Genomic DNA, 57,671 nt, shown 5'->3' with positions numbered 1-57,671 from the left:
GGAATGGCCTCCATCTGCTTTTGGCCAGGGGTGACGACCTCTGCCGATAGTAGATCCAATCCACCCGCGCGCCGTCTGGCGTCTCATCAAACCAGACCTCGGCACGACTCAGAAACCGTGATTTATAGACGAACATCCAGTTAGGCAGCCACGCAGCTGCAGTACCTTCCCTCTCGGGTCACGGAATCGGCTGACCCACGACAGCGCGGAAGCCGATGCCGGAGCTCGCGAAGTCCGGCGGGTTTAAGTTACGGTCGGCGGGCCGGACATCGCCGCCCGAAGCCTCGGGTCCGGCGGCGCCCCACCCCTGCTTTTCCAGGGTATCAATCAATTCGATGTTGAGATTGTTTCCCGCCAGCAGGAAGGCGATCGGGTGGTTCCGGAAGGCCTCGCCCGGCTGCGGCGGCACGATCAATCGCGCCCCCTGACTCTGGAGCCGCGCAAGCTCCGCTGGCAGGCCAGAGCATCGAAAACACAAATGATGTAGCCCGCCTCCTTTGCGGGCGGCTTGGAAGACCGGCGAATCCGGCGATGAAGGCTCAATCAACTTCACGGTCAGGGAATCCTGCCTGGACAGAAACACCACCCGGACCTTCTGGCGGGTGTTCAGCACTATGTCGGAATTCCGGCGATATCCGAAAAGGGCCTCCCACTGGGGCAAAGCCTTCTCCAGGGAAGGCACCACTATCCCGATATGATCAATGACCATGCTGACCTTATCGCGCCATTTCCGGCGCCGACAGGGCAGGCGCCTCCGCCCCGGGCGAAGCCGTCGGCGACTGCGCGTCGGCCCCGGCCGTCTCCGTCTCCGCGCCGCGCGCCTTCCGGCCGAATCGCAGCGCCGCGGGAAGTCCCTTCCCCCAGCTCAGCAAGGCAGCGGCGGCAAGCACCGCCCGGCCTTTAAGGGAGAGGATTTGCTCACAATTGTACTCGCGCACCACCTGCCCGCCGAATCCTTCCTTGAATCGGTTGATGTCGAGCAGCTCCCGATCCGTCTTGCCGGGGTACCACCCTCCGAAGTCGAACCGCTTCAGACCCTGTTCCTGATGGCGAAGGATGTCGCACCAGAAGAGGTAACGGTTAGCCCGGCCAATGGCGTTCCGCGCCGCGCTGTCGGCCAGCTCTTGATGCAGGGAGAACGTGTGCAGCAGGCAGCTTCGGTCGGAGTCAATGTAGTATGCATGGTAAGCCAGCGGCTTTCCTTCCGGGTCCCGGGCAAGCGATAGCTCCAGGAACCCGTCGCTGGCCAATTGGTCCAGCCACTGCCGGTCGAGGGGGGGCAGGCCCTTGATCCCCGCAAAGCGATGGTAAGCGGCCTCGAACGCGTCGAGCATCTCCCGGCTGACCGGGTTCGCGCGCTCACAGACGATTCGGTCCCTGTCCCGCGCCCGTCTGATATGGTAGGCGGTGGAGTTGTTCAAGCCTCGTCGCAAGACCTCCGGGCTCAAACCGAGATCCAGCACAATCGTGTAAAAGTATTTCCACCTGGCGCCCGGTACCGGGCGGCTGCGCTGGTGGTAAAAAATCCAATCCACCGGGGTCGAATCCGGCTCGTGCTCGAACCAAACCTCCCCGCGCACCAGAAAACGTGACTTGTAGATATGCATATGGCGTAAATTGAGCGCCCCTCATCCCCTTGCGCCAGCCGCGTGCCCGCGCTCAGGCGGCGACTTCCGAAATAGTGTACCGGTACTTGCCGGATGGATGCGGCGGCAGGCTGGACGGGAATTCGAAACCAACCCGGCAGGCGGGGCCCATCACCAGCCGCACCTTGCCAGCGATGTCCGCGAGTTCGCTTTCGGGCGGCTCGCCGTTGGCCCGGACCACCTTGAACAGAACGTCCTCATGGCTCCGTTGAACCACCTGGAATTTCGACACCCAGGGCCGGAAATAGAGGAGGTGGGTGAAATACTCGCCGTCCACCAGCGTCTGATCGCGCGTTCTGAAGGCGTCCACGTTGCGGCCAGCCACGTGCCGGAGGAATTGCTGGCGCGAGCCCCCCAGGGTCCGATCCGGCCCCAACGACCCGCGATCCCCGATCCAGTAGCGGACCAGGGGCATGGCGTAGTTCGTCAGGCAGGTCACCACAATGTTCCCCTCCTCGCCCGGTGGCACGGGCATTCCTTGATCATCCAGGATTTCAACGAAGTTGCCCCACGGCGCAACCCAAAGGCCTTCCGCGCCCGGAATCTCGCAGGCAATGTCACTCACCTCCCGCGAGCCGTATAGGTTGTAGACCCTGCAGCCGAAAACCCGGGCGATCTTCTCGCGCATAAACGGGTAGAGTGTGCCGGCTGAAGTGACGACGGCTCGCTGCGGTTCCAGCACCAGCTTCTCCCGCTCGACGAACCGAGCCAGCTCGTATGCCGCCTGCGCGTAGGCGAGGATCAGGCGCGGACGCAGCCGATTCAACGTCGCGACGTATTGCCGCATGCGCTCCGGCGACAGGTGAAATGCGTTCATCCAGGTGGTGTCGGTCAGCCAGTTAAAGAAACGCGCCTTGGGTGACCGCGTGCCGCACTCGATATCCCGTTCCGCCCCCCAAAGCCTGACCATGGGCTGGCCGACCTCATACCCCAGAGCGCGATAATAGAGCAGGCTGATCGCCGCGCTGCGGTCCTCATAATCCGAGTCCTGAATGAGGCGAACGGGCTCTCCAGTCGAACCCCCGGATGTGTTGTACGACCACTTTCTGCCGGCCAGGTCAGTGGATTGGAGCTTATCGAAGTTGGCGCGAATGGTCTGCTTCTTGAGAACCGGGAGGCGGAGCAGCTCCTCCCGCGGATCACAGGACGGGGTTGGGCCGCATCCTGTTTCCTGCAGCAGATCGGCATAGTAGGGAACCTTCTCCCGGCAATGCTGGAGGAGCCGGCCCAGGGCCGCCGATGTGGTGTCGTCCGCCCCGCCGCGCTCCCGCGCCCGCGCGTAACCGGCCAGGTATGCCGGAAAGCAATAGCCACGCAGCGAAGCGTAGGAGAAGTAAACTGGCTTCCTCCAATTCATGCCAAGGCAGCGGGTGATGCAGCTCAACTGGCCGGCTGATTTCCACCCCGGCGCTGCTGAATAAATCCTTTCAATGCGACTCGTTCTTCCGGCGACAACAGGAAGTAAACCAGGGCGGCATACAACAGGGACACGCCCAGGCTCGCCGCCGCCAGGCCGGCCCAACTGACGATGGACCAATTTGTCAGGATCAGCCGGCAAACCCCGACGACGGCTCCCGTGGCGAGCACAACCGGAAGGATTTCCCGGTAGAACGTCTTGTAAGGTTGTTTGAGGATGCGCGCTCCATACATCGGGGTGAACAGCAGATGCCGGACGGTCAGGGTAATGCCGCCTGCCGCAGCCAGGCCATACAGGCCCCAGTCGAGGTAGCCGGCAAGGAAAAGCGCCAGCAGCAAATTGGCGAACCCGATTCCCAGCGTGACCAGCCCGGGGATTTTCACCCGATTTGCGGCCAAAGGCACCGCGTAAAGGGGATACACTGCCAGGTTAATGCAGAGATGAATCGCCATCAAAAAGAGCAGGGGAGCCAGGCTGCCGAAGCTGGGACCGAGCCACAATCTGAGCAGTGGCTCGCCGAACCCGCAAACCAGCCCAATGGGCAGGGCAATAACGAGGCCAACGAATTTGATCGCGCGGTTCAGGTACGCCACCAATTCCTTCATGTCACCGCCGGCGAAGATGTGGAACATCGTCGGGGCGAAAATCCCGCCCACGGCGATACACACCGAACGCAGCAATGCCGGGAGTTGCAGGACCGCCGCGTAACGCCCGGTCGGCTCAGCCCCGAACAGGCGATTGGCAACCAGCAGGTCTATGTTCAGGTACAAGATCACGCCTATTTGACTGATGATGACCCAGCCGCCCGTGCCGCACAGGCTCTTGAGCATGCCCCAGTCGAAATCGCGGAGCCGGACACGAAGCGTGGGGGTGAGCAACCGCCAGAGCCAAACCATCCCCACGGTGGAAACCACGGTCCCCGCCAGTATGCCCGCGCCCACGAACTCGATCCTCGGCGTGAACAGGGCAAAGAGGCAAACCACGAGCCCCACCCGGGTGAGCGTTTCACAAATAACGACAAGGTTCTCCAAATCCAGCCGGTTGCGGGAGAAACACGGCACCCCGAATGGGGTCTTAAGCTGATTCAGCAGGAATGCGGCGATCGTCCCCACGAAAAGCCAGCGGGTGGCGGTTTCGTAACCAGGCGGAATCCGCAGCAGATGCTGCACGTGAACCACCGTCGCAATGGCGGGCAGCAGGAGCAGGGCGCACAGAACAAGGCTGCCCCAGAGCGAGACGTTGAATACCAGGTTGGCTTTCGCATGATCCTCGCGCTCCAGCGCAATGGTGAGAGAGCGTCCCACAGCCGAGTTGAGGCCGAAGGTAATCAGACTCATGTAAGCGGTGATGGAACTGGCCAGCGGGATCAGGCCATAGGCGGCCGGACCCAGGTTGCTGACCAGGTAAGGGACGTACCAGGCGCCGATAACCATGGTCAGCCCCAACTGCGCGATGTTGCTCGCCAGGTTGATGCCGAACCGCCGGCACCGGGGTCTGGCCGCGGCGGTACGTGGCGCGACGGCTGCTGTTGCAGTCGGGGACATCGGCAGGCTCAACCTCACCGGGGGCCATGGTTGGACGCAGCCACGTCACAAGTTAACGCGGGAGCTGGTTCGGCCGGCTGGGGATGCCACTCATACGTATTCCGGTAATGTTGGTGGTAATGATATTCGGAAGTCGAAGAGCGGGCGCGGTTGAGCACCAGCCCAAGCACGTGCGCCTGACGCTGCCGCAACAGGTCCAATGCGCGTCGCGCCATCCGGGCCGACGTGTAGGAGCCGCGGACTATCATCACTACGCCATCCACTCGGGGAGCGAGAACCGCGGCGTCGTCCGTCGCCAGGAGGGGGGGCGAATCAATGAGGATGTAATCATACCGGGGATAGACCTCCCCCACGAACCGCGTCCATTCCGGGCTTAAGACCAGCTCGCCGGGGTTTCGTCTGGCCGACCCGGCGGGAAGAAGCGAGAGGTTCTCCATGCTGGAAGGGACAATCGCCCGGGCCGGGGAGATTTCCCGGCTCAGTATTTCCGCCAGGCCGGGGCCGGACTTGGCCCCGAAAAACTTATGCAGCGACGAGCGGCGCATGTCCGCATCAATCAGCAGCACCCGCGAGTTGCCCAAAGCCAGAGTCGCGGCAAGGTAAAGCGAGACGGTGGATTTGCCCTCCCGGGGCGCGGAGCTGGTCAGGAGAATGGTCTTGGGCCTGGTTTGGCCATTGCTCATGAACATCAGGGAGGAACGAATCGTCCGAAAAGACTCCAGAAACTCGAACCGCTGCCGCTGCAGGAACTGCGCGCTTAGCTGGCCTTTGGGATTCTTGAGGGAGATCGCGGGCACCTGCCCCAGCACCTCCGCCGACAGGCAGCCGGACAGCTCGGTCAGGGAGGCGAACCGGTCATCCATCAACCCCAGGCAATACAGGCAGGCGAAGCTCAGCGCCACAGCGGCAAATATCGCGAGCAGCATGTTCAGAACCATGCGATTGACCGGATCGGCCGCGGAGGCTGCTTCGAGGACGGCGAGGTTCTCCTGGTCCACTGTCTTGCCGACATCCACGGTTTGCATGACCCCGAAGAGGCGGTCATACGCCGTCTGAAGCCGCTGCAGATCGAGCCGCATGCTCTCGTAATCAGCAATCTTGCGGCTGGATTCGAGCGCCTTGAGATCCCATTCCTCAATGGCCGCCTCCAGGTTCTTGACCTCCACCTGGAGCGCCTGCCGGCGGTTCGTGAATTGTCTGAGGGCCTCGGCCTTGGAGATTCCCACCAGTTTCTCCTGGGTCGCAATCTCTTCATTCAGCCTGGCGATCTTGGGATGGAGCGGCCGCAGGAAGCGCGCGAGCTCGTCGCGCCGGGCTTTGAGTAATTGCGCCTGCTGGTTGGCCCGGAACAAGTCCGCCTGTGGGCCGGCCACCCCGGCCATTGCTTCCCGGGCTGCGGCTTCCGCGGGCGCGCCGGTGCCCCCGGCGGCGCGCCGGGATTGCTCATCAATCCACTGCTCGGGGTCCAAGCGCTCGAGCAGTTGGAGCTGGGTGCGGAGCGCGGCGAGCTGCCCGTTGAGTTGGGCCAGGTAGTTGCCCGCGCTATTGCCTTGTTCCTGGAGCAGCACCACATTGTTCGAACTCTGGAACGCGTGCAATTTCGCCTGTTGCGCCTTCAGTTCCGCCGCCAGTTGATGGGCCTCGCCAGTGACTAAAGAGAGGGTCCGGTCGGAGGCGTTCTCGCGATTCTCCTTCTTGAAAGCGAAATACTCGGCCATGAGGCAGTTCAGAAAGGCGCGGGTGGAGGCCGGCTGCGGGCCCGTGGCGCGCAGCTCTAAAATGCTGCTCTTGGAGGATTCGGTTACCTTCAACTTGAAGGGAAACACCTCTTCCGAAGCCTTGGTTCCAGCCCTGTCCAGGCCCGCCAGGCGCTTCACAAAAGCCTTGGTCTTCTGCACGGGCGCGAAGCCGGACTTGCGGTCCGCGGAAACCGCGGCCTGGAAGTTGTTCGTGTGCTGGGCGCGCAAGCGTGCCAGCGCGCGGTTTTGGACCGTCGAACTGCTGAGCAGTTCGGACTGCGTGGCCAGGTAATCCATCAGCTCCTCGGTGTAAAGCCGGCCCTCGCTGAGGTTGACCCGGCCCGCCAGCCACATCCTGGCCTTGGACTGATAAGTCACGGGCAATTCCGCGCTGTAGAAATAGGCCGGCACCACCACCAGGACCAGGATCAGTCCCACAACCCACCAGCACCTGCGGAGGAGAAGCTGCCACCGGTGCAACCGGCCGTAGAGGCGCGAGCTCGACGCAAACCGGTCGGAAGGCGCGAACAGGTCAACGGTCGGCGTGAAAAGCTGATGCTTGTTATCCATAGCGCGCTCCGTGTCAGTAGTTCAACAGACGCGCGGGCACGACGATCAAATCATCCGGCTGGACGACAAGGTCCTCCTCCAGTCTTCCCTTGTCCCAGACGTTCACCACATTGACCACGGAAGTCTGCTGCCCCTGGGGGGTCTTCCGCACCAGGCGGACATTTTTCTTGTCGGAGAAGTCGCTAAATCCCCCGGCGTTGAGAATCGCTTTGCTCACGGTCAGGGCCTCGCCCGCCGGAATATCGTAGCCACCCTTGTTGCGCACCTGGCCAGTCACATATACCTTGCCGGTGACTCGCGTCCGGTTGACCAGTTCGACCGCAATGATGACGCTGGCCTGGTGATAGAGCTTTTCCTCCAGCCGGGCCTTGATCTCGCTCGCCAACTGGAGACTGGTCTTCCCGGCCGCGTGAATCAGCCCGAAGTAAGGCACTTCCAAATCGCCAGAGTCCGTGATGGTCAGCGAGCGCGGCTCATCCTGGTCCTCGATGACACGATAGCTGATGCGGTCGCCCGGCCCCAGCTTCTGTTGCTCGGCCGCGGGAGGTGTGGGCTTGGCCGCCTCCGGCAGCACAGCTTCATTTGTCCTGGCTGTTTCGACGGGGGCGGGCTTGCTGCTGGCAGCCACAACCAGCGGCAACGCGCCGGCTCGCGTTGGCAAGACTTCAAAGCGAGGATCCCTCGGATCCCGCTCCGCCCCGGGCGTGTCGAACGCCTGCCCGCACAGGCAAAGGGTGATGAACGATACGAAGAGCCTCATAAATCAAAAGGTGAACGTCACGCCCACAGTGACGCGATTTCTGTAGTAATCCCTGTCCGGCAAATCCGAGAACTTCTGGATAAACTCATAGCCCAGGTCCGCCCGCCAGTACTTATGAAATTGGAATCCGGCCCTGAGCCCGATCACGTAGTAGGTGAATTCCTCGGTGAAAGCGCCGCCGAACTCCTTGTTGAAATGGACCGCCGCGCTCGCCCCCAACTCGACATGCTCAACCACGGGCGAAGAGATGGAGTAGCGGACGTAGGTGGTCCGCATGTTATTGGCATTGTCGCCCAGCAGGGTTTCATGCCCGGCGGCAAGGGCATGCGTGCCGAAGCGCATTTCCTGGCTGAGCCGGCCATAGGCATAGTAGGACTGGAAATCACTGTCGTCACCCGCGGCGTCATATTGCGCGGTGTCGTATCCGCCCCCCGCCCGAAAGGAGAACTGCTCCGGGAGCGTGAATTCTGCGAAAGGGCCGGCCCGGACCTGCCAATGGTCATTCAACGTAGTCTCAGTGTCGTAGTTGTGCAGACCCGCCCGGGATTCGACGCCGGCCCTGGCGTGGTCGCCAACGAATAGGGCAGCACTCGCGGTGAACCACTCCGACGCCCGATTCAAGTACTCGAAACCAGAGGTCGAACTCTCAAAGTTCTCATGGTCGTATCCAGCCGACAGGATGACCTTGTTCAGGTCCCAATCCACATCGAGGCCGGCGCGATTGTCCCAGCGGGAGAATATGCCGGCGTTATTGAAGTTATAGAGCAGATTCTGCCCGCTGGGACTGGTGTTGTAGAAGAGGGTTTCCTGGTAGGTAAACCTCTCGTGCAGGCGGATGCGAAAATCGCCGGCAAAGATGTTGAAGACCAGCTCCGAATCCGGGTTGATCATCGGGGAATCGGCGTTCAACGCGGAGTTATCGAAATAGTACTCATACCCGACCCCCACCGAAAGCCTCAGCGTATTGAGCTCCGAGACTTGCATGAACCCAGTCAGATTCACCTCTGGATTGATGATGAAATCGTCCACACGATTCGTTTGTGAGTAGAAGACGTTGTCCGTGTAGCCAGCCCGCACCCCGGCTCCGAGTTGCAACGCAAGCGGGCCATAACGGATGTTGAACCGGTCCGCCTCGGCTTGCGCGGATCGCTTCAGCGCCTGGGCCGCCCCTTCTCCGGCCAGCGACTCTCGGTCCTGGGCGACGCCTGGCACTCCCAGCATCGGCCCGCCACAGCCGAGCAACGCGAACAAGACCTTCAGCGAGTCGCCCGCTCCTGCACGACCGGCCTGGCGCCGATGGGCTTCCATGATAATTCGTGAATCTCCGCTAAGCGCTACTGACCTGGTTGCAGACGGTAAAACCTTGGCCCTGACCCCGCCGGCTCCGTAATCATGCACTGATTCCCTGCGACTACCGGGACGTTGGTGACGCTCGACCAACCCGGCCCACCGATCAAATTGTCGCTAGCTTGGAGTGAATTACCGCCAAGGCCGGCGGGCCAGGAGACCTGAATGCCCCCCCCCACGGGTCGGACCTCAAGCTTGCCTGGGCGTGGCAGAAGCACGAACACATTGAATGTCGGTCCGGTGGGTGGCGGGGTAACCATCTGCCCATTCGGGACAGCCACGGTGAGGTTTGTCATAGGCAACTGGAGTGGTTGGCCGGAATAAACCCCGACCAGCGCGGGAGCGGCGTGCCAGTTCTGCGCGTTGCGCACCTCGAAGCCCCAGCCCACCGGCAGCACTGAACTGACATCCACCGCCACTTGGTCGAGGTTGTCCCAATTATAGATAATGATGTTGGCCCGACCTGCCTCATATTGGTTAGAGCTCACGAAGATCCTGGTGCCTTCCAGGTCGCCAATCACAAACGTGGTATCCAAATCAAAACCGGTCGCCGTCTGCCACTCGGAGAAACTGTAAGGCGTGAGGTTCAGCAAGGTCTGATTTCCCGCAGGGGGAGACACGTAGGTGTTGTTATCCCACGAAACACTGAGGGGAGACACCGCCTGTAACAGGCTTACGACATAGCTCGCCATTAACCGGGGCGCTAACAGATTGCCCGTAACGGTGGCGTTGCTCCAGTTGTTTACCAGCAATCCCAGCGGCAGGTAATTGTCCGCCAGCACCAAAGTTCCATTCGTTGCATCGCGGCCGATCTGCGCTTCACTCTGGGTCGAAAGGTCTGGCAACCGATAACTCATGTTATTCGTCAGGATGATCTCGTCGGCGTATTCCGCCGGGAAATCCACCCCCACGATCCAGTCCCGGTAATCCCGCACATCCTGAATAGCGCCGGCGTTGAAGGCGACGTTGCCGTCCAAAGTAACCCCCACCAGCCTGTGGTTTGGGGAGTTCTCGTAAACATGCAGATTGCAGCCGGAGTTGTTGAAGACGATATTTTCAGTCATCGTCCTGGTCCCAACCGAGCCTTGCGCGTAGATGCCATGCCCCTCGGCATTGTCCGGAGATCTCCAGCCGTTGTTGAACAGGATGCACCCATACACGAGGATGTTCGTTGCCAGGTGGTCAGTGTAGATGGCGTGCCTCGTTTGGTCCCGCACCACGAGGTTGATGAAACTGAGGTTGGGCGCATAGCAGGCGATCCCCGGGATAATGCTGATATCGGTGACGTTGAATCCCACGCCCGTTTGGGCGCTAACCCGGTTGGTGTCCGAGCGGTACAACTCAAAATCACGAAAAACCACATGCCCGATGCTGTTAAAGATGCTCAGCGAGCCGTCAATTCGCGCAGCCTCTCCCGGCGCGGAGCGGAATGTGATCGGGTTTCCAGGGTCGCCGTGCACCGTGGTATTCAGGTGTCCTAACATGTAATCCCCGCCCCGCAGCCAAAAAGTGTCGCCCGGTCCACCCGCCAACCCGGAGAGCGCAGTGACCAGGTCGTAAGGCTGCGAGACGGTGCCAGGACCGAACGGGCTCCCGCCAGGCGCGACAAAGAAGTCGCCCGCTTCCAACCGGATGCAGGTACAGACTACCCCGAGGGCCAGCAGCCTGGGACCGAAGGATGCGCGAAGCATGACAGTTCTTGAATCTGGAGCCAGCCTACACCGAGGCCGACGCTAGGCCGCACAGGCTTGGGGGCTCGAGTTCTGTTCGCTTGGCCTCAGAAGCTCTGGTGAGCAAATCTGAAACGAAAGATGGGCTCCCAATCGCGAGATCGTCTCGCTCTCCTGCAGCACCAGGTTCGCGGCGTTCCTGCGCCGAAACAACAGCGCGCCCAGGCTCACTTCAGCCGCAACGGAACGGCCCATGAAATCAAGCAGAACTTGCACCCGCCGCTTTGCTGGCAGCACGTGTGTGACTCGCCCGTTCAGACCCTTGAAAGCGCCCTCCCCGACCTCAACCTCCTCGCCTTCCTCCGGGGCCTCCACCAGAACTTTGGATCTCATTTCACCCAGGTCACACTGCAATTGCTGGATGACCGCGTCCGGAATGGAGGGCACCTCAGCCCCGAATTGCACCACCGTCTTGACGGAAGGCGTGTAGCGGACCTTTTCCAGCTTCGAGTCCAATGCGAAGCGGGCGAACAAATAGTTCGGAAACAAGGACTCTGAACTCCAAACACTGCCGCGCCGGGTCGAACGCAGCAACCGCAGGCGTGGATTGAACACATCCACTTCCGGAAGCAGACGCAAGTGGGCCGCGGCAATGTGCTCGCGCTTCAACTGAGAACGGATACAGAACCAGGCCGGCTCCGGGAAACGCGGGCAAAGCTCCGCAATTGGTGAGGAAATCATCTCGACTCGAATTTTCGATCTAACCATTCTGCGCATCCCCTCGCCGGTCCAACATTCGGTCCCCTAACGATCCCGTTACACCGGCATCATTCAGCGCGCTACAACCTGCAATAAGCTAGTTGCATGTGGCATGAGCGTCTATGGGGTGTACACCCTATATCGGCACGTTTGACATTCTGAATTAGCCGGTTCCGCCACCGCAATTTGAAAGCGCTCAAGTGATGGCCGCAATGCGACTGCGGGGCTGCGTTCCGGAAGGTACTACTACGTGAAAGCAACGGGGCACCTGCCTGCGCCTGCTTGGGCGCTGGCGGCGAGAGAATCTACGGAATGCTGCCGGGGGTAGTCCGGACTAAGGTTTCACCGACACGATGTGGAGGCCAGGGGGAGCTGTGGGCAGAAGTTGAACGCTCATCCGAAAGACGCTCTGCCCGATGGCCGTTCCGTCACTGACAGTAACGGTGATATTGGCAGAGCCGGTCTGCCCGGGCTTGGGCGTGACCGTTACGGTACGGTTGCTATTGCTGCCGCCAAGCACGATGTCTGCTGCGGTCACCAACGCCGCGTTGTCCGAACTCGCGGACAGGGCAAGATTGGACGCGGGCGTTTCGGCGTCGCCGATGGTAAAAGGGATCGCCGGGGTGCAAGTGCCCGCCCCAACCACGCAGCTGCTAATGGCGGAAATAGTCGGCGCGGTATTGGCGGCGGTGCTGACATAAGCGCCCAGGTCCCAGGCCCCACTGCCAGGCCGGGCCGCGCCGTTGATGTCGGTGGTAAAGGTCGAGGAGAGATTCACCCCGGCCCCGATCGCAGGTGATCCGCTCCCGAGGCGCGGATTGAAATTAGCCGAGGTCCCGTTGACAAACAGCGGGTCCGCCGAGATGGACGCCCCCAGCGTGTAGCCGTAGTCCGACCCTCCCGCCGTGAAATTGTAGTTCCCCCCGCCGTTGTTGAAGCACAGATTGTGGTCCACCACCACCCCGCTGCCATGGGCATCGTAGGAGCCGACCCCGTAATTGCCGTTCCGGTAGATGATGTTGTTCTTGATATCCACCCCGTTCAACGACAGCCAGAGAATGATCCCGGTGGTCCCGTTCCAGGCCACGACGTTGTTGTAGACCTTCATGCCGCTCACCGTGGCGTAGCCCGCGACCTGCAAGCCGGTGGCCGCGTTGCGGTAGAGCAGATTGTTGATCACCGTCTCGTTGCGCCCGCACAGATACAGCCCGTGATCCAGATTGCTCCCCGTCCGGCCGTTGTCGTGGATGGAGTTGGCGCCGTAGAAATTGCCGCTGGTGCCCTCATTGGAATAGACGCCATCCTGGCCGTTGCCGCTGGAACTGGCGGGGTTGCCGTTGTGGTGAATCTCGTTGTTGATAATGCGGTTGTTGTTGCCGTAGATCGCAATGCCGCCGTGGGGGCCGTTCCGGATTTCAAAGCCCTCCACGGTGTTGTAGCTGCCGCTGATATACAAACCCTGGTTGCGGTCCGCGGCGTTGCCGCCATCAATAATCGCCCCCCCCCGGACGGTCGACCGGAGCACGATCGGGCTGGAGGCCGTGCCGCTCTTGCCCAGGTGAATTCCCCAGCCGCTTCGATAGTCGGTGTAAACCCCGGGCAGCACATGGATAACCGTGCCAGCCGCGGCCCGGCTGTAGGCATGGGTAATCGTGCGAAACGGCTGGGCCGCTGTTCCAGGACTGGAATCGCTGCCTTGGGTGGAGACATATAAATCGGCCGCCTGCGCGCGCGCCAACACTAAAATCAGGCTCAGCCCCCATGCCAAGCGTTCCCCGGCAAAAACTGTGCTGCTCACGGCTTTAATATGAAGCAGCCTGCCTGCCGCCCATACTGGGAACTCCGCAGCCGCGATCAGGAATTTCCTTGGCCTGATTCGGGGCACCCGGCGAAATGAACCGGGCCGAACGCCGAAGGGGCGGGGCAAGTGCTGTCTTGATTTTTCGCAGGCATGCCCATATCTTGGATTCCCCAGGACCGCCAGCGATCCCCTCCCCGCGAGCCGTCGGTGGCGCGGGTATCCCGTTCAGGTGCGCTGCCTTTTGGGCTCATTGGCAACGTCGGGGGGCAACTTGCCCTCCCGACGCCGCCAATAACGTTCGCCCTTCAGTTCGCCGACAAGGTGGTCGGCGCGACTGTGATCGTTCCCAGTTGGCAATTGCCTTCCCTGCCCCGGATGATCAGTTGGTGTGTGCCGGCCGTAAGACTAAAGACCTTTGGCGCGTACTGGGCCGTCAGCCCACTCGGCGCACTCGAACTCACTGTTCCATTGCCCCGCCAGGAGACCATCTGGCTTTCAAAACCCGACGTGACCGGGATATCCCAAACCATCAGCGGGTCGGTGGGCTGGGTGTCAATGTTGACGAACAACGAGTTGTTGTCCGTGCTGGGCGCGTTGATCAGGGCCGACACGACGTAGTAGCCCGCGGCGTTGACATTGAACGTATAGACCGCCTGGCCGCCGGCCGCCAGGCTGGTGTAGGCGGGTTGAGCGATGGCGCCGTCGACCGCCTCGAATGGCCTGCTAATTGCCCCGGACGTTGCTTCAAAGGTCAGGCCCGAAGCCACTGGCGGATTTACTACCGTCAGAGTGAAACCGGTGCTGCTGCTCAAGCTGCCATCGCTGACCGTCAGCGCGATCGTCGCGGTGCCCGTCTGTCCGCTGGCCGGCGTCACGGTCACAGTCCGACTGGCTCCGCTGCCACCGAGGACAATATTTGCAGTGGGCACGAGGCTCGGATTGGAGGATGAGGCTGAGACCTCCAGACTGGTCGCGGCAACTTCAGCATCGTCCACCGTAAAGGCCAGTGGCCCGCTCGAGTTGCCCGCCGTGAGGTCCTGATTTGCGATGCTGGAAATGGTCGGCGGCGTGTTCTGCCCATAAGGCTCGATAGTAATCGTTCCCACTTGGCAATTGCCTTCCCTGCCCCGGATGACCAGTTGGTGAGTCCCCGCCGACAGGCGGAAGACTTTGGGCGCCTCCTGGGCGGCCACTCCGCTCGGAGCGGTTGAGCTAACAGCACCGTTGCCTCGCCAGGAAACCGTTTGGCTGACCAGTCCTGACGTCACCGGAACGTCCCAGATCATCTGCGGGTCAGTGGGCTGCGCGTCAATATTGACGAACAGCGAGTTGTAATCCGTGCTCGGCGCATTGACCAGGGCCGACACCACGTAATCGCCCGCTGCAGGCACATTGAAGGCGTAGACCGCCTGCCCGCCGGCGCTGAGACTCGTATAGGCCGGTTGGACGATTGTGTTATTAACAATGGAGAACGGCGCAGTAATCGCGCCTGAAGTCGAGTCAAAGGTCAGACCAGAGGCAATCGGCGGGTTCTTGACTGTGACGGTGACGGAAGCCGACGAGACAGTGCTGCCAGAACCATACACAGCCGTCGCCCTCAGAGCGCAGGAGCGGGCGCTTCCAATATTGTGACTAAAGGCATAAGGACTGGCGGTATCTTCAGTGAGAAGGGTGGTACCCTCGTAGAACTGAACCTTGGTGATCGTATGGCCATTCGCGGTTACGTTGGCCGCCAGGTTGATGGTCGCGGGCGCATCGTAGGTGGCCCCGTTCACCGGCGAGGTCAAGGCCACGACTGGCGCGGCCAGCGGGTTCACCGTCACGACGAAACTGGTGGTGCTGCTCAGAAAGCCATCACTCACTCTTAGCGTGATCGTGGCGGTGCCCGTCTGCCCACTGGCCGGGGTGATCGTAACGGTCCGGCTTGAACCGCTGCCCCCGAACACGATGTTGGCGTTAGGCACCAGGGCGGTCTGGGATGAACTGCCCGAAACCGTTAAACTGCCAGCCGACGTCTGGGCATCGCCCACCGTAAACGCCAGCGGCCCGGTCGAACCGCCCGCGCTGATCGTTCGATTGACCATGCTGGAGATGCTTGGCGCGGTATTGGCGGCGGTGCTGACATAAGCGCCCAGGTCCCAGGCCCCACTGCCAGGCCGGGCCGCGCCGTTGATGTCGGTGGTAAAGGTCGAGGAGAGATTCACCCCGGCCCCGATCGCAGGTGATCCGCTCCCGAGGCGCGGATTGAAATTAGCCGAGGTCCCGTTGACAAACAGCGGGTCCGCCGAGATGGACGCCCCCAGCGTGTAGCCGTAGTCCGACCCTCCCGCCGTGAAATTGTAGTTCCCCCCGCCGTTGTTGAAGCACAGATTGTGGTCCACCACCACCCCGCTGCCATGGGCATCGTAGGAGCCGACCCCGTAATTGCCGTTCCGGTAGATGATGTTGTTCTTGATATCCACCCCGTTCAACGACAGCCAGAGAATGATCCCGGTGGTCCCGTTCCAGGCCACGACGTTGTTGTAGACCTTCATGCCGCTCACCGTGGCGTAGCCCGCGACCTGCAAGCCGGTGGCCGCGTTGCGGTAGAGCAGATTGTTGATCACCGTCTCGTTGCGCCCGCACAGATACAGCCCGTGATCCAGATTGCTCCCCGTCCGGCCGTTGTCGTGGATGGAGTTGGCGCCGTAGAAATTGCCGCTGGTGCCCTCATTGGAATAGACGCCATCCTGGCCGTTGCCGCTGGAACTGGCGGGGTTGCCGTTGTGGTGAATCTCGTTGTTGATAATGCGGTTGTTGTTGCCGTAGATCGCAATGCCGCCGTGGGGGCCGTTCCGGATTTCAAAGCCCTCCACGGTGTTGTAGCTGCCGCTGATATACAAACCCTGGTTGCGGTCCGCGGCGTTGCCGCCATCAATAATCGCCCCCCCCCGGACGGTCGACCGGAGCACGATCGGGCTGGAGGCCGTGCCGCTCTTGCCCAGGTGAATTCCCCAGCCGCTTCGATAGTCGGTGTAAACCCCGGGCAGCACATGGATAACCGTGCCAGCCGCGGCCCGGCTGTAGGCATGGGTAATCGTGCGAAACGGCTGGGCCGCTGTTCCAGGACTGGAATCGCTGCCTTGGGTGGAGACATATAAATCGGCCGCCTGCGCGCGCGCAAAAGCCAGAACTAAGTTAAGACAAAGGGCATATAGCCCGGTGCGAGTCACTGTGTTGCTCATGTCTTCATCATCAAGCAGGCGTGTTGCCACCGCGACTGGAGGCTTCCCAAAATTGACTGGAGATTTCCTTGGTTGGCGCACAAGCAGGCATCGGCGCCTAGGACAGGCGGCAAATGTGACGCAAGCAGAGTTGCGACAAAGCGCTTCCTCCTCCCGCGAATGCTCATATGCACGATCGGCAAAAGCTCGCCTGGTACTCCGCCGGGGCAGTTACCCCAGGCTCTCGGCACGAGCTTGACCTCGGGCAGCGCGGCAGCGAAAGTCATTGTGTCCAGTGGAACAGAAGCGGGCGCTGCCGGATAGCAACCCGCCGAGGGATAGCTGTGATAAGGTAACGAAATGAAGCCGTCTTCGCTTATTGGGGAGGCCAAATACCTTCCTCAAATAACATGGGAGCCCTTTATATTGGCATGAATACCCCCTCCTACCCTGATCCCACAGCAACAACGGACTCCATTCCGCTGGAACGGATTGATCCCAAGTTCAGGCCGGTCTTTGAGAAGATTACCTCGGCTGATCGAACAGCGCTCATCCGGTACTTTTTGCCACACAATTCGGCAAAGGCCCTCCTCGGACCGACCCGGCCTCGGATCATAAAGTGGTATTGCCCTTTTGCGTGCCAACGGACCTTCCCCAGTGGACATCGTTACTGTGTGAACGTGTTTTCCGGCTGCGGCCATGACTGCGTCTACTGTTACGCAGCGGGCTACTCAGTTCAGGACCCGGCCCCCAAGGCCAATTTCGAACGCCTGCTGTTGAAGGACCTTGAGGACTTGGAGCGCTTTAACGTTCCGCCGGCGCCAGTTCACCTGTCCAATAGCACAGACCCCTTTCAGCAGCTCGAAAGGCGTCATGCCCACACACGCTTCGCTTTGGAACAGATACTGAAGTTCCGGCACCGCTTCAGCACCGTCACGATTCTGACCAAAGACCCCTTGTGGCCTACAACTGTCGGCTATCTCGACCTATTCAAAGCGCTGCTGGAACTGCCGCCGGGGCAATCGTCCAAGCCGCAATTTCGGTCGGCGGCTGCTCCTGCATTCTGCTTGGAGGTGAGCTTGGCGTTCTGGCGTCAGGAGGCAGCTTCAGCCTACGATCGGCAGGCGCCGCCGGTTGAGCAGCGCCTTGCAGGAGTCCAGCGATTGCGAGCGGCCGGCATTCCCGTGGTGCTTCGTATTGACCCCCTCTTCCCGCGCTCACCAGTTGCGAGCGGCTGCTCGTTGGCAGATTTCGGCTTGGTCGAGGCGCAAAGCATCGAAGACCTTGATCAACTGGTGCGTTTTGCACGGGATCAAGGCGTCCGGCATGTGGTGTATTCGGCAGCCAAGATTGTCCAACCCAGAAGGCGCAAGATTTGCCCACGCATGCGCCGGTGGCTCCTTGTTTTTGAGCGAATGGCCGCTCCGGCACGCCTTGTTTTCCGTGGCGGGGCCTGGCGGATGCCGCCCGAAGTGGCGGAGCAGGCGATTATACAGCCCTTCCTGAAGCTCTGCGCCGCTCATGGAGTTCCGGCAAAACACTGCATGCGCAACTTGATTGAAACACCATGAACGCGGAAGGACGGAGGAGGCTTGGGAAAATTACTGTTGAATGCCTGAACTGGCCGGTGGCGTGGCGCCGCCGCCAGAGACATAAGCGCCCAAATCCCACGGCCCGGTCGCTGGCCGCGCCGCACCATCCTTGTCCGTGGCAAACGCCGCGCCTAGATTCAGCCCAGCCCTCAGGGCGGGTGATCCGGTGCCCAGATGCGGGTCGAACCCCGCCGCAACGCCATTGACGAAACGCGGGTCGGCTGAAATCGTCCTGCCCAAAGTATAGGCGTAGTCCGAATTCCCAGCCGTAAAATTGTAGTCCCCACCCCCATTCTCGAAACAGAGGTTGTGGTCCACCACGACCCCTTTGCCATGCGCGTCGTAGGAGTTCAACCCATAGTTGCCGTTCCGGTAGAGGATGTTGTTCTTGATCTCCACACCGTCCAGCGCCATCCACAGCACTATGCCGCTGGTCCCGTTACAGGCCATCACGTTGTTGTACACCTTCATGTTGCTGACCGTCTTGTAGCCGGCAATCTGCAGCCCTGTGGCGGCATTCCGGAACAGGACGTTATTGATCACCCTTTCATTCTGCCCGCACAAATACAGCCCGTGATCCAGATTGCTCCCGGGCCGGCCGTTGTCGTGAATCGAGTTGGCCACATAGTGATTGTCCCGCGTGCCCTCGTTGGAATAGAGGCCGTCCTTGCCATTCGTGCTGGAACTGGCCGGGTTGCCGTTGTGATGGATGTCGTTGTTGATAACAAGGTTGCCGTCGGACCAGATCGAGATACCGCCGTTGGGGCAGTTCCGGATCTCAAATCCGTCCACCACATGGTGATTCCCGTCTATATGGAACCCACGGTTGCGATCCGAAGCGTTCCGCCCATCAATTACCGCAGCTCCCCGAACCGTGGATTTGAGCACGATGGGGTGAGAGGCCTTGCCATCGCTACCGAGGCGAATGCCCCAGCGGACCGTATAGTCGTGATATACCCCGGGCAGCACGTGAATGGTGGTGCCGGCAGCAGCCTTGGAGTAAGCGTAAGTAATCGTTCGGAATGGCCGCGCCTGCGTTCCGGGGTCGGAATCACTGCCTCGTGTCGAGACATACAGATCCGCTGCCTGCACGCGTACGAGCACCAGTAACAGGCCGAAGCAAAGCCGAAAGCGCCCAGGCGCGATGCCCACCTTTGTCATTAACCAAACATGGTGCAGCTTCCTTGCCGGCGCAAGCCGGCGTGGCCCATCGCCCTTTTCGCTTTGCCCCCCGGGGTCTGATGTTCCATAGTCTTCCGGCCGGCTATGGGCGCTTGGCGCAGTGGTTAGCGCGTCTCGTTTACACCGAGTAGGTCGGGGGTTCGAGTCCCTCAGCGCCCACCAGCCTCCAAGCCATCAAAGTTCATTCCCCACCGGCTTCTTCCAGATCGGCACGACGCGCTTCAGCTCGTCAATGAGCCATTGGCAGGCGGCGAAGGCTTCGCCGCGATGCCGGGCGACCACTTCGACCCACAGCGAAGGCTCGTTCACCTGCACCTGGCCAACGCGATGGATCAGGCGCACCGATTCAACCGGCCACCGCCGGGCCATCTCCTCAAACAGCAAATTCATCTGATGCTCCGCCATGCGCTGGAAGGCTTCGTACTCCAGAGCGATGATGTTCGCCTCCCCCTCCGTATCGCGCACTACCCCGACAAAATAAACCACCGCGCCCATGCCGCTGGACATCGTTCGCCGCGCCAGCAGGGAAGACTCGTCTATTGGTTCGGTCGTGATGATCAGTTGCTTGTTCATAAGATGGCGTCTTGCTTGCTGGGTGGGCCGTTATTCAAGGAAAGCCGACCCGTTTTGAAAGATCGGCAGATAACTCACCGATGACCGATGGCGGCTGGCACCGCGCAAAGGCTACCCTCCTTGCACCGGCGGGAAGAATGACACCTCATCGCCCTCCCTTAACACGTAGCCCCGGTCCTGGTATTCCACCCCCACTGCCATCAAGGCCGCCTTCCGCATCGCCGCCAGCCGGGGATACCGTTGCGCCAGCCGTTCATACAAGCCGTCGAGCGTGCTTCCCTCGGGCAGTTCCTCCGACGCAGCCGCACAGCCGGCCAGGTCCTTGAAATAGGAGTAGAAGCAAACCGTCACGCGCATATCAGGACACAGTCCGACACCGGCGCGGCAAGTCAACCCTTGCGCCGCGCTCCGGCCTGAGCGGGGCGCCGACGCGTGTTCTGCCGGCATCCCTTCGTGTAAACGTGCGGATGCAGCACCCCAACGAAGGGCAGATTGCGGTAGCGTTCCGCGAAGTCCAGGCCATAGCCCACCACGAAGAAGTCCGGTATCTCGAAGCCCACATAGTCCGCCTCGATCGCCTCCACGCGGCGGGCGGCTTTGTTCAACAGCACGCAGGTCCTCATCCGGCGCGGCTTGAGCGCGCGCAGCTTGCCGAGCACTCGATAGAGCGTTTTGCCCGTGTCGAGGATGTCATCCACCAGCAGCACATCGCGCCCGCGGACGCTCAGGCGCAGCTCCTTGGTGAAGACCAGTTCGCCCGATTCCGTGCCCGCGCCATAGCTGGACACGCCGATGAAATCCAGCCGCAACGGCAGCGAGAGGTTGCGGATCAGGTCCGCCAGGAACATCACCGTGCCGTTGAGCAGCGAGACGATCACCATCTCGCGCCCGGCGTAATCACGCGCAATATCGCGCGCCATCGCCCGGATGCGCCGCGCGATCTGGTCGTCCGTGATTAGAATCCGCTCGACTTCTTTGCGCCAGCGCGGCGGGACCCGCCCCGGGTTGCCGGCCGGGAGAAGGGATTCGCGGGCGGTCATCCGGGCTGCCTCCGAACGCGTTTCAGATGTGCTTCGAGTCATGCTCGTCCTTGACGGTGTAGCCGCTGTCCTGCCGCTGGAAGTTTACCGCGTTCTTGCGGACGTAGGCCTGGAACACATCCTCCGCGCTCATGCCTAGCACCTGCGCCAGACTGATGAGAAAATGAAACAGGTCCACCACCTCGACCCGGGCGTTCTGCTCGTCGAACTTCTGATACTTGGCCCACCATTTCCAGGGCACGCTGTCGGTCAGCTCCGCGATCTCCTGCGACATCGCCCGGCAATAGTTCAGCAGCCATCGGGTCTTTTCCTCGGTGCTCATACCCTCCGTGCGAACGCCGATGCGCTCGTTCAACGCGCGCTGCATGCGGAACAGTTCGTGAAGCTGGTCAGGTTGTGCCATGGGCAGAAGATTCGCCCGTCACCCGCTGGAAGCAAGGCGAAACGGCGCCGCAAACTTTGGCCTTTGAACCTCTGTTCCGGGACCGTATAAAGGAAGCCATGCTAACGTTGCCGGTATTGTTGTCCCACGGCGGCCCCGTGCTGTGGCTGCTGCTGTTCGTCAGCGCAGTGGCTGTGGCGGTTTTTATCGAGCGATTCCTGCACTTTCACCGCGCACAGATTAATTCAACCGAGTTCCTCAATGGCGTCCGCACCGTCCTCAAGCGCAATAATGTCGTCGAGGCGCTGTCCATATGCGACGCCACCCCCGGCCCGGTTGCGCGGCTGGTCAAGGCCGCCATCCTGAACCGGGACGAGGGCCGGGAACATGTGCAGGAAGCCTTGGAGGAGGCCGGCGCGGTGGAAGTGCCGCGGCTGGAGGAGAAGCTGAGCCTGCTGGCGACGATTGCCCAACTGTCGCCGCTGCTGGGCCTGCTGGGCACTGTGCTGGGCTTTATCCAGACCTTTGGCCGGATGGAGCAAGCGGGCCTGCATGCGCATCTCGGCCAGCTTTCCACCGGCGTATGGCAGGCCCTCATCTGCGCGGCGGCCGGCCTGGCGGTGGCCATCCCCACCCACGCGGCCTACAACTACCTCGTTAACCGCATCAACTCCATCGTGCTGGACATGGAGCGCGCGGCCACCGAGATCGTCCACATTGTCACCGAGAGCGCCCAACCGGCGCCGCAACCATGAAGTTCCCCCGCCACGCGACCATTCTCCGGGGCCAGTGGGACATCGCCCCGTTTGCGGCGGTTTTCTTTCTGCTGGTGATTTTCATGATGCTGGGGGCGCTGGTCTATACGCCGGGCGCGCGCCTGGAACTGCAGCTTCCCCGCGCCGATGGCTTGCCGGGCACCGACAAGCCTTCGGTCTCGGTCGCCATTGATGCCGATGGGCGGCTCTATTACGAGAACCAGTGGATCGAGGAAGCAGCGTTGCGACGCAAGCTGCAGGCCGCGGCGAAAAAGGCGGCGGAACCGCTGACGCTGGTCGTGCAAGCCGATAAGGCAGTCAGCTACGAGACGTGCCTGCGCCTCGCGCTGCTGGGGTGGGAAGCGGGCATTTCCGAAGCCCTGCTCGCCACGCTGCCACGCCCTTACGCCTCGCCTACGCGCCGTCCCACGCCATGACCTCGGCGCCGGTCCAATTGCGGCCCTGGTCGCGCGGTCGCTGGTGGTCACTGGTGGCACTGATATTCGGCGTCCAGCTCGCCCTGATCTTCTGGCTGGGCCAGACGTCACCCCTCCGCCCCCTCCCCGCCGCCAATGGGCTCACCCTCAGGCTCGGCGAGAATGCATCCTCGGAATTGCTGACGCTGCGTGACCCCACGTTGTTCGTCCTGCCGCACCCGCAGGAAATTCCTGCCACGGCACGACTGAAAGCGCCTCAACCTCAACTTCACTCGTTCGCGTGGCCCGAAACAACTAAACCTCCTCTCTTTGCCGCCGACCAGCTTGGCGCGGCCATCAACCGCTTTGTTCCGACCAACGATTTCCTTCCACTGCTCTCGCTGGCCAGGCCCGAGCCGCAACCTACCCTGCCCGGCGTGCCCTCTCCGCTGCTTTCTGCCGGTCAATCCATGGTGCGGTTGGAGGGCGCCCTGGCCCGGCGCGAGTTGATCGCGCCGCTCAATCTACGCTCGTGGGCCAGCCGGGAGATCTTGACCAACAGCGTGGTGCAACTGATCGTGGATGCCGACGGTCTCCCGCATTCGGTTACTCTCCTTTCGGGCAGCGGGTCCCGCGACGCCGACACCCACGCCTTGCATCTGGCCGGCGCCGCGCGCTTTGAACCACTCAGTCGCAGCCCGGGCGCCCCAACCCCTCACCCGACAGCGCAACTGAGCTGGGGCCGGATGATCTTCCTCTGGCACACTGTGCCGCCGCCACGGACCAACTCCCCGGGTCTCAGTCCATGACAACGCTGGTTTGCTTAGGAGTAATCATGTCCATCCCGAGTCTAATATTTGCTTACGTGGTCGTTCTCCTGGCGGGCTTGGTTGGTGCCGGCGTTTATTCTGAACTGCGCCGGAGGCGCTTCGAGCCGACCGCCAGCGATGACCGCATCTTCCGCTGCCACCGCTGCGGCTATATCTACACTGATGACCCGGACGTGGACCGCTCCCGTTGCTCTCAATGCGGACAAATGAACGAAGCGATCAGGTTCTGAGAGCGCGGGCGATTGGGGGTGGACGGGGTAATTGAGTATCAGAACGATGGTGCGTGGGCTCGGCAGAATCGCGTTCTGCGATGCTCCGTCCGTCTCAGCTTCCCGTCTTCAACTCCACCACGTCATGCGGCGCCGCCTCGCGCTGGCCAGCGGGGCTGACGCGGATGAACCGGGCTTTCTCCCGCAGTTGAGCAAGGTTGGTCGCGCCCAAGTACCCCATCCCGGATTGAATGCCACCGATCAGCTGAGCGAGGACCCGGTCCACCGATCCGCTCACTTCCTTGAGTGCTTCGATCCCTTCCGGAGCGACCTTGCGCGTGGGGTCGGTTGTGTGGCCATAGCGCGCCGCCGCCCCTTGCTTCATCGCCGCCCAACTGCCCATCCCGCGGTACTGCTTGTAGAGCTTGCCGCTGATCTCCATCACCTCGCCCGGCGCTTCCCGGCAACCCGCCAGAATCCCGCCGCAGATGACCGCATGGGCCAGCGTGAGCGCCTTCACAATGTCGCCCGATTTGGTGATGCCGCCGTCGGCCAGAATCGTCACCCGCCTCTTCTGCACGGGCCGCGAAGAGAGATATAGTGCCGTCAATTGCGGAATGCCCACACCCGCCACTACTCGCGTGGTGCAGATCGAGCCAGGGCCCTGGCCGACTTTAATCGCGCTCGCGCCGGCGCTGGCGAGAAAATCCGCCCCCGCGGCGCTGGTGACGTTGCCCGCGATGATGGGCAGCTTCGGAAAGGCATCGCGCAGCATCCGCACGGCATCCCCCACGCCCCGGCTGTGGCCGTGCGCGGTGGAAACCGCCACCGCATCCAGCCCCCGCTCGACCAGCTCCCCGACGTGCTTCAGAATGCGCTCGCGGTCCAGGTCCCCAAAGGCATTCCGCGTGGCCGAGACCGCCGCGCCGCAGATCAGGCGGAAGTGCGCGTCGCGCGCCGGTTTGAACTGCGCGTTCTGCTCTTGCGAAATGCGTTCCACGTCGCTGAGCGTGAACAGCCCTTGCAGCCGGTCCTGATCGTCCACCACCAGCAGCTTGTGGATGCCCGGGCGGTCGGTGAAGAACTTGTCGGCCTTGGCGATGGGATCCCGCCCGAGGTCCTTTTTGCTCAGCGTGTGCACCTGGCTGCGCGGCGTCAGCAACTCCGCGACCTTCCGCTGGGCATAACGCTGCTTCACCACCGGGCCGGGCAGCAGCCCAACCAGCCGGCCATGGCTGTCCACCACGGGAAACGTGCTGAACGCGAATCGCTTCTTCGCGATCAGTTCCAGGACCTCTCCAATCAACTGCTCTGGCGCCGCTTTGATCGGCTCCTGGATGAGACCATGCACGTGGTTCTTCACGCGGCTGACCTCGGAAAGCTGCTGCCGCTCAGGCATGTTGTAATGGATCAGCCCCAGCCCGCCGTTGAGCGCCATGGCGATAGCCATGCGCGATTCGGTCACCGTATCCATGTCCGCCGAGATGACCGGAATACTCAGCCGCAATCCCTCCGCCAGCGTAATGTCCAGTTGCGTGTCCCGGGGCAGTATCTCCGAAAAGCGCGTCGCCAGCGTTACGTCGTCATAGGTCAGTCCGAGGTTGCTGTAGGCTGGAAAGAAGGCGTCCGCCGGCTTGTAGAACTGGGCGTCGAGAAGTTCGGGTTCTTTGGTCGCTGGCATGTCGGAACATGCCAGAGCGGACCAATTCCTGGCAAGGCCAAACAGCCCAGGCACGCCCAAGCCCGTTTCCTCCTGGCGCTTTCACGCTTGGCATCTCCCGCCCCAGGTGGAATAGTGCTGCAAATTTCTTATGAACCAGCGAGGAAAAGTCGGTTTGTTCGGAATAGGTTTGGCCGCTTACTGGCCGCAGTTCAAAGGCCTGAAGCGCCGCCTGGAGCGCTACCAACAGGTTGTCAGCAGCCGGCTGGACCAGTTTTGTGACGTCGTGGACGCCGGGCTGGTGGACTCGGCGCCAGCCGCGGCGGCGGCCGGGGATCTCTTCGCGCGTGAAGGAGTGGAGCTGGTCATCTGCTACGTCGCCACCTATGCCACGAGCAGCCAGGTGCTGCCCGCCGTGCAAAAGACCAGTGCCCCGGTGCTGATCCTCAACCTGCAGCCGGCCAGCGCGCTGGATTATCCAAAGACCGATACCGGCGAATGGCTGGCGAATTGCTGCGCCTGCTGCGTGCCGGAAATTGCCTGTGCCTTTGCGCGCGGCCGGATTGATTTCCACGTCGTAACCGGTGTGCTGGGGGTAACGGGCGGCCGGTTCAAGGAAGCGCCGCCCAACCATCCCGACGCCCAACGCGCCTGGCAGGAAATTCAGGATTGGGTCCGCGCCGCCTCGGTGGTGAGCCGGCTCAAGCGGAGCCGGATCGGATTCCTCGGCCACACGTATCCCGGCATGCTGGACATGTACAGTGACTTCACCCAACACACGGCCCAGCTCGGCACGCACATCGAAGTGCTGGAAATGTGCGATCTGGCCAAGCGGCTGCCTAAAGCCGGCGAACGGGCCGTCGCCACGAAACGGGCGGAGACACTTTCCATTTTCGAGCTCAGTCAGGACAGCCCGTCCGATCCACTGGCCCGCGCGCCCAAACGGGAGCAGATGGAGTGGGCTTGCCGGGTGGCTGTTGGACTTGACCGGCTGGTGGCGGATTTGGACCTGCACGGTCTGGCTTACTACTATCGCGGCCTGGACGGCAACGAATATGAGCGGCTGGGCGCAGGGCTGATCCTCGGCTGCTCGCTGCTGACCGCGCGCGGCATTCCCGCCAGCGGCGAGGGCGACCTGAAGAACTGCCAGGCCATGAAGATTCTCGATCTCCTGGGGTGCGGCGGCAGTTACACGGAGTTCTACGCGATGGACTTCGACGAGGATTTCCTGCTCATGGGCCACGACGGCCCCTTTCACCTCGGCATCGCCGAAGGCAAGCCCATCCTGCGCGGGCTTGGCCTCTACCATGGCAAGCGCGGCTACGGCGTCAGCGTCGAGGCGCATGTCAGACTGGGACCGGTGACGCTGCTGGCCCTAACGCAGACCGCCGATGGCCGGCTCAAACTGCTGGCTGCCGAAGGCGAGAGTGTTCCCGGAGCCATGCTGCAAATCGGCAACACCAATAGCCGTATCAAGTTCAAGAGCGGCATGACGAACTTCGTCAACCGCTGGTGCATGGAAGGACCGACTCATCACTGCGCCTTGGGGGTCGGCCACCTGCTGCCCGTTACCCGCCGCATTGCTTCGCTGCTCAACCTTCCTTACGTCGAGGTCGGCCAATAGGGCCAGGCGGCCGGAGCGGCTTCCCGGGAAGTGCGAACGGCGATCTTCCCCCGCACAGCCCTGGATGGCCGAAACAGAGGCAAAGCCAGGCAATCACGGCTCCCGGGCCAGTACGATTTGGGCCCTCCCAGCTTCCAACTCGCGCACTGTCCACATTTTGGACAGTGATCCTGCCCGCCGGACTTCTCCAGTCCCCGCGGACCCCGGCATCTTTCGGTGGGCGATACGGTGCCGACACGGTGATGCTACGGTGTGTATCCCATGGGGAGCGCTCCCCATGGGATACACACCGTAGCCCAACCGCACTAACAAGCTATCTTCACATCGTCTTGACCTTCTCGAGGATTTCCGGCCGTGCTTCCTCCATCATCTCGCGGACATCCTCGTAGCGCAGCGTGCGCTGCTCGAAGGAACGCTTCTGCAGCATTCCCAGGAAGCGGCCTTCGAACTCTTTGAAGTACGAACCGTAGATGTGGTAGCTGTCCACCATGTGACAGTAGCGGCCCACCTGCACCGGCTGACCGCTCAGCTCGGCGATGCGCCGGGCAATGCGCCGCTGCAGCTGCACCAGCGCGAAGATGTTCATGAACGCGGCTTTGTAAGCGTCGTTGGAACGGAAGCGGACGTTCATGCTCAGCACGTGCTGGCCTTGCTGTTCAAGCAGCCGGCACCAGATGCTCTGCATGCACGCGGGATCGTAGCAGTCGTTGTCTTCCCACACCTTCCAGGTGATGGCCTGCGCGCGGCGGGTGTGGGCCGTTTTGGCCAGCTTCTGGCAAAGGATCTCAATCTGGTCGAACGGCTTAAGAGCGGGCACCTGGTATTTGAACAGGCGCTGATGGTAGGTGTATTCCCAGCGCGTGTCTTTCGGGTCCTCGGGATTGCGGACCAGGTGGTCCTTGATGCCTTCGCAAACCTCCATGACATATTCCTGCAGCTCCGCCGGTCCGCCGGGGAAATCCTTGTGGATCATCGGCTCGGCCAGCGGGTCGGTGATCACAATGATCATCGTGGCGTCCTTGCTGGGAGGGTCTTCGGGCTTGTCGTATTCGGTCTTGAGGTTGCAGCCGTGCCGGTGGAGTTCAACCAGGGAGTTCTCCCAGGCGCGCGCGATGCAGTCGCCTTCGACGTGTAGAATTGGTATGCCTTTCATGAATGCGTTCGTGTTATCGGTCGGCAGGCCGGCGCGAACCTCATGGCGCGCGCGAGTTGTGGCCGCCGCGCTAGAGTTGCCAGCCGGGCGCAATTTGGCAACTAAATCGTGGGCCGGAAGAAGCGGACGCTGAGTGGCGAGGGTGGTCATTTGCTGGAGACTATGCAGAAACGGCTGGCGGGAGCCGATGGCCCGAAAGCCATTTGCCTTTTCATCGCCCGGCCCTACACTGAGGCCGCAACCAAATACTGCCCATGAAACGATTAGCCGCCGCGGTGCTAACTCTCCTTGCGCTCTTTCAACCCGGGGGCCGGCTCGCCCAGGCGTGGGATTACGAAGCTCACCGCGCCATCAACCAACTGGCGCTGGCCGCGTTGCCGACTAACTTCCCGGCCTTCGTGCACGAGCCTGCCGCCGCCGAGCGGATCGCCTTCCTGGCAGGTGAGATGGATCGCTGGCGCAACACCCCCGACTTGCCCCTCAAGCACTACAGCTTCCCGGACCACTACATAGACGTGGAAGAACTGGCCGATTACGGGCTTAAGCCGGAGATGCTCCCGGTGTTCCGCTACGACTTCATCGCCCAGCTCGCCCTTCACCGCGCTGCCCATCCGGAGAAGTTCCCCGAGCCTGATGCGAGTTCCAACCAGGACCGCACCCGCGGCCTCGTCGGGCTGCTGCCGTGGGGCATCGCGGAGTCCGCGGGCAAGTTGAAATCCGGCTTCTCCTACCTCAAAGCCTTTGAAGAAGCCGGTACGCCGGAGGAGATCGCCAACGCCCAGGCAAACATCGTTTACGTAATGGGGGTCATGGGCCACCTCATCGGCGACGGGGCCCAACCGCTCCACACCACCATTCATCATCACGGGTGGGTGGGAGACAATCCTCACCACTACACCACGAGCCACCGGTTCCACAGTTGGATTGACGGCGGCTATTTCCGCAAGACTGGCGGCGTGAACGTCCAGGACCTCAAGAGCCGCTTGCGCACCGCTCAGCCCGTTGCCATCAACGGCCGCCCCGCCAATCCCGAGGAGATCTTCCAGGTCGGGATGCTCTTCTTGCTGGAACAGCACAAACAGGTTGAGCCCCTCTACCAAATGGACAGGGACGGCAAGCTATCCGGCGAAGGGGACAAGGGGCTGGAAGGCAAAGCGTTCCTCGAGGGCCAACTGCTCAAGGCTGGCCAATTGCTCGGCGACTTCTGGTTTACCGCATGGCAGCAGGCCCCGCCCGACACCTTCCTCAAGGGCCAACTCGCCAGACGCCAGCGGGCGCCCGCCGCTGCCGGAAAGTAGTCATTCCGTCTGCTGAGCCCTGCGCAAAAAAAAGCGCAGCCCCACAGGCTGCGCAAACCTAAGAATGAAGACTCCCACAACCAAATCCCAGCCTATCATCGCATGTTGGCCCCTGAGGCGCTATGGGGTGTTCACCCCATACCCGGGACCGGCAGCCAGAATGAACAGAATCAGGTTTACCAGCGTCTATAGTGGGTAATGAAGCTAAGAAGTCAGAAACGGCAATCCCTGGCCAAAGGGCAGGTCTGGAAGACGGGGGCTGCGGATATTGAGATAGTGGGACTGGGCAAGCAACTGATTCACTACAAGATCACCAAACAGTTCGGGCGGAAACGGGTTAGCGCCCAGATTAGCGGCATCGAAGCAATGGCCCACTACCTGGAGGTTAACCAGGCGCAGTTGGCAAACGGGCCCTCAGCGAACTGATTGGTGACGAAGCGGTGCCGCCAAGGCACCTGATGGCGGTTTCCGCTCCGGCGCGTGCAACGCCGGGAAAGATGGTGAGAAAAGAAGCCTCGGAACCGGCACCTTTTCCAAAAAAAGCAAAGCACGGCAGGGCTTGGTGCCTATGCTTCTTGCAGAGCAGATTGCCCTTGACCGCTCCCTTATTCCAAGCAGAGGATTGCCCGCGAAAGCAAGGTCCTGTTGCATGGACACAGCAATTTCAAGACTGCGGGTGTGGCCGCTCTGGCAAAAAGCAAAGCGCTTCGTTGTCTCAGCGGTGCATGAAGATTCGGCCACCGGCGCCCGCGCGGAAGATTTTTGCACGACGCTGATTCGTTGCCTTGGCCGGGATTGTCCGGTCACCAAGGAAATGTGGTTGCTGACAGAGCTGCGGACGACCCAACTGCGGGCGATTGCTGCCAAGGACGCCGCGGCGGCGGATCTGGTCATCGTGTCGGTGCACCATGCCGAAACGCTCCCGGCCGAAGTCAAGAAGTGGATTGACCTCTGGCTCAAACAAAGAAGCAAGCGTCCTGCGGTTCTGCTCGCGCTCTTTGATCCGCTTTATCTGGGCACCTCCAGCTCGATTCAAGCCTACTTGCGGGATGTGGCCAAACGCGGGGACATGGAATTCCTGGCCAGCTCGGAGGAGAAGCCGGAGGACTAGGCGCAGCACCAGCGATGGAAGAGGTTCGATCCCAGCCCGTGAATCCGAGGTAGTACCATGAAAAAAGGTGTGTGGCTCATTCTCGCCGGCCAACTGGTGTTGACTGGTTGCGCGCGGCACTACGTGATGAAACTGACCAACGGCTCAGAGATCATCACCGCCTCCAAACCCCAGGTTAAGGAGGGAATTTACCACTACAAAGACGCCAAGGGTGAGGAGCATTTCGTGGCCGTGTCGCGCGTCCGCGAGATTGCGCCTGCCACGATGGCAAAGCGGGACAGCAAGCCGCAGCCGGTAAAGGATGGGTCGCCCAAGAAGCGGAAGTGGTATCTGCTTTGGCTGTATTGATGGCGCCCCGGCTTGCGCCGGGGCCGGGCAGGCGGGCCCTGCCATCCGCTTCAGCGGCGCGCGCGGGCGGCCAGGAACTTCTCGACGTACTTGCCGAGCAGATCGGCTTCCAAATTGACCGCGTCCCCTACCTTGCGCTCGCGCAGCGCGGTGACCTCATAGGTATGCGGAATGATCCAGATGCGAAAGCCCCGCTTCTGCACGCCGGCCACCGTAAGGCTGATGCCGTCCACCGCCACCGAGCCTTTGAACACGATGTAGCGCATTACCTCCGGCGCAGCGGCAATGTCCAGCACATGATCCTGCCCCTGCCGTTCCCAGCGCGTGATCCGACCGACGCCGTCAATGTGCCCCGTCACGAAATGCCCGCCCAGGTTCCCGTCGGAGCGCAATGGACGTTCCAGATTCACCAGCGAGCCGGATTGGGCGAACTGCAAGTTCGTCCGCTGCCAGGTTTCCCGCAACAGGTCGAACTGCGCCAGCTTGTCCTTGCCGCGCGCAGCCATCTTCACCACCGTCAGGCAGCAACCATTGATCGCCAGGCTCGCGCCCACGCTCAACCCTCGCCCGCAGCGATTGGTCCGCACGGTCAACTCGATGGACCTGGCCGCCGGTTTGATCCGCTCGACCGAGCCTGTTTCTTCCACAATTCCAGTAAACATGTCCGAATACTAGTTCCGAAACCCGTAATCGGAAATCCTAATCAGCGGGAGACAACTCGAGCGCTCAGGAGCCAGTCCGAGCCAAGCTCCCGCCACTTCAAATCGCTCAAACTCAAGCTCTCCCCCAGCGTCCGGGCGCCTTCGCCAGCCACTGCCCGACGCGAATCACGACCCCCCAGTATCATTGGCGCATAGAAGAATGCGACCCGCTGCGCCAGTCCTTGCAACAGGAACGACGCGTTCACTTCTCCACCTCCCTCGACCAACAAGTTGGTGACATTCTCCGCGCCCAACCGCCGCAACAACCACCGCAAGTCAATCCCTTGCTCCGCCGTTGGCGCACACAGCACGTTCACCCGCTCCGCGAGCGCCGCGACCCGCTTCCGAGGGGCCGATTTGCCTACCACGATCGTCGTCAAGGCCGCCAGATTATCACTCGCGATCCGGGCCTTGGCAGGCGTCCGCGCCATCGAATCCAGCACAATGCGACGAAGCCCCCGAACGGCGCCCGCCGTCCGAACGCCGGGTCTGGCCATTCTTACGGTCAGGCTGGGATCATCTGCCAGAATGGTGTTCACCCCAACCAGAATTGCATCCGCCCCGCACCGCAATTTCATCCCGTAAGTCCGCGCCTTCTCGCCCGTAATCCATTTTGATTCACCCGCGGCCGTAGCGATCTTGCCGTCGAGAGTCATTGCCGCCTTGACCGTCACGAACGGCGTGCGTCGGACGACCCAGTGATTAAACGGTTCATTGAGCCGCGCGCATTCTTCGGCCAGCACACCGTGAGTGACTGCAATTCCTGCCCGGCGCAACATCCTGAACGCCCGGCCGGCATGCCGCGGATTCGGGTCCGTGGCGCCCGCCACCACTCGCCGAATCCCCACCAAACGGATTACATCAGTGCAAGGCGGCGTGCGACCGTGGGTGCAACACGGCTCCAGTGTCACATAGAGCGTCGCGCCCCTGCTGCTGTTGCCCCGCTCCCGCGCATCGCGGAGCGCCTCAACCTCCGCATGCGGGTCGCCCGCGCGGCGATGCCAGCCCCTTCCGATGATCTCGCCTCCGTTCACCAGCAAGGCCCCCACCATTGGATTGGGCGAAGTCGTGCCAAAGCCGTGGCGGGCCAGGCGCAGGGCGACACGCATGAAGCCCGCATCCCGACCAGAGCCTGACGCCCTCTCGCTCATTCCGCGAACAACGCCCCGGCGAATTGCTTCGCGTCGAAGGGTTGCAGGTCATCCGCCTGTTCTCCCAGCCCCACGTACTTTATAGGCAGCCCCAATTCCTTCTGGATGGCCACCACCATACCCCCCTTGCTGGTGCCGTCTAGCTTGGTAACGACCAACCCCGACAGCGGAACCGCCTTGTTGAATTCCCGCGCCTGGTTCAACGCGTTCATGCCCGTCGTGGCATCCAGCACCAGCAACACCTCGTGCGGCGCGCCCGGGAGCAGCTTTCCCATTACCCGGTGCAGCTTCTGCAACTCTTGCATCAGGTTATGCTTGGTATGCAGCCGGCCGGCGGTATCCACGAACAGGTAATCCGCATGGCGCGCCTGTGCCGCCGACACAGCGTCGTGGGCCACCGACGCCGCGTCCGCGCCGTAGGCCCCCGCAATGACCTCAACCTTCAGCCGCTGTCCCCAGTGTTTGATCTGCTCAATGGCCGCCGCGCGGAACGTGTCGCACGCCGCCAGCAACGCCTTTTGCCCCCGCGACTCCGTCAGGCGGGCCAGCTTGGCCGCAGTGGTGGTCTTGCCGGTGCCATTGACGCCGACGATCGAAACCACCGTCAACCCCTGCGGCGCCTTGCACAATTCAGCCCGGTTCGCGGCGAAACTCCGTTCCACCTCGCGCTGCGCCACCGCGAACACATCCAGCCCCACCGCGCCCTGCGTTTCGTAAGCCTGTTTGACCGCGCTTACAATCTGGCCGGTCATGGCGAGTCCCAGGTCGGCGGCGATTAGGCTGGCCTCCAGTTCCTCGAGCGCCGCGGCGTCCAGCCGGGGCGACCGGGTTACAATGCGTTTGATCTCGTGCGCCAGCTTGCTGTGCGTCTTCTGCAAGCCGGCTTTGAACTTGGCGAATAGTCCCATGGATTGTGAGGTTCAGAGTTTAGGGCCGGTCAGCCCCTGCTGCAATTGTAGCCGGGAAATTCATGGTGCGGGGTGCGGCGCAGCGGCCCGCCGGCGTTCTGCCGCTCGCGCGCGGAGCTTCTCCACGCACCTGTAAGGCACCTTCACCGTGCCAATCAGCGGCTTGCCTTTGCTCAGGCCATGGCAATCCGAACCGCCGGTTACCAGCAAACGAAACCGCTCGGCCAGCTCCAGGTAAATCTCCGCGGTCGCCGTCGAATGCTTTGTGTGGAAACACTCGATGCCGTCCAACCCAGCCTGAACCAGCGCCGGGATGCCCGCGTCGGTGCGATTCAATCCCGGGTGTGCCAGCACCGCCACTCCTCCCGCCTGGTGAATCAACTCGATCGCCTCTTCCCCTCGCATCTTGAACTTGGGCACCCACGCCGGGCGATGCTTTTTGAGAAAGCGTTCAAAAGCCTCATCCAGATTCCGGCAAAGGCCCGCCGCCACCAGCGCGCGCGCCACATGCGGCCTTCCGGGCGCCCGGCAGTTCGCCAGTTCAAACACCGCGTCGGCCGAGAGCGGCACCTGCAATCGGTTGATCCGCGCCACCATCTCCCGAATGCGGTTCTGGCGCACGGCCTGGCATTGGGCAATCCGCGTCAGCAGCCGGACATTCCGGGTGTCCATGTGATAGCCTAGAATATGCAGCTCATCGCCATCCTGCTCCGCCGTCAGTTCGATGCCCGCGATAAACTCGATGCCCGCCGCCTCGCACGCCCGCGCGGCCTCTGGGCAGCCTTCCACCGAATCGTGGTCGGTCAGCGCAATCGCCGCCAGCCCGCAGCGTTGCGCATGGCCCACCATCTCCTCCGGCCCGTAGGTGCCGTCGGAAAAGCAACTATGCAGATGCAAATCAGCGATCCGCATGCTGGCTCCAGTTGGAAGGCATCGGGCTCATTGGATGCCCCGGGCCGGCCGCAGCAACTCCCCCTTCACCTTGTCGAGAATGCCGTTCACGAATTTCCCGCTGTCCTGCGTGGAGAACTTCTTGGCGATATCCACGGCCTCGTTGATGCTCACCACCGGCGGAATGTCGTCGCGATGCAGCATCTCGTAGATCGCCAGCCGCAACACATTGCGGTCCACCGCCGCAATCCGGTGCAGCTCCCAGTTCTTCGCATGTTTCCGGATTACCCCATCCGCTTCCTCGCGGTGCTCCAGGGAGCCGCGGATGAGCGGATCGGCAAACTCGCGGATGGCCTTCTCGTCGGCCGTTGGCGGCGGCAGTTCCACCGGCTGGCCCCACGTCGCGGCTCCCTTCTCCCCGGCAATGGCCGCTGCCCGCTGCGACTCCCAGAAATGCTCCAGCTCCGCCTGCAGGTCCTCCACCGGGTTCAGGTCGTGCTGAAACAGAAACTGCACGGCACGTTCACGCGCTTCACGTCTTTTGCCCATGCACCTAGCATGCCGCAGAACACGTTGCGAGGCAATGCTCCAACACCCCGCGCACCTCACCCCGCCGACGGCCGCCTCGAATCTGCGCCGCCCTTCACCCCGCCTCGCCGTGCGGATGCCTGTGCCGCAGGATATGCGGCCGCTCCAAACCGTGCGCCAACATCAGCTCTTCGTTGTTGAGGAGGTCGGTCACCGGCCCGTCCGCCACCACCGCCCCGTGGTCGAGCACCATCGCCCGCGCGCAGAGCTCGACGACCAGTTCCAGGTCATGCGTCGCGATCAGTTTCGTGGCCGGTATCCCCCGCAGCAGCGCCTTCAACTCGCGTCGGCCGCGCGGGTCCAGATCACTGGTCGGCTCGTCCAGCACCAGCACGCTCGGCTGGCACGCCAGCACGCCCGCCAGGCAGGCCCGGCGCTTCTCCCCGTGACTCAGGTGATGCGTCGCACGGTGGCCAAAGCCCGCCAAACCGGTCTGCGCCAATGCCTCCCGCACACGCGCCTGCACCTCCGTCTCGCTCAACCCCAGTTGCCGCGGGCCAAACGCCACATCCTCCGCCACGCTCGGGCAGAACAGTTGATCGTCCGGGTCCTGGAAAACCAGCCCCACCTGCCGGCGGATGGCCTCCACGCTGTCCGGCGTGACGGGTTGGCCCAGGATGCGCACCGCTCCGTCCGAACCGGGTTTCTCCGGCAGGATGCCGTTGAGGTGCAACAGCAATGTGGATTTGCCCGACCCGTTCGGCCCCAGCAACCCCACACACTCGCCCGGCGCGACCCGGAAGTTCACCCCCCGCAGCGCCTCAGTGCCGTCGTGGTAACGGTAGCTCAGATGGCTGATTTCGATCGCCGGATTCATCTCCAACCCCGCGCGCACATGGCGTCGTAAATGCGTTCAGCCCGCTCCGAGGCGCGCACGAATAGCTGCCCCACCACCGTGGACAACGCCTGCCAGCGCGCGCGGCGCGCCCGCGCAAACGTCCGGCTCGCGCGCGCCCGGCGCATCCGTTCCGCCTCCTCCACCAGCACAAACAGGTAGCGGTGCATCAGCGCGATGGTCGTGATCAGCAGCCCCGGCACATGCGCCGTCTTGAGAACCCGCAGGATTCCGCTGAACGGCGTCGTGTTCGATACCAGGATCACCGTTAGCAGGCATATGCCGCTCTTGGCCGCCACCATCCGCCAATTCCCTGGCGCCCCGGGCTGAAGCGCATTGACCAGCGCCACGCTCAGCACGAACGGTGACAGCCACGCCAATCGCTTCAGCAGGAACAGCAACGGCACCCGGCTCAACGCCACCCCCAACGCCAGCACCACCGCCATGGCGGAATACCAACCCCACGCCGCGGGCGGCGCCAGCACCGTGCCGACAATCATCCCCAGCGCCAGGCCCAGCTTCAGCCCCGCCGGCAGTCGCGACACCGCGCTGTCCCGCAGGCTGTGATGATGGCCAATCCAGTTGCCAATCATGGCTTGGCGACAGGCGCCCTTCCTTCCTGGTCCCGCACCAGCGACCGGGCCAGCAGCAGGGCCAGCACGAATACCACCGCTGCCCCAACCACGCCGGCCAGCGCCGTCGCGCCCGCCGCCCATTGCACTCCCGGCAACTGGTAATCCGCCGCCGGTGCCGACACCAGCGGGGCAACCGCCTTGTGCTCGATACCCAGCTTCGCGGCGGCCGCCTCCAACCCATCCGGCCAGGGACATGCGAACGGCGCCACGAACACCGCCACCCCCAGCGTCGCCAGCAAGCCGTAGAACCCCAGCTCGCCCCACGACCGCTGCGGTTCGGCCCCGCTGCGATCATCGGTCAAGTCCGGCCGCACGCGCTGGATCGCCAGCAGCACCAGCGCGCTGATCAGGCCCTCGCCGATCCCTATCACCATGTGCACGCTGGTCATCGCGGTAAACGCCGCCGCCCAGGGGACCGTGCCCGACCACGCCAACTGCCCCGCGCAACTGACCGACGCCAGCACCGTCGAACACCAACCCGCGAACGCCACCGCGGCCACCTGTCCGCGCGTGCCCGCCAGCCAGCGGCACACCAGCCAATAAATCCCGTAGCCGCCCGCCACGCCGACAATGGCCATGTTGAAGATGTTTGCCCCCAGCGCCAGCACGCCCCCATCGGCGAACAGGAAACACTGCACAATCAGCACGGTCGTCAGCACGGTGATCGCGGCGCCCGGACCGAGCAACGCCGCCGCCAGCACCCCGCCCACCAGGTGCCCGGAGGTCCCTGCCGCCACCGGAAAATTCACCATCTGCGCCGCAAACAGGAACGCCGCCGCCAGCCCCAGCAACGGCACCCGCCGCGCCGGAAGCCGCCGCCGCACCTGGCGCAGCGCGATTCCCACCCCCGCCGCCGACAGTGCGATCGTGGCAACGGCGGTCTTCCCATCAATGAACCCATCCGGTATGTGCATGACAATCTGCTCCCCCAGTCTCTCAGTACCCGCCCGGCGTTTCAACCGTCCGCTGCCGCCTGCGCCCCTCCGCGGCAGCGCGCATGCATGCAGGCGCGCGGGCATCGTGCCCGCTTGTCTGGCCCGCAATCCGCAAAGCGGACAAAATGCCCGCGCTCCTCCGGCAGCTTCCTGCATACGCGCTGCCAAAACTACCCCGATCCCGCCGGAGTTTCACCGTATCCTCACCGTATCCTCACCCTGTCCACACCGTGGATACAACCTTGACACCTTGGAGGGCAGTTCGCGCAAACTGCTGTGTTACAGTCACTTACAGCAAAACGGTTGCGCCAGGCGTCATTTTGCCCGAAATCTGATGTAAGTCGCGCAACCGGAGTGTGTTATGCGCCAAGCGCAATTTGGGGCGTAAATGCGGACTTTAGCGGATTCCCCGCCGCCCTCCAGCTCCCCCCCCCTCCAAAACCATGAACGATGCTAATACAATTGAGCGCTCGTGCCAGAGCCCCGGAGAGCTTGGGTGACCGTGGCTCAGGCCTGTTTCCTCTTCTTCTTGCCGCCTTTCTTCTGGCCGGGGCTGGCCCCTTCGACCGGCTTGTCAACGTAGTCGGGGACGCGGTATTGGGTGAGCTTCACCTGTCGTTCGAATTCGGCCTGCAGGCGAGCGAGCGGATCCTTGCGGGCGGGGTCGCGGGTACGGCCGCCAGCAGCGCCGCGGCGAGTCGGAGAATCTGATGGTTGTGCATACCCGTCTGCTACGCCGTTGCCAGCGGAGCTTCTCCGCGGCAACGGGACGGGAATCTGCCATAACCCGGCCCGCCGGGGGAATCACTCAGATGAGTGATGCTCTTACTTGCGCGCCTTCTTCCGCAGTTTGACGGGCGCCCCTTTCTCGGCCCCCGCGTTCCGCGCGCCGCCGATGTCGGGCTGGTTCTGCCTGGGCATCGCCTTGCCCAACTCGGCCAGCCTGTCGCTGGCCTCCGGTTCGCCGGCCAGGTTGGTCCACTCGTAGGGGTCCTTGCGTTCGTCGTAGAACTCCTCGCCGCCGTTGGCGTAGCGGATGTAACGGTAGCCCTCGGTGCGCACCGCGTGGTTCATATACTTGTGCGTGGTGATGGCGGGCTGGTCCCAGGGCGCCTGTGGATCGGCCAGCAAGGGACGGAGGCTCCGCCCCCCGACGTGGGCGGGCGTCGGGATGCCGCACAGGTCGGTCAGCGTCGGGTAGATGCTCATAAAATCCACAGTGCGATCGCAGCGCCCGTTGGCCCGGGTCAGGCCGGGCACGACCCAGATCAACGGTGCGCGGGTGGCTTCCTCCCACAGCGCGAACTTGCGCCAGTGTTGTTTCTCGCCCAGGTGCCAGCCGTGGTCGCCCCAGAAGCAGATGAGCGTGTTGTCCCGGTAGGGCGACTTGTCGAACGCGTCCAGGAGCCGGCCTACCATCGCGTCGCAATATGATATGGCGGCCAGGTAGCCCTGCACCGCTTCCTTCCAGCGCCCGGACGCCAGCATGCGGGCGTGGTCGCCCTCGGGCCGGGCCATGCGCACCCCGGCGGGGGGCAGGTCCTGGAGGTCGTCCTCGCGGTGCGGCGGCAACTGGATGTCCTTGAGCGGATGCATGTCGTAGTACTTGCGCGGCACGTTCCACGGCATATGCGGCTTGTGCAGTCCGACCGCGAGGAACAACGGTTGCTCGCGCTTCTGCCGGAGCTGCTCAATGCCGTACCCGACGATCTTCCACTCGCGCAAATCCTCGTCCCCGCAGTCCAGCGGGGCGAACTTGATCCCACCCACGCCCGTGTTCGTTCCCTGAGGTTCCGGATCGCGGCCTGCGCTCGGGAGATAATCGTCCCACTCGGCGGGGCGGGCGTAGGACTCATGATAAATCTTGCCGGCGCCACAGACAAAGTAGCCGGCCTTGCGGAAGGTCGAAGTGAGCGGGAGGTCCTTCGGGACCACGGTGCGCCAGTCGTTGTTGTTCTCATAGACGCCGCTGGTGTACGGCCGCAGGCCGGACATCAGCGCGGCGCGGGAGGGATTGCAGACCGGCGCGGCGCAATAGCTGCGCGTGAACCAGACTCCCCGCGCGGCGAGTTTGTCTATGTTCGGGGTCTTCGTCTGCGGGTTGCGGCCCAGATAGCCCACCCAGTGGTTCAGGTCGTCAACGGCGATGAACAGCACATTGGGTTTGGCGGGGAGCTTCGGCGCGTCTGCAGCGCAAGTAGTGTTGGGACAGGTGTTTGCCGTTAAGAGCGCCAGGGCGCCAACGACCGAGGTTTTCCAGAATACAGGTTTCATGTTCCTCTGAAGCAAGACGCCCGGATGCGGCCGGCGGTTTCCACAAGCTTGGGCAACCTCCGGGAGTCGGTGCGGGAGCATCCAGAAGGTCCGGTCCCGGCCGACCGGACTGGGGTGTCGAGGAACCTGCCCAAAACGCCCTTCGTCGTGGCCCCCCTCTTCCGCCGCCTTGGCTGCGTTGCCCGCTGGCGCAGGCCGGATTGCCCCGCTCGGTTCTTCGCTGTTCTCGGTGGAATAGTGGCGGCGGAGGGAAAGCTCCGGAGGAGCGCCATGTTTATAGCACCGACTGGAGGAGGGCGTTCGACGCCGCTCCTACTTTAGCGGAATCCCCGCCGCTCTCCAACTCCACCCGCGAGCTTAACGCGGGAACGAGTCCACCTTGGGCGCGAGGCGCGGGCGCTTGTCCAACTCGAACACCACCCGTTTGCGGCGGACGGTGAAACTGGTTTGACCGGCCAGGGCCGTGGCTTCCAGCGCCTCCCAGCCGGTCAAATTCCACGCCGCGAAGCTGTGCCGGTAGAAATGCCACGAATCGTAGGAATGCAGCACGGGCCGCATGTCCGTGCCCAGCGATGACTTCAGGATGGGCTGCAAGTGATTCCAGTCGCGGTCGTCATAGACGCCATGCGGGACAAACCGGCCCTGCTGGAGCTGCCGCGCCGTGCGCGCATGTTTGATGGTGATCGCGGGTTCCAGCAGGTCCTCCGTGGTGTGCAGCAGCAGCAGCGGCGCGCGAAACGTCGCCTGGATGAGCGTTTGGTTGGTCAGCGCGCCGACCGCCGTGAGCAGCGAGGCCGGCCCCCCGGGCAAATCCGCCCGGGCGCGGCGGAAGAAGTAGAACTCGTCGGTCGCCCCGGGCATGAAGATCAGGGCCTTCACGACATCGTTCGACTGGAGGGCGCGCAGCATGAGGCCAACGCAGTTGGTGCGGTTCAACTGCGCGACGTTCGTTCCGAGCGGCATCCGGCTCAACGCGCTCGGCCACGTCTCCGCCACGCCCGGCGTCAGTGGGGCGAGGCAGATCACTAGGCCAAGACCGCGCCGCATCACGTTCCAGCCGCTCATCTCAAAGCCCCAGCTTCCGGAAACGGCGCTTCACTTCCCGGAAGTGAAACTCCAGCGAGCACAGCGCCTCCAACTCGCCCCGGCTGAAGTGCCGCGCGACCTCGGCGTCGGCCTTGAGCTGCGCGAGGAAATCCGCGTCCGCGCGGCCCGCGTGCTTGGCCTGCCAGGTCCGCATCGCGTTCCGCTGCACCAGCTCGTACGCCTGCTCCCGCGTCAGCCCCTTCCGGATCAGCGCCAGGAGCACCGTCTGCGAATTCCACAGGCCCAGCGACAACTCCAGGTTCCGCCGCATGTTCCCCGGATAAACAATCAGCCCCTCCACCAGCTTCGTCAGCAGCGTCAGCATGTAATCCAGCAGCGTGCAGGAATCCGGGAAGATGATCCGCTCCACCGAACTGTGGCTGATGTCGCGCTCGTGCCACAGCGCGACATTCTCCAGCGCGGCCACGGCGTTGCCCCGCAACACCCGCGCCAGGCCGCTCAGCCGCTCGCTGGTGATCGGGTTGCGCTTGTGCGGCATGGCGCTCGAACCCTTTTGGCCCTTCGCGAAAAACTCCTCCACCTCCAGCACCTCGGTGCGCTGCAGATGCCGGAACTCCGTCGCCCAACGCTCCACGCTCGCCCCCGCCAGCGCCAGCGCGCCGATGAACTCCGCGTGCAGATCCCGCTGCACCACCTGCGTCGCAATCGGCGCCGGCCGCAGCCCCAGCTTCCGGCACACAAAGGCCTCGATTCGCGGCGACAGATGCGCGCTCGTGCCCACCGCCCCGGAGAGCTTGCCAACCGCCACCGTCTCCCGCGCCGCCTCCAGCCGCCGCAAGGCCCGGCCAAACTCGTCATACATGAGCGCCAGCTTCAACCCAAAGGTCGTCGGCTCGGCGTGAATGCCGTGGCTCCGGCCAATCATCGGCGTGAACCGGTGCTTCCGCGCCTTGGCCGCCACGGCCTTTCGCAGCCCCTTCACGTCGGCGATCAGGATGTCCGCCGCCTGCGTCATCTGCACCGCAAACGCCGTGTCCACAATGTCGCTGCTCGTCAGCCCAAAATGCAGCCAGCGGCTGGCCGGTGCGCCGATGTTCTCCGCCACGTTCGTCGTGAACGCGATCACGTCGTGGTTGAGCGTCCGCTCCAGTTCCCGGCACCGCTCCACGCTGAAGGCCGCGCGCCGCTTTATCCGGGCAAAGTCTTCCCTGGGCACCAGTCCCTCGACAGACAACGCTTCACTGGCGAGCAGTTCGACTTGGAGCCAGACCTCCAGCTTGCGTTGTTCGCTCCAGATTTCCCGCATCGCGGGCCGCGAGTAACGTTGAATCATGCGCCCACTCTATGCAATGGGCGTAAGGGTTAAAACGTTAAAAGCGTGAAACGGGGTGACCTCACGCGGCGCTGGGCGTGACAGCCGGAACATCTCACACCTGCGAAGTCGGCGCGGGGGCATCCCGCCCGCTTACACGGTTTGAGTTCTCCAAGCGGGCAGGATGCCCGCGCGCCGGTCTGCCGCATTTCGGGCGGAGCATGGGGCATCCGCCCTAGCGTCTGGCCATTTTCTCCCGCGCCGTTTCCAGGATACGGCGCTCGCGCTCGGTGAGGCTTTGGATGCCGTGGGCCGAAATCTTGTCCAGGATCGGATCCACTTCCCGGCTCAGAAACTCCTCCGGGGGCAGTTCCGCATCCGCGCCGCCCCGTGCCGGCCCCCAGCGAGCCGAGCTCGGCCGCGAGACCGTCACCACCGGGCGCAGCGGCGAGCGCTGGATCCGCCGGAGACGCGGCCAGCGCCAGTCCCAGTGGGCGGCATAGCGCACAAACGCAATGCCGGCGAGCATGCCGCCCAGGTGGGCGGCGTGAGCGATGTTGTCCGTGGGGAAGACAATGCCGAACACCGCCAGCAGCGCGCTGAACAACAACAGGAACTTGGCCCGCATGCTTACCGGGATGATGAAGAACAACAGCAGCATCAGGGGCCGCTCCGGATAGAGCACGGCAAAGGCGGCCACCAACCCGAACGCGCCGGCCGAAGCGCCGACCACCGGCGCCGCAAACGCCCCCCCCACCAACACCCCCAGCGACGTTTGGAACAGTCCGCCCATGACGCCGCTGGAAAAATAGAGCGCCAGAAACTTCTTCCCGCCCAGCGCCTCTTCGATGGCCCGGCCGAAGACGTAGATCGCCCAGCAGTTGAGCAGCAAGTGCAGCCATCCCCCGTGCAGAAACTGGTAGGTCAGCAACTGCCAGACAAAACCGTGCCGCAGCCCTTCCACGCTCAGTGCGAGGTAGCTGTGAAGCGGGAAGGCGGACCAGCGCTCGAGGGCGTTCTGCACCACGAACGCAACCACGTTCACCACCAACAGCACCACCGTCGCCGACCACGACAACGGAAATCGCGGATGGCGCATATAGTGACGGTCCTCAAGCATATGGTCTCGGGTGGAACGTAATCGCTGCGAAGTGGTTTTTCAAACCGGCTTTTGTCCGTTGGCGCCGGCCGGCTCAGCGCGCGACATTCGCCTTGCCTGCGAATCCGGATACCACCACGCTGGGGCCGTGCAGGCTCGCTTGAATTCACTGCCGGAAAGCGTCCCATGATGCGGCCCCATTATCTCTTCCTGTTGGTTCTAGCCATGCTCGGGCCTGGCGGGCCCGCCATCCGTGCCGCCGAAGCGCCTTTCTGCGAACTCTACGCCGTCGGGCATTTCGGCAACTGGTATGAGGTCGCCGGCGTCAACGAGATGCGCCAGGTCCTCAGCGAAGCCAAACACTGGGGCTTCAACCGCTATGCCGATTGGTTCGACGCGATTGACTGCGTGGATCCGTTCGCGGGCGACCCGCAATACAGCCTCGGCCATGCGCTATGGGACCTCAAACGCGTCCACTTCCGCACCGCGCAGTCGCTGGGGCTGGCGACAGACCTGGTCGTCACCCCCAACCACGTTTACCGCGACCAGCTCAAGCCGGAGTGGCTGGCCAGGCGGGGACCTCGCATCCAGGGCCAGCTCATCTGCCCGCATCAGCCTGGCGCGCGCGAGGCCATCCTCAATAACTACACCAATCTCTTCGCCGACCTGGCCAAGGCGGGCGTGAACCTCACCGCGATCAACTCCGCGCCCTACGACTACGGCGGCTGCGCCTGCGATCAGTGCAAACCCTGGATTCTGACCTTTGCCCAGTTGACGCTGGACATCCACCAGATCGCCCGCAGCCACCACCCGAAGGTGGAACTCCACTTCATCGGCTGGTGGTGGACGGCTGAGGAGCACAAGCTCTTCGCCCAATGGATGGACGAGCACGCCCCCGGGTTGGCCGCCTCAATGGCACTCCACATCCCGTATGACCAGACCGGCGTAGCCGACGTGCCGCTGCCCATGGGCTGCCGGAAGCATGCCTTTGTTCACATCGGCTACCCGGACCGCTCGGCGCCGCGCGACATTTATGCCAAAACCGGCCCGGTGGCGGCCCCCAGGAGGCTGGCGGACACAGTGCGGAAGTTGAGCTCACAGTCTGTGACCGGCGTCATGGCCTACTCCGAAGGCATCTACGACGACGTAAACAAAGCGCTGCTGGGGGCGCTGTTCACCGCAAAGCAGAATACCCCGCGAGACGTGCTGCTCGCTTACGCCGGACGCTATTTCGCTGCCGATGACCCCTTGGCCCGCCAGTGGGCCGATTGGCTGGCGGCGTGGGGCGCGCCGTATTCAGTGGATGCCGCGACCGCGCGCAAGACCCTCACCGCCCTGCCCGGTGCCTCCACAAGCTAGCGCCGCCGCCAGTGGGAACTCAAGGCAGACATGTTCGCCGCCAACCAGGCAATCGGCACGGGAGACAGTTGGACGCCGGAGCGGCTCGCGCGCGCCGATGAATTCTGGGCCGCCGAGGAGAAGCTGCAGCGCGAGGTGTATGGCATCGGACCCGTGCGCCACATCCTCAACCGCCGCTTCATCGAAATGCCCTGGTACAAAAGCTGGGCCAGCCAGCCGCCACCGGCTGCGCCGAAGCCGGAGCAGTGAGGTGAGGCGCGGGGTGCACGGCGGGGCGGAGGGGTGGTAGGATCGGGGCGCTTAAGGTTGTGATGAGACAAAACACGTCAGCAGAGCGGCCCGCGCAAGGGGCACAGGCGGCGGAGCGCGCTCGGTCAGGAACTGGAGCGGGGGCGCATGGGGCAGGTGTCGCCCGGGTGGGGGCGATTGACGGAGGAACAGCGGCAGGCGTGGCACCGGACGGCCCGGCAGGAGTGGACGCAAAAGCGGCCGGGGCGAAATCGGCGCCGGCTGCGCGGGCAAGAGTTCTACGTCAAGATCAACCGCGTGCTGGCGCTGCTGGGACGCAAGTTGGGGGGCGGGTGGCACCAAACGGCGAACCCACGGTGGATTTGCTCACTGTTCAGACTTCTCCTCCAGCCTCCAGCCTGCAGTCTCAGAACTCCTGACCCACCCCACGCCTCGTCGGCATGTGGGCCAACATCCCTGTCAGCTTGGCGACGTGCGGCCCGAATCTCTCAACTTGCTCCTTGACGCCTCGGCGGCCATTCCTTAATGATTCGGGCCTAAGGTTAAGGTTGGTTGTCTTTTAGCAGGTCGGTGTTGTTGTTCGCGCCGGAAAAGGTTCCGCGAGCACTGACGTTCGCGGAGGTCACTCGGGTGGTCGGGCCGCCACCCGAATAATGGCTGGTTTGGGCTGCTGGCAATGATGGACGAGAACAGGCGGCGATTGAGCAGAGTCTTCTCTCTGTACCTCCCAGAGTCAGCAGCGTGGCCCTCAGACTCACCCCTTCCAGGGAATCCATTGATACTACTATGAAAAGAACTCCTATTCTCCTGCGTTTGTGTTTCGGCCTCACGGCTGCCTGCCTTGTGTCGGCGGCGGCGTGGGCGCAAGTCCCGCAGCTCCTGAACTTTCAGGGCCGCATCACCGTCGGCAACGTGAACTTCGATGGCACCGGCCAGTTCAAGTTTGCCTTCGTCAACAGCGCCGGCACCGTCACCTACTGGAGCAACGACGGCACCGGCAGCGGCGGCGGCCAGCCCGTCAGCGCCGTCTCGCTCGCCGTGTCCAAGGGCCTCTACTCGGTCCAGCTCGGCAACTCCACCCTGCCCAACATGATCGCGCTGCCGCCCACCCTCTTCACCAACGCGGACCTGCGCCTGCGGGTCTGGTTCAACGACGGCGCCACCGGCTTCCAGCAGTTCACGCCCGACCAGCGGCTGGCGGCGGTGGGCTACGCGATGATGGCCGGCAACGTGCCCGATGGCACCATCACCGTAGCCAAGCTGGCCAACGACGTGAAAGCCGGGCTGGGCAGCCCTTCGAGCGGCAGCACCGTGTTCTCGTCCGACGCCAACGCCAGCAACTTCCTGGCCGCCGGCTACGTAAAGCTCCCCGGCCTGCGGCTCCTGGCCGAGGAATGGGAAACGGTGGCGGCTAACACCAGCGCGACGTTCCCCACGACCTCTTCAGCGAAAGCCCCGATCTGGACCGGGAGTGAAGCCTACGTGTTCCGTGAGTCCGCGGCCACCATGGGGCCGCTGGGAGTACGATTTAACCCGGCCAACAACACCTGGCATGACATCCCTACCAATGGCCTGCCTAACATCACAGACTTCACCCCCGTGTGGATCGGGTCCGAGCTGATGATCCTCGCTGGCAACCCAATGCCCACCCTCTGGGCCGGCCGCTACAATCCTGCAACGGATGAGTGGAGAAGCGTGAACACCGTCGGTGCGCCCCAGTTCAGCCCCATGGACTCAGTGGTCTTCTGGACGGGGACGGAACTGGTCGTGATGAGCATGTCCGGCCCCTCGGCCAAGCGCTACCACCCCGCCACCGACACCTGGGTGTCCCTCAATACCAACGGGGCGCCCTTCATCGGCGGAATGGGTGTCCAAGTCTATTGGACGGGCACCGAGCTGATCTTGAGAGACAATATGATGCGGCTGGCCCGTTACAACCCGGGCACCGATTCCTGGCCGGGCGTCAACACCAATGGCCAGCCTCCGCTATCATCCATGTCGCAAATCGCCTGGTGCGGGAACACGCTGGTCGTTCTGACCAACGGTCCAGACATGCTTTGGGGCGGCGGCCGTTATTACCCGGCCAGCGACTCCTGGCAGCCAGTCACCACCAACGGCGCCCCTGCATTCTCCATGGGCATGCATACCAGGACGAACTGGACTGGCAGCGAGCTGGCGGTTCTCAACTTTGGCACGCCGATGGAAAGGGGCGGCTATCTTTACAATCCTACGTCGAACACCTGGCGCAAGATGAGCCAGAGCCCCCTAAGCTCCTACATCTCCCCTGCGATAGCGCCCGACACGGTATGGACCGGCACGGAAATCGTGGTCGGCCCAGTGCTGCTCGGACCTACCCACACCTACGACAGCGCCCGCTACAATCCTGCCACGGATAGCTGGCTGACCATCCCGGCTTGCCCAACCTTCGTCATGTACGCGGTGCCGGGAACGATCTGGACTGGCACCCAGGCGCTCGTGTTCGGCTCGACAGGGGGTGCACCCTCTACCCAGTATGCCTTCAAATGGGCTCCGAGCCCCGTCCTCTACCTCTACCAAAAGCCATGAACGCCCGATTCCTGATCGCTTGCGGCGCGCTGGGCCTGGCCGCGGCGTCGGCCCTGGCCCAGACGCGCGTCAGCAGCGCCTACCAGATGACCACCGAGGCGTTGACCGGCGGGGGCGGGCGGGTTACGGGTCCCGGCTGCTCGATGCAGACCAGCATTGACGGCTGGGTCACCCCCGCCGCGGCCACCACGCCCTCGGCCATCTTGAAACCCGGCTTTGCCGGGCAACTGTACGAAGTGACCGGATTGCAATTGAGCGCTTCCCCCTTCGTGGTGAACGAAGGCGGCGCCAGCCAGCTCAGCGCCATGGCCGTGCTGGACGATGCGTCCTACCTCGGGCTGAACAGCACGAGCGTGGTCTGGCGGACTTACAGCAGCGTGCTCACCAGCGTGTTCCCCAACGGCCTGGTCACCGCGGGCACCGTCTATCAGACGACGGCCGCGCTGGCGGGCGGCCAGTACCTCGGCGTGTCCAACTATGTGAGCCTGGCCGTGGTCAACGTGAACTCGGATGACTTCGGCCTGTACGCCGGCGACGGCCTGCCGGACGACTGGCAGGTGAACCTGTTCGGCGAGAACAATCCGCTCGGCCTGGGTACGGCCGATCCGGACGGCGACGGTCAGAACAACCGGCTGGAGTATTTGTCCGGCGCATCCCCGGTGGATCCCGGCAGCCAGTTCCATTTCGCGCTGGGTGCGCACCAGGGGGCCTCGCAGAGCCTGGTCTTCAGTCCTTGGCTGCCGACGCGGTTATATACGGTGCGATATTGCACCGACCTGAACAGCGGGCTGTTCCTGCCGCTCACAACCGCGGAGTATTCCACCTCCGGCTTTGCCTGCACCGTGACCGACACCAACGCGACCCAAACCGCGAAGTTCTACCGTCTGGAAATCTCCCTGCCCTGAACGCGACGCCGCGGTTCCAGCCGATCCCCACAACCTGATCGGGAGGGCCGGCATCCCCGTCCTCCGTTGCAGCGTCGCGTGAACCTGTTGCAGGTTCTCGGGTAAGGTGGAGCTACCGCGGATTCGCTCACTCTTCAGCTCTCTCCTCCAGCCTCCAGCCCGCAGCACCCATCTTCACCCGCCCTGCCTCGACATTCCCCTTGCCCCAACGGGGCCCCGGCCCCAAGCTGCGTCTGTGCGACCCCCATTGACCTCACCCTCGCCGAACAGTCTGTGAACCGCGCAACTTGCTCCCTCTTCCCGCTCCTGGCAACGCTCGCGCTGACCGCGCCCGCCGCCCCGCCCGTCTGCGAACTCTACGCCGTCGGCCCCCTCCGCCACTTCCGCAACCGCCGCTTCATCGAAATGCCCTGGTACAGAAGCTGGGCCACCCAAAAACCTCCGCCTCCGCCTCAGCCCGATCCATGAACACAAGACGATCAACGCCACGGCGCGTCCTCCGCGCCGCCGTGTCACGTAGTGCAGACTTGCAGTCTGCTGTATTGCAGGTTTTCAACCCGCAGGACTACCGTCGAACTGATGTGCGCTGGAGCGTTGGGCGCTCCGCCGATTACAAATCGGCGATACGGCAGACTGCAAGTCTGCGCTACGGTAGCTGACCTTCCCATGACCCGCCGATCCTTTCTCGCCCGCACCGCGCTGGCCGCCGGGGGCACCGCCTGCCTGCTCAAGTCAAATTGGCCTGCCTTCGCCGCCGATGCCGCCAAGGCCGATCCCGTCGGCGACCTCGCCGCCCTCGCCGACTCCCACGATCTCCGCCTGCCGCCCTGGGGCCCGTACACCAAGATCTACAACGGGCTCTCGCACATCGCCGACCTGGAGCGCGGCCTGCGGTTCGACTTGAGCGTCTTCCCGGGCCGCTACCGGCGCGAAGTCATGGTGCCGAACGTGAACTGGGAGAGCGGCTTTCACCCGTGGGAAGCGGCTCCGGACCTTTCCTTCTTCTCCTACCGCTGCGAGCTGGAGTGGAAAGACCGCGTCTATTGCGATGTGTCGTTCTCCGCGCTCTCGGATCGCGCGCGGCTGGTGCGGGCCGAGTTGGTGAACCGCACGCCGGCCCACCAGAACCTGGTGCTGCATTTCATGGCCTCGTTCAACTACCCTTATGTGCGGCCCTACACGACCGAGCCCGCACAGAAGACAGCCGTGCAATTGCCAGCCGGCGCGGTGTGGGTGAACGCCCTCGATTATGCGGAGTTGAAGTTCGCCCAACCGCGCGCCAACGACAGCCTGGTCCCGGACGGCTATCGCCGCGCGGAAGTGCGCGACCACGGCTTTGTCAGCGGCGGCGGCATCGGCGCCGGGTTCGGCAAGGGCGCCGGTGACCGTGTGCGCTTCCGGGTGCGGCTGCGCAAAGCCCTCAAGGATGGGCGGCTATTGCTGCGCTATCGCAACACCTCGAACCAGCCCACGCTGTTGGAAGCCGGCGGTTTGGGGCACGGCGAGCTGACGTTGCCGCCGGGAAAGGACTTCAGCCTGGCGACGCTCCCGCTGGGCGCTGCAAAGGCGGGCGCTCACGATCTGGCCTTCGGCGTGCGCAAGGGCGCCGGCATTCAGTTGGATGGTTTTGCCATTGTGGAAGCGGCATCGGCCGGCGCGGTTCAGTTTCAGCCGGCGCAATTCAATTGGGCCCCGCGGATCCTGCCCGGACCGCTGGAGCATAGCCGTCTGCTCAAGTATGCCGACGCGCCGGCGCACTACGGCCTGGCGTGGTCGCCCGGCGTGTTTCAGGTGCGCGAAATCCTCAACAGCGAGCTGGACCGCTACTTCCGGCGCAACGTGCACGACCACGTGAGCACCGTCCTGCGCGGCGACGGCCAGGGCCATTTCACCAACGTTTTCCTGCGGCCAATCGCCCTGGCGCCCGAAAGCGCCAAAACCGTTTACGGCATCGTGTCCGCCGGAACCGCGGAGGAGGTCGCGGAGGATCTTAAACAGATCGCGCGGGACCCCTCCGAGCTGGAGCGGAGCTATCGCGCGCGGCAGGAGGGCGCGGCGGCGCTGGCGAGCGTGCCCGCGGGCGAGCCCTGCCGCTTCAGCCAGAAGCGCATGGCGGCGGTGGTGCTCACCAACATCGTCTTCCCCGTTTATGGCAAACGGCGTTACCTGCGGCACTACTCGCCCGGCAAGTGGTGGGACAGCCTTTACACCTGGGACTCCGGCTTCACCGGCATCGGCCTGGCGCAACTGGACGTCAACCGCGCCATTGATTGCCTCAACGCCTACACCACCAAACCCGGCGATCCGGAAACCGCGTTCATTCATCACGGCACCCCTTTGCCGGTGCAGCATTACCTCTGCCTCGAACTCTGGAACCTGACGCAATCCCGCGCCCTGCTCGATTACTTCTACCCCCGGCTCCGGCAATACCACCTGTTCCTGGCCGGCCGGCTCGGCAGCTCCAACACCCGCGCCTTCAAATCCGGCCTGCTCAAGACCTGGAGTTATTTCTACAACACCGGCTGGGACGATTACCCGCCGCAGGTCTTCATGCACAAAGAGAAGCTCGCGCCGCGTACCGCCACCGCCATCATCAACTCTCACCTCATCCGCACGGCGCGCATACTGGCGCAAATGGCGCGCGTGCTGGGCGTGGTTCAGGACGTGGCGGGCTATGATGAAGACATCAAGCTCTGGAGCGACGCATTGCAGACCCATTCCTGGGACCCGGATGCCGGCTACTTCAGCTACGTGCTGCATGACGCGCAGGGACAAGCCAGCGGCATTCTCCGCCATGAGAGCGGCGCCAATTACAACCTCGGCCAGGACGGCGTCATGCCGCTGCTGGCCGGCATCTGCACGCCTGCCCAGGAGCGAACCTTGCTGGGCCACCTGCAGTCGCCCCGGCGGCTCTGGACGCCCATTGGCCTCTCCACCGTGGATCAGAGTGCGCCCTACTATCGGCATGACGGCTATTGGAACGGCGCGGTCTGGATGCCCCACCAATGGTTCCTCTGGAAGACCATGCTCGATCTCGGCCAGGCCGGCTTCGCCTTCCAGATCGCGCAAACCGCGCTCGACCTGTGGCGAGCCGAGGTGGACACATCCTACCATTGCTTCGAGCATTTCCTGATCGAATCCGGCCGGGGCGCCGGCTGGCATCAGTTCGGCGCGCTCTCTTCGCCCGTGCTGGCGTGGTTTGCGGCTTACTATCGCCCGGGCCGCCTTACGACGGGGTTCGACACCTGGATTCACCGCTGCGATTTCGAGGCGGACAACTCCGCGCTGAACGCCGAGCTCGAATTACGCCCCCGTCCGGGCGGCGAAGCCACCGTGCTCGTCACCCTCCAGCCCGGCCGCGCCTACCGCGCGCGATGGAACGGCCGCCCCGTCACCGCGCATCCGGCCCTGTCCGGCACCTTGCAGATCGCCCTCCCCTGTGACGCCGGCCGCGGCAGCTTGCAGGTGGCGCCCGCGTGACCCGCGGATGATTCTGCCGCGCGGCCTGGATCAGGTCTTTCTGGCCGTAATGCCGTGCCAGAACCCCAGCCGGTTGCCGCTTAGCGCAATAAGCACCCGCAGCGCCCAGTTGAAGAGCGAGAACGGAAAGCGTGTCCACGGCAGGTAATCGTAGGAGGTCACAAACGTCTCGATGCCGATGTCCGTCAATCCGAGCGGCGCCAGCATTTGTCGCAGCTCCCTGCGCGTATAGCCCTTGGTGCCGACGCTCTCCATGTGATGCCACAGCACCTGGCGGAAGCTCATCCACGGACGGCCCTGGAACAGGGCGTACTTCACCCAGTGATGAAACGTGCAGAGCGAACGCCGGTTGTAGAGCATGATTTTGACCTCGCCGCCAGGCCGCACCACCCGCACCAGCTCGCGCACGGCCTTCTCGGTGTCCGGCGTGTGATGCAGCACGCCCCAAGAGTATCCCAAATCGAAACTGCCCGACTCGAACGGCAGATTCTCCGCGTCGGAGACCTTTATGCAGGCCGGTTCCGGCAGCCCATAGACCTGGATGCGATGCGTCAGGTTAGCCAATGCTTCTTCCGTCAGGTCCACGCCCGAGGCCGCCGCCCCGGCCCGCAGCCACTGAATGAAGTCCGTCCCCGCCCCAAACCCGACTTCGAGCACGCGCTTGCCGTGGTAGCGGGTGAACTGCGCGAAGGAGTGGATAAAAGGCTGGTCCCGGTAACGCCATTGCTCGATCTGCTCGAAATACTCCCGGGTGAATTTCCCCGCCTGGGTATGCCAGGTATCGCAGGAGGCGCGATTCCAGTAATCCCTGACTTCGGTCTTCAGTTTGTTGTCCGTCAATTCCGCCATAGCACATAGCGAGGTAACGCCTAGCAGGGTTAACTCTGTCGGTACAGTCAAACACACGCTGGCTGCGGCCAGCAAGACAATACCCGCAAAGGTCCATGCACGCGAACGGCGAAAAATTCGGCTGGCTATGCACAAATCCGGCCGGGTATGGTGTCAGTGGAAGTAGACACTGCTTATGATGAAACCAAAGTCCGCGGAGCGCGAGGGACGCAAGCTGCCCAAGCCCCCGCCCGCTCCCGCGCCGGGACCGGTGCCGCCGCTGTTCCGGACCATCGACTGGCTGGCGCTGGCGATCACCCTGGGGGTGGTCTGGACGGTCTATCTGATCACCCTGGCGCCTGAGTTGACGCTGGAGGATTCCGGAGAACTGGTGACGGGGGCTTTCTATGCCGGCATTCCGCATCCGCCCGGCTACCCGGTTTGGTCAATCTATAGCTGGCTCTGGACCACGCTGCTGCCCATCGGCAACATGGCCTGGCGCGTGTCGGTGGGGCAGGCCTTCTCGGGGGCAGTGGCCTGCGGCCTGCTCGCCCTGCTGGTTTCGCGGGGCAGCAGCATGCTCATGGAGGGCATCGAGGAACTCAAAGGAATGACCGGCCGGTGGGAGAGCGCCATCTGCCTGATCTCGGCGATATCGGCCGGACTGCTCCTGGGCCTGGATGGATTCATGTGGAAGGAGTCGTGCGTCGTCAACCGCATTGCGGTGACCAGCGTGCCGTGGTACCTGGCGGTGTTGGTCTGCCTGCTGCGGTGGATTTACGCGCCCCACCAGTTGCGCTACGCCTACTGGGCCGCCTTCTTGTTCGGGCTTTGCATCACCTTGCACCAAAGCCTGATTGTCGCCGCACTGGGCATCGAGATCGCCATTGCCGCCGGCAACCCCCGGCTGGGCCGGGATGCGTTCCTGGGCAACTTCATCGTTTACCTCGCTGACTGCCTGCTGCTGGTGTTCACCGGGGACCACATGTTCCACAACATCGGGGCCAAGCCCGGCCTGCTGTTCCTCTTCAACGCCATCGGCATTGGCTCGCTGGTCGTCAGCATCTGGCTGGCCGTCCGGACCAAGGGCCTGGGCACCTGCTGGAAGCCTGTGTTAATCATGGCCGGGCTCTGGATGGTGGGGGTCTCGTTCTATCTGTATATGGCGCTGTCGGGCATGACGAATCCGCCGATGCAGTGGGGCTACCCGCGCACCGTCGAGGGGTTCTTCCACGCGATCAGCCGCGGCCAGTATGAACAACCCAACCCGACGAACCTGATCGCCGAGCCGGGCCGGTTCGTCAGCCAGTTGGGCATGCTGGTGGAGGGCGTCGCCGATGAGTTCACCTGGGTGTACATGTTCATCGGCCTGGTGCCATTCCTGTTCTTCTTCAAGATGCAGAAGCGCGAGCGCGCGTGGATCATCGCCCTCACCGGCATGTATATCTGCCTGGGGGCGTTGTTGATGATGCTGCTCAACCCAACCCCCGACAAGGCCTCGGCCGACCTCATCAAGGTCTTCCTGTGCTCCTCACATACGATTGTGGCGTGCTTGATTGGTTACGGTCTGGCGCTGACCGCCGCGTTCATGGCCACCCATTACCAGAAGTTCCGGCTTTGGGGCCTGGCCGGGGGCGGAGTGGGCGTGGTGCTGGCCCTCTTCTGCCTCTGGGATTCGACCGGTAAACACTACTTCGGCCCCGCCGGCGTCGTCAAACTGACGGAGCTGCCGCACTGGATCGCCAAGGCCTTTGCCCCAAATCAATACGGCCTGCCCGTGTTCGCCAACCTCCTGCTCGTGGCCATTACGCTGGCGTTCGTGCTGGCGCTCCTCGTCTATCGCCAGCGGGGTCCGCTGCTCGTGACGCTGGGGATATTCCTCTCGATGCCCGTCTATTCCGTCCTCGACCATTGGTACGCCAGCGATCAGCGCAACCACTGGTTCGGCTACTGGTTCGGCCATGACATGTTCACCCCGCCGTTCAAGGGCGCCGACGGCAAACCGCTTTACCCGGAGATGACCAAAGACGCCGTGCTTTACGGCGGCACTGACCCCGGCCGTTTCTGCCCGACCTACATCATCTTCTGCGAGAGCTTCACCCCGCACCATTGCCAGCCCAAGGAGGACCAGAAATTCGACCGCCGCGATGTTTACATCATCACCCAGAACGCCCTGGCCGATGGCACCTACCTCATGTACATCCGCGCGCATTACAACCGCAGCGCGCAGTATCCGCTTGATACCCCCTTCTTTAAGGAACTGCTCCGCATGGTCTTCAAGGACAAGGAGTATGAGACGAACGTGCTGGCCCGGGCTGTGGCGCCTCTCGATCGCTTCTTCACCGCCCTGGGCGCGCGCGTAGAGAAACGCCGCCGCACCTACACCTCGTGGTTCCTCGACGAGCACTTCACCGATGTGCCGGCTCTTGCCGCGAAGCTCCGGCCCGGTCCGCAGCAGAACGCCCTCTCCAAATACCTCCACGACAACCTGAGCGACCGCACGCGACAGCTGCTCGCCAATCCCGCCAACCAGGCCGCTTTGCGCCGCAATCTGGCCAAAGACCTGAACGGGCTGCTCGAGCGCGAGCTCAAGATCAAGCAGCGCTACGACGCCAAGAAACGGGAGAAGGATGCCGTGGATCAGGAGATTGCCGACGGCAGCACTTCCGAAAGCCTCCGCCGCAGGCAGGAAAAACTCGCGTCCGAGCTGGCGGAGCTTTCGAAGACCGGGCCGCTTTACGAGCCCGAGCGGTTCAAGCACCTTGCGCTGTCGGAGTATCTGACCGACTTCATTAAAGAGAATCCGCAAAGCTGGACGCGCATCCGGCTCAATCGGCTGCTGCTGGAAGCGGCTTATCCGAAGGAAATCGCCCGCAGCAAAGGCGGCGTGTACCCGGATCGCGAAATCTACATCGCTACTCCCGCCGACTCCCAACAGTGCTTTCAGGAATACATGGCCGATGCCCAGCGCCGCATGCAGGCGGGTCAGTTGAAGCCGGGGGAGGACGTGAAGATCATTGACAACCGGGTGCAGGTCTCCGGCCAGGTCGCGGTGATGAATATCAATGGCCTGCTGACCAAAGTGATGTTCGATCACAACCCCAAGAACGAGTTCTTTGTGGAGGAGAGCTTTCCGCTGGATTGGATGTATCCGCACCTGACGCCCTTTGGGATCATCATGAAGATCAACCGCCAGCCGCTGTCTTCCTTGACAGAGGACATCTTCCAGCGGGATCACCAGTTCTGGAAGCAGTTCTCCAAGCGGTTGACCGGCGACATCATTGACTACGACACCCCGGTCAAGCAAATCACCGATTGGATTGAGAAGACCTACCTGCGCCGCGACCTCAATGGGTTCACCGGCGACCGCAAGTTTATCCACGATGACGATGCCCAGAAGTCCTTCTCCAAGCTGCGCAGTTCCATCGGCGGCATCTACGCCTGGCGCCTTAATCCGGACCCGCTGGTCTGCAAACCCGAATACCGGCCCAAAACCCCGGAGGAGTACCAGCGGGTGCTCAAGGAGGCCGATTTTGCCTTCCGCCAGGCCTTTGCGTTCTGTCCCTACAGTCCGGAAGCGGTCTTCCGCTACTGCCAATTGCTGCTGCAACACCGGCGTTTCGATGACGCGCTCCTGGTCGCGGAAACCTGCCTGAAGCTCGATCCCTACAATGGCCAGGTCCGTGTGCTGGTGGACAACATCAGCTCCTACAAGAAGTCCAGCGTGGGGATCGAACAGGCCCAGGCCGCCTTCCAGCAGCTGGAGGATCAGGTGCACAAGAATCCGTCGAACTTCCAGGCGGCTTTTGACCTCGCCGGCGCCTACCTCCAGATGCAGCAAACCAATCGTGCGATTGAGGCCCTGGACAGGGTGCTTAACTACCCCCAGGCCGACTCGAGCGCAATGCGCGGCCTGATCCAGGCCTACAACAGCTTCGGCTACCGTTCCGGCCTGGAGAAGACGGTGGAAAAGCTGCAGGCCCTGGTGCGCTCCAACCCGGCCAATGCTCAGGCCACAGTCGGTCTCGCCGAGGGCTACCGGCATTTGCAGAAGCCCCAGGCGGCGATGCAAGCGCTGGACCAGGCGTTCAGTGATCCGAAGCTCGATGCCAACGCAGTGCTGAGCATCGCCCAGGCTTATGCCGCCCTGCAAAGCGTGCCCAAGCTCGAGGCGGCCCTGGATCGGCTGACCAAGCTCATGCCCACAAACCCCGAGGCCTGGTACGATCTGGCGGTCCTGAAAGCCGGTCTCGGCAAGGCACCGGAGGCGTTATCCGCCCTCAAGCAGGCCCTCAATTTGAGCGCCCAGCGGCTCAAGACCGACCCCAAAGCGCGCGACTTGCTTGACAATGCCAGGAAAGAGGAGCGCTTCGGGATGCTGCGCCAGTCACCCGAGTTCAAGAAGCTGGTGCCGCAGTAGCAGCCGGGTTCTGCCCCGGCGAAGCAGGATGCCGGTTCAAGTCATTCAGCCAGCGGCTGTGTGTCCTCCGGAGAAAACAGTTGTATTCGGCGGGGGCGGGTTTAGCTTGCGGGGGCAGTCGCAATGAAAACGTTTGCCGAACTCAATTTTCCCGGCCGGTTGATTGCGGTGGAGGGGCTTGACGGCTCGGGGAAATCAACCCAGATCTACCTGCTGAAGCGCTGGCTCCAGTTGCAGGATCTCAAGGTGTACTTCAGCGAGTGGAACTCCTCGGAGCTGGTCAAGTCCGCCACGAGCAAGGGCAAGAAGCGCGAGTTGCTGACCCCCACAACGTTCAGCCTGATCCACGCGACGGACTTCGCCGACCGCTACGAGCGGCACCTGGTGCCGCTCTTGCGCGCCGGCTACCTCGTCTTGTGCGACCGCTACATCTTCACCGCCTTCGGGCGCGACGTGGTCCGCGGCTGTCCGCCGGAATGGGTGCGGGGCCTCTACAGCTTCGCCGCGCTGCCCGACCTGACCTTCTTCTTCAAGTCCGACCTGGAAGTCTCGCTGAGGCGCATCCTGGATGGCCGGCCGCAGTTGAAGTATTTCGAGGCGGGCATGGACCTGCGCCTGTCCGCTGACCCCTACGAGAGTTTCCGCATCTTCCAGGGCCGCATCCTGGAAGAGTATCTGGCCATGAGCACCGAATTCGGTTTCCTGGTGGTGGACGCCAACCAGGTGGTGGAAAAGCAGCAGGCCGTGGTGCGCGAATTGGTGACCAAGCGGCTCGACCTGGCCAGCTTCCACCGCGCGGAACAGCCGGCCTCGCCGGCGCCGGCGGAGCCTCGCAAGAAGGTTCGGGAGGCGGAGTCCGT

General features: G+C 63.1%; 50 protein-coding genes and 1 tRNA gene (2 of these 51 cut by a window edge). 19 read left to right on the top strand and 32 right to left on the bottom strand.

Annotated elements, in window-relative coordinates:
• The 12 genes from P5205_00435 to P5205_00380 all read right to left on the bottom strand — a co-directional run.
• On the bottom strand, positions 1 to 136 hold the beginning of the coding sequence (locus P5205_00435; protein HSA08818.1) for a hypothetical protein. Its footprint begins 704 nt before the window's first position; 136 of the gene's 840 nt are visible here — the first part of the coding sequence; its start codon is at positions 134 to 136; its stop codon lies off the left edge, out of view.
• A 42-nt stretch (positions 137 to 178) separates the two neighbouring features.
• Entirely contained in the window at positions 179 to 709 is a 531-nt protein-coding gene (locus P5205_00430; GenBank protein HSA08817.1) for a VOC family protein, read from the bottom strand.
• 7 nt (positions 710 to 716) lie between these two features.
• On the bottom strand, positions 717 to 1,607 hold the full coding sequence (locus tag P5205_00425) for a hypothetical protein (GenBank protein HSA08816.1): 891 nt from the start codon (positions 1,605 to 1,607) through the stop codon (positions 717 to 719).
• A gap of 52 nt (positions 1,608 to 1,659) precedes the next feature.
• Complete coding sequence (locus P5205_00420) at positions 1,660 to 3,003, bottom strand: phenylacetate--CoA ligase family protein (GenBank protein HSA08815.1); 1,344 nt, start codon at positions 3,001 to 3,003, stop codon at positions 1,660 to 1,662.
• A 23-nt stretch (positions 3,004 to 3,026) separates the two neighbouring features.
• Positions 3,027 to 4,607 (bottom strand): lipopolysaccharide biosynthesis protein, encoded by a 1,581-nt coding sequence (locus tag P5205_00415; GenBank protein HSA08814.1) that lies wholly within the window; start codon positions 4,605 to 4,607, stop codon positions 3,027 to 3,029.
• Positions 4,608 to 4,621: 14 nt separating this feature from the next.
• Positions 4,622 to 6,916: a polysaccharide biosynthesis tyrosine autokinase gene (locus tag P5205_00410; GenBank protein HSA08813.1), complete on the bottom strand. Its 2,295-nt coding sequence runs from the start codon at positions 6,914 to 6,916 to the stop codon at positions 4,622 to 4,624.
• Positions 6,917 to 6,929: 13 nt separating this feature from the next.
• On the bottom strand, positions 6,930 to 7,676 hold the full coding sequence (locus tag P5205_00405; protein HSA08812.1) for a polysaccharide biosynthesis/export family protein: 747 nt from the start codon (positions 7,674 to 7,676) through the stop codon (positions 6,930 to 6,932).
• Between the two features lie 3 nt (positions 7,677 to 7,679).
• Positions 7,680 to 8,984 carry a hypothetical protein gene (locus P5205_00400; protein ID HSA08811.1) on the bottom strand — a complete coding sequence of 435 codons (1,305 nt, stop codon included), beginning with the start codon at positions 8,982 to 8,984 and terminating at the stop codon, positions 7,680 to 7,682.
• A gap of 26 nt (positions 8,985 to 9,010) precedes the next feature.
• Positions 9,011 to 10,714 carry a hypothetical protein gene (locus P5205_00395; GenBank protein HSA08810.1) on the bottom strand — a complete coding sequence of 568 codons (1,704 nt, stop codon included), beginning with the start codon at positions 10,712 to 10,714 and terminating at the stop codon, positions 9,011 to 9,013.
• 42 nt (positions 10,715 to 10,756) lie between these two features.
• Positions 10,757 to 11,434, bottom strand: coding sequence for a transcription termination/antitermination NusG family protein (locus P5205_00390; GenBank protein HSA08809.1), 678 nt, complete (start codon positions 11,432 to 11,434; stop codon positions 10,757 to 10,759).
• A 352-nt stretch (positions 11,435 to 11,786) separates the two neighbouring features.
• Entirely contained in the window at positions 11,787 to 13,250 is a 1,464-nt protein-coding gene (locus P5205_00385) for a right-handed parallel beta-helix repeat-containing protein (protein HSA08808.1), read from the bottom strand.
• Between the two features lie 308 nt (positions 13,251 to 13,558).
• Positions 13,559 to 16,477 (bottom strand): right-handed parallel beta-helix repeat-containing protein, encoded by a 2,919-nt coding sequence (locus tag P5205_00380; protein HSA08807.1) that lies wholly within the window; start codon positions 16,475 to 16,477, stop codon positions 13,559 to 13,561.
• Between the two features lie 653 nt (positions 16,478 to 17,130).
• Here P5205_00380 and P5205_00375 point away from each other — a divergent pair.
• The gene (locus P5205_00375; GenBank protein HSA08806.1) at positions 17,131 to 18,027 is read left to right on the top strand and encodes a hypothetical protein; all 897 of its coding nucleotides are present in this window, start codon (positions 17,131 to 17,133) and stop codon (positions 18,025 to 18,027) included.
• Between the two features lie 30 nt (positions 18,028 to 18,057).
• Here P5205_00375 and P5205_00370 read toward each other — a convergent pair whose 3' ends face one another.
• Positions 18,058 to 19,209, bottom strand: coding sequence for a right-handed parallel beta-helix repeat-containing protein (locus P5205_00370; protein HSA08805.1), 1,152 nt, complete (start codon positions 19,207 to 19,209; stop codon positions 18,058 to 18,060).
• Positions 19,210 to 19,316: 107 nt separating this feature from the next.
• Between P5205_00370 and P5205_00365 the strand changes: the two genes are divergently transcribed.
• Positions 19,317 to 19,392, top strand: a tRNA-Val gene (locus P5205_00365).
• 12 nt (positions 19,393 to 19,404) lie between these two features.
• On the opposite strand, the gene P5205_00360 is transcribed toward P5205_00365, so the two are convergent.
• The 4 genes from P5205_00360 to P5205_00345 all read right to left on the bottom strand — a co-directional run bounded on the left by P5205_00360 (position 19,405) and on the right by P5205_00345 (position 21,246).
• Positions 19,405 to 19,803, bottom strand: coding sequence for a molybdenum cofactor biosynthesis protein MoaE (locus P5205_00360; protein ID HSA08804.1), 399 nt, complete (start codon positions 19,801 to 19,803; stop codon positions 19,405 to 19,407).
• A 111-nt stretch (positions 19,804 to 19,914) separates the two neighbouring features.
• On the bottom strand, positions 19,915 to 20,160 hold the full coding sequence (locus tag P5205_00355) for a MoaD/ThiS family protein (protein HSA08803.1): 246 nt from the start codon (positions 20,158 to 20,160) through the stop codon (positions 19,915 to 19,917).
• Between the two features lie 32 nt (positions 20,161 to 20,192).
• Positions 20,193 to 20,885: a hypoxanthine phosphoribosyltransferase gene (hpt, locus tag P5205_00350; protein HSA08802.1), complete on the bottom strand. Its 693-nt coding sequence runs from the start codon at positions 20,883 to 20,885 to the stop codon at positions 20,193 to 20,195.
• The gene (locus tag P5205_00345) at positions 20,866 to 21,246 is read right to left on the bottom strand and encodes a dUTPase (protein ID HSA08801.1); all 381 of its coding nucleotides are present in this window, start codon (positions 21,244 to 21,246) and stop codon (positions 20,866 to 20,868) included. Before P5205_00345 ends, hpt begins: the two co-directional genes overlap by 20 nt.
• 56 nt (positions 21,247 to 21,302) lie before the next feature.
• Here P5205_00345 and P5205_00340 point away from each other — a divergent pair, with 56 nt between their 5' ends.
• The 4 genes from P5205_00340 to P5205_00325 are packed head-to-tail and all read left to right on the top strand — an operon-like array spanning position 21,303 to position 23,456.
• A complete protein-coding gene (locus tag P5205_00340) occupies positions 21,303 to 21,980 on the top strand; it encodes a MotA/TolQ/ExbB proton channel family protein (protein HSA08800.1) in 678 nt (225 codons plus the stop codon).
• A complete protein-coding gene (locus P5205_00335) occupies positions 21,977 to 22,417 on the top strand; it encodes a biopolymer transporter ExbD (GenBank protein HSA08799.1) in 441 nt (146 codons plus the stop codon). The genes P5205_00340 and P5205_00335 overlap by 4 nt, the downstream gene beginning before the upstream one ends.
• Positions 22,414 to 23,205, top strand: coding sequence for an energy transducer TonB (locus P5205_00330; GenBank protein HSA08798.1), 792 nt, complete (start codon positions 22,414 to 22,416; stop codon positions 23,203 to 23,205). The genes P5205_00335 and P5205_00330 overlap by 4 nt, the downstream gene beginning before the upstream one ends.
• Entirely contained in the window at positions 23,202 to 23,456 is a 255-nt protein-coding gene (locus P5205_00325) for a hypothetical protein (GenBank protein ID HSA08797.1), read from the top strand. The genes P5205_00330 and P5205_00325 overlap by 4 nt, the downstream gene beginning before the upstream one ends.
• A gap of 94 nt (positions 23,457 to 23,550) precedes the next feature.
• Here the strand turns inward: P5205_00325 and P5205_00320 are convergent, their stop codons facing one another.
• Positions 23,551 to 25,116: an IMP dehydrogenase gene (locus P5205_00320; protein HSA08796.1), complete on the bottom strand. Its 1,566-nt coding sequence runs from the start codon at positions 25,114 to 25,116 to the stop codon at positions 23,551 to 23,553.
• 130 nt (positions 25,117 to 25,246) lie between these two features.
• Here P5205_00320 and P5205_00315 point away from each other — a divergent pair, with 130 nt between their 5' ends.
• Positions 25,247 to 26,719 (top strand): L-fucose/L-arabinose isomerase family protein, encoded by a 1,473-nt coding sequence (locus P5205_00315; GenBank protein ID HSA08795.1) that lies wholly within the window; start codon positions 25,247 to 25,249, stop codon positions 26,717 to 26,719.
• Positions 26,720 to 27,038: 319 nt separating this feature from the next.
• Here P5205_00315 and P5205_00310 read toward each other — a convergent pair whose 3' ends face one another.
• On the bottom strand, positions 27,039 to 27,872 hold the full coding sequence (locus tag P5205_00310) for a thymidylate synthase (protein ID HSA08794.1): 834 nt from the start codon (positions 27,870 to 27,872) through the stop codon (positions 27,039 to 27,041).
• A gap of 254 nt (positions 27,873 to 28,126) precedes the next feature.
• Between P5205_00310 and P5205_00305 the strand changes: the two genes are divergently transcribed.
• The 4 genes from P5205_00305 to P5205_00290 all read left to right on the top strand — a co-directional run bounded on the left by P5205_00305 (position 28,127) and on the right by P5205_00290 (position 30,629).
• Positions 28,127 to 29,170 carry a hypothetical protein gene (locus P5205_00305; protein ID HSA08793.1) on the top strand — a complete coding sequence of 348 codons (1,044 nt, stop codon included), beginning with the start codon at positions 28,127 to 28,129 and terminating at the stop codon, positions 29,168 to 29,170.
• Positions 29,171 to 29,368: 198 nt separating this feature from the next.
• The gene (locus P5205_00300) at positions 29,369 to 29,596 is read left to right on the top strand and encodes a hypothetical protein (protein ID HSA08792.1); all 228 of its coding nucleotides are present in this window, start codon (positions 29,369 to 29,371) and stop codon (positions 29,594 to 29,596) included.
• A 223-nt stretch (positions 29,597 to 29,819) separates the two neighbouring features.
• Positions 29,820 to 30,281: a hypothetical protein gene (locus P5205_00295; GenBank protein HSA08791.1), complete on the top strand. Its 462-nt coding sequence runs from the start codon at positions 29,820 to 29,822 to the stop codon at positions 30,279 to 30,281.
• A 57-nt stretch (positions 30,282 to 30,338) separates the two neighbouring features.
• Complete coding sequence (locus P5205_00290; protein HSA08790.1) at positions 30,339 to 30,629, top strand: YgdI/YgdR family lipoprotein; 291 nt, start codon at positions 30,339 to 30,341, stop codon at positions 30,627 to 30,629.
• A gap of 50 nt (positions 30,630 to 30,679) precedes the next feature.
• Here P5205_00290 and P5205_00285 read toward each other — a convergent pair whose 3' ends face one another.
• The 12 genes from P5205_00285 to P5205_00230 form a co-directional block, all read right to left on the bottom strand.
• The gene (locus P5205_00285; protein ID HSA08789.1) at positions 30,680 to 31,291 is read right to left on the bottom strand and encodes a riboflavin synthase; all 612 of its coding nucleotides are present in this window, start codon (positions 31,289 to 31,291) and stop codon (positions 30,680 to 30,682) included.
• A 41-nt stretch (positions 31,292 to 31,332) separates the two neighbouring features.
• Positions 31,333 to 32,481 (bottom strand): bifunctional diaminohydroxyphosphoribosylaminopyrimidine deaminase/5-amino-6-(5-phosphoribosylamino)uracil reductase RibD, encoded by a 1,149-nt coding sequence (gene ribD, locus P5205_00280; GenBank protein HSA08788.1) that lies wholly within the window; start codon positions 32,479 to 32,481, stop codon positions 31,333 to 31,335.
• The gene (ftsY, locus tag P5205_00275) at positions 32,478 to 33,389 is read right to left on the bottom strand and encodes a signal recognition particle-docking protein FtsY (GenBank protein HSA08787.1); all 912 of its coding nucleotides are present in this window, start codon (positions 33,387 to 33,389) and stop codon (positions 32,478 to 32,480) included. Before ftsY ends, ribD begins: the two co-directional genes overlap by 4 nt.
• Before the next feature lie 60 nt (positions 33,390 to 33,449).
• Positions 33,450 to 34,301, bottom strand: coding sequence for a PHP domain-containing protein (locus P5205_00270; GenBank protein ID HSA08786.1), 852 nt, complete (start codon positions 34,299 to 34,301; stop codon positions 33,450 to 33,452).
• A gap of 27 nt (positions 34,302 to 34,328) precedes the next feature.
• Entirely contained in the window at positions 34,329 to 34,829 is a 501-nt protein-coding gene (nusB, locus tag P5205_00265) for a transcription antitermination factor NusB (GenBank protein ID HSA08785.1), read from the bottom strand.
• Positions 34,830 to 34,923: 94 nt separating this feature from the next.
• Positions 34,924 to 35,685: an ABC transporter ATP-binding protein gene (locus P5205_00260; protein HSA08784.1), complete on the bottom strand. Its 762-nt coding sequence runs from the start codon at positions 35,683 to 35,685 to the stop codon at positions 34,924 to 34,926.
• A complete protein-coding gene (locus P5205_00255) occupies positions 35,682 to 36,296 on the bottom strand; it encodes a CbiQ family ECF transporter T component (protein HSA08783.1) in 615 nt (204 codons plus the stop codon). Before P5205_00255 ends, P5205_00260 begins: the two co-directional genes overlap by 4 nt.
• Positions 36,293 to 37,252 carry an energy-coupling factor ABC transporter permease gene (locus P5205_00250; GenBank protein ID HSA08782.1) on the bottom strand — a complete coding sequence of 320 codons (960 nt, stop codon included), beginning with the start codon at positions 37,250 to 37,252 and terminating at the stop codon, positions 36,293 to 36,295. Before P5205_00250 ends, P5205_00255 begins: the two co-directional genes overlap by 4 nt.
• Positions 37,253 to 38,098: 846 nt before the next feature.
• On the bottom strand, positions 38,099 to 39,547 hold the full coding sequence (locus P5205_00245; protein HSA08781.1) for a sulfatase: 1,449 nt from the start codon (positions 39,545 to 39,547) through the stop codon (positions 38,099 to 38,101).
• 357 nt (positions 39,548 to 39,904) lie between these two features.
• A complete protein-coding gene (locus P5205_00240) occupies positions 39,905 to 40,612 on the bottom strand; it encodes a hypothetical protein (GenBank protein HSA08780.1) in 708 nt (235 codons plus the stop codon).
• 1 nt (position 40,613) lies between these two features.
• Complete coding sequence (gene purB / locus P5205_00235; protein ID HSA08779.1) at positions 40,614 to 41,927, bottom strand: adenylosuccinate lyase; 1,314 nt, start codon at positions 41,925 to 41,927, stop codon at positions 40,614 to 40,616.
• A gap of 214 nt (positions 41,928 to 42,141) precedes the next feature.
• A complete protein-coding gene (locus tag P5205_00230; GenBank protein ID HSA08778.1) occupies positions 42,142 to 43,005 on the bottom strand; it encodes a rhomboid family intramembrane serine protease in 864 nt (287 codons plus the stop codon).
• 186 nt (positions 43,006 to 43,191) lie between these two features.
• On the opposite strand from P5205_00230, the gene P5205_00225 reads away from it, so the two are divergent.
• From P5205_00225 to P5205_00200, 6 genes are all read left to right on the top strand, one after another.
• Positions 43,192 to 44,364: a hypothetical protein gene (locus P5205_00225; protein HSA08777.1), complete on the top strand. Its 1,173-nt coding sequence runs from the start codon at positions 43,192 to 43,194 to the stop codon at positions 44,362 to 44,364.
• A 30-nt stretch (positions 44,365 to 44,394) separates the two neighbouring features.
• Positions 44,395 to 44,613: a hypothetical protein gene (locus P5205_00220; protein HSA08776.1), complete on the top strand. Its 219-nt coding sequence runs from the start codon at positions 44,395 to 44,397 to the stop codon at positions 44,611 to 44,613.
• 786 nt (positions 44,614 to 45,399) lie between these two features.
• Positions 45,400 to 47,178: a hypothetical protein gene (locus tag P5205_00215; protein HSA08775.1), complete on the top strand. Its 1,779-nt coding sequence runs from the start codon at positions 45,400 to 45,402 to the stop codon at positions 47,176 to 47,178.
• On the top strand, positions 47,175 to 48,083 hold the full coding sequence (locus P5205_00210; protein ID HSA08774.1) for a hypothetical protein: 909 nt from the start codon (positions 47,175 to 47,177) through the stop codon (positions 48,081 to 48,083). Before P5205_00215 ends, P5205_00210 begins: the two co-directional genes overlap by 4 nt.
• 273 nt (positions 48,084 to 48,356) lie before the next feature.
• Positions 48,357 to 48,551, top strand: a complete 195-nt coding sequence (locus P5205_00205) for a hypothetical protein (protein ID HSA08773.1) — start codon at positions 48,357 to 48,359, stop codon at positions 48,549 to 48,551.
• A gap of 198 nt (positions 48,552 to 48,749) precedes the next feature.
• Positions 48,750 to 51,563, top strand: a complete 2,814-nt coding sequence (locus P5205_00200) for a trehalase family glycosidase (GenBank protein ID HSA08772.1) — start codon at positions 48,750 to 48,752, stop codon at positions 51,561 to 51,563.
• A 30-nt stretch (positions 51,564 to 51,593) separates the two neighbouring features.
• Here the strand turns inward: P5205_00200 and P5205_00195 are convergent, their stop codons facing one another.
• Positions 51,594 to 52,412, bottom strand: coding sequence for a class I SAM-dependent methyltransferase (locus tag P5205_00195; protein ID HSA08771.1), 819 nt, complete (start codon positions 52,410 to 52,412; stop codon positions 51,594 to 51,596).
• Between the two features lie 175 nt (positions 52,413 to 52,587).
• On the opposite strand from P5205_00195, the gene P5205_00190 reads away from it, so the two are divergent.
• On the top strand, positions 52,588 to 56,811 hold the full coding sequence (locus P5205_00190) for a DUF2723 domain-containing protein (GenBank protein HSA08770.1): 4,224 nt from the start codon (positions 52,588 to 52,590) through the stop codon (positions 56,809 to 56,811).
• Positions 56,812 to 56,934: 123 nt separating this feature from the next.
• A protein-coding gene (locus tag P5205_00185; GenBank protein HSA08769.1) for a thymidylate kinase crosses the window boundary here: on the top strand, positions 56,935 to 57,671 show its 5' portion. Its footprint extends 7 nt past the window's final position; 737 of the gene's 744 nt are visible here — the first part of the coding sequence; it begins with the start codon at positions 56,935 to 56,937; its stop codon lies off the right edge, out of view.

The sequence above is a fragment of the Candidatus Paceibacterota bacterium genome, from assembly GCA_035452965.1.
In the GTDB taxonomy this organism is placed as follows: Bacteria; Verrucomicrobiota; Verrucomicrobiia; order Limisphaerales; family UBA8199; genus UBA8199.
Note: the sequence above shows the minus strand (reverse complement) of the source record. Positions and strands in the feature narration are given on the sequence as shown.

Coding starts and splice junctions, on each gene's coding strand:
- P5205_00315 (HSA08795.1), top strand. CDS start 25,247: ATGAACCAGCGAGGAAAAGTCGGTTTGTTCGGAATAGGTTTGGCCGCT.
- P5205_00295 (HSA08791.1), top strand. CDS start 29,820: ATGGACACAGCAATTTCAAGACTGCGGGTGTGGCCGCTCTGGCAAAAA.
- P5205_00215 (HSA08775.1), top strand. CDS start 45,400: ATGAAAAGAACTCCTATTCTCCTGCGTTTGTGTTTCGGCCTCACGGCT.
- nusB (HSA08785.1), bottom strand. CDS start 34,829: ATGGGCAAAAGACGTGAAGCGCGTGAACGTGCCGTGCAGTTTCTGTTT.
- P5205_00355 (HSA08803.1), bottom strand. CDS start 20,160: ATGCGCGTGACGGTTTGCTTCTACTCCTATTTCAAGGACCTGGCCGGC.
- P5205_00285 (HSA08789.1), bottom strand. CDS start 31,291: ATGTTTACTGGAATTGTGGAAGAAACAGGCTCGGTCGAGCGGATCAAA.
- P5205_00400 (HSA08811.1), bottom strand. CDS start 8,984: ATGGAAGCCCATCGGCGCCAGGCCGGTCGTGCAGGAGCGGGCGACTCG.
- P5205_00370 (HSA08805.1), bottom strand. CDS start 19,209: ATGACAAAGGTGGGCATCGCGCCTGGGCGCTTTCGGCTTTGCTTCGGC.
- P5205_00405 (HSA08812.1), bottom strand. CDS start 7,676: ATGAGGCTCTTCGTATCGTTCATCACCCTTTGCCTGTGCGGGCAGGCG.
- P5205_00270 (HSA08786.1), bottom strand. CDS start 34,301: ATGCGGATCGCTGATTTGCATCTGCATAGTTGCTTTTCCGACGGCACC.
- P5205_00430 (HSA08817.1), bottom strand. CDS start 709: ATGGTCATTGATCATATCGGGATAGTGGTGCCTTCCCTGGAGAAGGCT.
- P5205_00420 (HSA08815.1), bottom strand. CDS start 3,003: ATGAATTGGAGGAAGCCAGTTTACTTCTCCTACGCTTCGCTGCGTGGC.
- P5205_00200 (HSA08772.1), top strand. CDS start 48,750: ATGACCCGCCGATCCTTTCTCGCCCGCACCGCGCTGGCCGCCGGGGGC.
- P5205_00240 (HSA08780.1), bottom strand. CDS start 40,612: ATGAGCGGCTGGAACGTGATGCGGCGCGGTCTTGGCCTAGTGATCTGC.
- P5205_00425 (HSA08816.1), bottom strand. CDS start 1,607: ATGCATATCTACAAGTCACGTTTTCTGGTGCGCGGGGAGGTTTGGTTC.
- P5205_00255 (HSA08783.1), bottom strand. CDS start 36,296: ATGATTGGCAACTGGATTGGCCATCATCACAGCCTGCGGGACAGCGCG.
- P5205_00335 (HSA08799.1), top strand. CDS start 21,977: ATGAAGTTCCCCCGCCACGCGACCATTCTCCGGGGCCAGTGGGACATC.
- P5205_00415 (HSA08814.1), bottom strand. CDS start 4,607: ATGTCCCCGACTGCAACAGCAGCCGTCGCGCCACGTACCGCCGCGGCC.
- P5205_00320 (HSA08796.1), bottom strand. CDS start 25,116: ATGCCAGCGACCAAAGAACCCGAACTTCTCGACGCCCAGTTCTACAAG.
- P5205_00345 (HSA08801.1), bottom strand. CDS start 21,246: ATGGCACAACCTGACCAGCTTCACGAACTGTTCCGCATGCAGCGCGCG.
- P5205_00230 (HSA08778.1), bottom strand. CDS start 43,005: ATGCGCCATCCGCGATTTCCGTTGTCGTGGTCGGCGACGGTGGTGCTG.
- P5205_00250 (HSA08782.1), bottom strand. CDS start 37,252: ATGCACATACCGGATGGGTTCATTGATGGGAAGACCGCCGTTGCCACG.
- P5205_00210 (HSA08774.1), top strand. CDS start 47,175: ATGAACGCCCGATTCCTGATCGCTTGCGGCGCGCTGGGCCTGGCCGCG.
- P5205_00225 (HSA08777.1), top strand. CDS start 43,192: ATGATGCGGCCCCATTATCTCTTCCTGTTGGTTCTAGCCATGCTCGGG.
- ftsY (HSA08787.1), bottom strand. CDS start 33,389: ATGGGACTATTCGCCAAGTTCAAAGCCGGCTTGCAGAAGACGCACAGC.
- P5205_00310 (HSA08794.1), bottom strand. CDS start 27,872: ATGAAAGGCATACCAATTCTACACGTCGAAGGCGACTGCATCGCGCGC.
- P5205_00380 (HSA08807.1), bottom strand. CDS start 16,477: ATGAGCAACACAGTGACTCGCACCGGGCTATATGCCCTTTGTCTTAAC.
- P5205_00220 (HSA08776.1), top strand. CDS start 44,395: ATGTTCGCCGCCAACCAGGCAATCGGCACGGGAGACAGTTGGACGCCG.
- P5205_00325 (HSA08797.1), top strand. CDS start 23,202: ATGACAACGCTGGTTTGCTTAGGAGTAATCATGTCCATCCCGAGTCTA.
- P5205_00395 (HSA08810.1), bottom strand. CDS start 10,714: ATGCTTCGCGCATCCTTCGGTCCCAGGCTGCTGGCCCTCGGGGTAGTC.
- P5205_00360 (HSA08804.1), bottom strand. CDS start 19,803: ATGAACAAGCAACTGATCATCACGACCGAACCAATAGACGAGTCTTCC.
- hpt (HSA08802.1), bottom strand. CDS start 20,885: ATGACTCGAAGCACATCTGAAACGCGTTCGGAGGCAGCCCGGATGACC.
- purB (HSA08779.1), bottom strand. CDS start 41,927: ATGATTCAACGTTACTCGCGGCCCGCGATGCGGGAAATCTGGAGCGAA.
- P5205_00245 (HSA08781.1), bottom strand. CDS start 39,547: ATGAAACCTGTATTCTGGAAAACCTCGGTCGTTGGCGCCCTGGCGCTC.
- P5205_00410 (HSA08813.1), bottom strand. CDS start 6,916: ATGGATAACAAGCATCAGCTTTTCACGCCGACCGTTGACCTGTTCGCG.
- P5205_00305 (HSA08793.1), top strand. CDS start 28,127: ATGAAACGATTAGCCGCCGCGGTGCTAACTCTCCTTGCGCTCTTTCAA.
- P5205_00195 (HSA08771.1), bottom strand. CDS start 52,412: ATGGCGGAATTGACGGACAACAAACTGAAGACCGAAGTCAGGGATTAC.
- P5205_00190 (HSA08770.1), top strand. CDS start 52,588: ATGATGAAACCAAAGTCCGCGGAGCGCGAGGGACGCAAGCTGCCCAAG.
- P5205_00290 (HSA08790.1), top strand. CDS start 30,339: ATGAAAAAAGGTGTGTGGCTCATTCTCGCCGGCCAACTGGTGTTGACT.
- P5205_00260 (HSA08784.1), bottom strand. CDS start 35,685: ATGAATCCGGCGATCGAAATCAGCCATCTGAGCTACCGTTACCACGAC.
- P5205_00330 (HSA08798.1), top strand. CDS start 22,414: ATGACCTCGGCGCCGGTCCAATTGCGGCCCTGGTCGCGCGGTCGCTGG.
- P5205_00300 (HSA08792.1), top strand. CDS start 29,369: ATGAAGCTAAGAAGTCAGAAACGGCAATCCCTGGCCAAAGGGCAGGTC.
- ribD (HSA08788.1), bottom strand. CDS start 32,481: ATGAGCGAGAGGGCGTCAGGCTCTGGTCGGGATGCGGGCTTCATGCGT.
- P5205_00390 (HSA08809.1), bottom strand. CDS start 11,434: ATGATTTCCTCACCAATTGCGGAGCTTTGCCCGCGTTTCCCGGAGCCG.